At 59.1% G+C, this 57,671-nt stretch carries 48 protein-coding genes (2 of these 48 cut by a window edge); 23 read left to right on the top strand and 25 right to left on the bottom strand.

Annotated features, from left to right (window positions below; all coding sequences use genetic code 11):
- From cydC to recQ, 3 genes are all read left to right on the top strand, one after another.
- A protein-coding gene (cydC, locus tag NF685_RS05360; RefSeq protein WP_252849071.1) for a thiol reductant ABC exporter subunit CydC crosses the window boundary here: on the top strand, positions 1-831 show its 3' end. The gene continues 855 nt to the left of window position 1, outside the view; 831 of the gene's 1,686 nt are visible here — the last part of the coding sequence; its start codon lies off the left edge, out of view; it ends in the stop codon at positions 829-831.
- 112 nt (positions 832-943) lie between these two features.
- Positions 944-1,339, top strand: a complete 396-nt coding sequence (locus NF685_RS05355) for an OmpA family protein (RefSeq protein ID WP_222547263.1) — start codon at positions 944-946, stop codon at positions 1,337-1,339.
- Positions 1,340-1,356: 17 nt separating this feature from the next.
- Positions 1,357-3,198, top strand: a complete 1,842-nt coding sequence (gene recQ / locus NF685_RS05350; RefSeq protein WP_252848882.1) for a DNA helicase RecQ — start codon at positions 1,357-1,359, stop codon at positions 3,196-3,198.
- 45 nt (positions 3,199-3,243) lie between these two features.
- Here recQ and NF685_RS05345 read toward each other — a convergent pair whose 3' ends face one another.
- A complete protein-coding gene (locus tag NF685_RS05345; RefSeq protein ID WP_222547264.1) occupies positions 3,244-3,666 on the bottom strand; it encodes a copper chaperone PCu(A)C in 423 nt (140 codons plus the stop codon).
- Positions 3,667-3,801: 135 nt separating this feature from the next.
- On the opposite strand from NF685_RS05345, the gene nrdR reads away from it, so the two are divergent.
- The 3 genes from nrdR to thiL are packed head-to-tail and all read left to right on the top strand — an operon-like array spanning position 3,802 to position 5,848.
- Entirely contained in the window at positions 3,802-4,365 is a 564-nt protein-coding gene (nrdR, locus tag NF685_RS05340; protein ID WP_222547265.1) for a transcriptional regulator NrdR, read from the top strand.
- The gene (gene nusB, locus NF685_RS05335; protein WP_252848881.1) at positions 4,365-4,886 is read left to right on the top strand and encodes a transcription antitermination factor NusB; all 522 of its coding nucleotides are present in this window, start codon (positions 4,365-4,367) and stop codon (positions 4,884-4,886) included. The genes nrdR and nusB overlap by 1 nt, the downstream gene beginning before the upstream one ends.
- A 17-nt stretch (positions 4,887-4,903) precedes the next feature.
- Positions 4,904-5,848, top strand: coding sequence for a thiamine-phosphate kinase (gene thiL / locus NF685_RS05330; protein WP_252848880.1), 945 nt, complete (start codon positions 4,904-4,906; stop codon positions 5,846-5,848).
- Positions 5,849-6,008: 160 nt separating this feature from the next.
- Here the strand turns inward: thiL and NF685_RS05325 are convergent, their stop codons facing one another.
- Positions 6,009-7,205 carry a hypothetical protein gene (locus NF685_RS05325; protein WP_252849070.1) on the bottom strand — a complete coding sequence of 399 codons (1,197 nt, stop codon included), beginning with the start codon at positions 7,203-7,205 and terminating at the stop codon, positions 6,009-6,011.
- Positions 7,206-7,414: 209 nt separating this feature from the next.
- On the opposite strand from NF685_RS05325, the gene NF685_RS05320 reads away from it, so the two are divergent.
- From NF685_RS05320 to NF685_RS05305, 4 genes are all read left to right on the top strand, one after another.
- Positions 7,415-8,227: an SDR family NAD(P)-dependent oxidoreductase gene (locus NF685_RS05320; protein WP_252848879.1), complete on the top strand. Its 813-nt coding sequence runs from the start codon at positions 7,415-7,417 to the stop codon at positions 8,225-8,227.
- Between the two features lie 160 nt (positions 8,228-8,387).
- Positions 8,388-9,362 (top strand): glucokinase, encoded by a 975-nt coding sequence (glk, locus tag NF685_RS05315; RefSeq protein ID WP_222547269.1) that lies wholly within the window; start codon positions 8,388-8,390, stop codon positions 9,360-9,362.
- Positions 9,363-9,688: 326 nt separating this feature from the next.
- Complete coding sequence (gene dctA / locus NF685_RS05310; RefSeq protein WP_264813694.1) at positions 9,689-11,035, top strand: C4-dicarboxylate transporter DctA; 1,347 nt, start codon at positions 9,689-9,691, stop codon at positions 11,033-11,035.
- 18 nt (positions 11,036-11,053) lie between these two features.
- Complete coding sequence (locus NF685_RS05305; protein WP_252848878.1) at positions 11,054-12,586, top strand: alginate export family protein; 1,533 nt, start codon at positions 11,054-11,056, stop codon at positions 12,584-12,586.
- Positions 12,587-12,676: 90 nt separating this feature from the next.
- Here the strand turns inward: NF685_RS05305 and NF685_RS05300 are convergent, their stop codons facing one another.
- From NF685_RS05300 to NF685_RS05290, 3 genes are read right to left on the bottom strand one after another with little or no spacing between them, the layout of a single operon-like run.
- Positions 12,677-13,078, bottom strand: coding sequence for a DUF934 domain-containing protein (locus NF685_RS05300; RefSeq protein WP_222547272.1), 402 nt, complete (start codon positions 13,076-13,078; stop codon positions 12,677-12,679).
- A complete protein-coding gene (locus tag NF685_RS05295) occupies positions 13,065-14,735 on the bottom strand; it encodes a nitrite/sulfite reductase (protein WP_222547273.1) in 1,671 nt (556 codons plus the stop codon). Before NF685_RS05295 ends, NF685_RS05300 begins: the two co-directional genes overlap by 14 nt.
- Positions 14,732-15,049, bottom strand: a complete 318-nt coding sequence (locus NF685_RS05290; RefSeq protein WP_222547274.1) for a DUF2849 domain-containing protein — start codon at positions 15,047-15,049, stop codon at positions 14,732-14,734. The genes NF685_RS05295 and NF685_RS05290 overlap by 4 nt, the downstream gene beginning before the upstream one ends.
- A gap of 199 nt (positions 15,050-15,248) precedes the next feature.
- On the opposite strand from NF685_RS05290, the gene NF685_RS05285 reads away from it, so the two are divergent.
- The gene (locus NF685_RS05285; protein ID WP_222547275.1) at positions 15,249-15,743 is read left to right on the top strand and encodes a flavin reductase family protein; all 495 of its coding nucleotides are present in this window, start codon (positions 15,249-15,251) and stop codon (positions 15,741-15,743) included.
- Positions 15,744-15,777: 34 nt separating this feature from the next.
- Here the strand turns inward: NF685_RS05285 and mtnK are convergent, their stop codons facing one another.
- The 6 genes from mtnK to NF685_RS05255 all read right to left on the bottom strand — a co-directional run bounded on the left by mtnK (position 15,778) and on the right by NF685_RS05255 (position 24,244).
- Entirely contained in the window at positions 15,778-16,980 is a 1,203-nt protein-coding gene (gene mtnK, locus NF685_RS05280) for an S-methyl-5-thioribose kinase (protein WP_252848877.1), read from the bottom strand.
- Positions 16,977-17,681, bottom strand: coding sequence for a hypothetical protein (locus NF685_RS05275; RefSeq protein ID WP_222547277.1), 705 nt, complete (start codon positions 17,679-17,681; stop codon positions 16,977-16,979). Before NF685_RS05275 ends, mtnK begins: the two co-directional genes overlap by 4 nt.
- Positions 17,678-18,658 (bottom strand): aldo/keto reductase, encoded by a 981-nt coding sequence (locus tag NF685_RS05270; protein WP_222547278.1) that lies wholly within the window; start codon positions 18,656-18,658, stop codon positions 17,678-17,680. The genes NF685_RS05275 and NF685_RS05270 overlap by 4 nt, the downstream gene beginning before the upstream one ends.
- A 115-nt stretch (positions 18,659-18,773) precedes the next feature.
- Positions 18,774-20,798, bottom strand: coding sequence for a discoidin domain-containing protein (locus NF685_RS05265; RefSeq protein ID WP_222547279.1), 2,025 nt, complete (start codon positions 20,796-20,798; stop codon positions 18,774-18,776).
- 11 nt (positions 20,799-20,809) lie between these two features.
- The gene (locus NF685_RS05260; protein ID WP_222547280.1) at positions 20,810-22,768 is read right to left on the bottom strand and encodes a discoidin domain-containing protein; all 1,959 of its coding nucleotides are present in this window, start codon (positions 22,766-22,768) and stop codon (positions 20,810-20,812) included.
- Positions 22,769-23,095: 327 nt separating this feature from the next.
- Positions 23,096-24,244, bottom strand: coding sequence for a hypothetical protein (locus NF685_RS05255; RefSeq protein ID WP_222547281.1), 1,149 nt, complete (start codon positions 24,242-24,244; stop codon positions 23,096-23,098).
- 148 nt (positions 24,245-24,392) lie between these two features.
- Between NF685_RS05255 and NF685_RS05250 the strand changes: the two genes are divergently transcribed.
- Positions 24,393-25,817 (top strand): glycoside hydrolase family 32 protein, encoded by a 1,425-nt coding sequence (locus tag NF685_RS05250; RefSeq protein WP_252848876.1) that lies wholly within the window; start codon positions 24,393-24,395, stop codon positions 25,815-25,817.
- A gap of 11 nt (positions 25,818-25,828) precedes the next feature.
- Here the strand turns inward: NF685_RS05250 and NF685_RS05245 are convergent, their stop codons facing one another.
- From NF685_RS05245 to NF685_RS05230, 4 genes are all read right to left on the bottom strand, one after another.
- Positions 25,829-26,728 (bottom strand): exonuclease/endonuclease/phosphatase family protein, encoded by a 900-nt coding sequence (locus NF685_RS05245; RefSeq protein WP_252848875.1) that lies wholly within the window; start codon positions 26,726-26,728, stop codon positions 25,829-25,831.
- A complete protein-coding gene (locus NF685_RS05240) occupies positions 26,703-27,377 on the bottom strand; it encodes a carbonic anhydrase (RefSeq protein WP_222547283.1) in 675 nt (224 codons plus the stop codon). The genes NF685_RS05245 and NF685_RS05240 overlap by 26 nt, the downstream gene beginning before the upstream one ends.
- A 135-nt stretch (positions 27,378-27,512) precedes the next feature.
- Positions 27,513-30,164, bottom strand: a complete 2,652-nt coding sequence (gene alaS, locus NF685_RS05235) for an alanine--tRNA ligase (protein WP_252848874.1) — start codon at positions 30,162-30,164, stop codon at positions 27,513-27,515.
- A gap of 90 nt (positions 30,165-30,254) precedes the next feature.
- Positions 30,255-30,761 (bottom strand): GtrA family protein, encoded by a 507-nt coding sequence (locus NF685_RS05230; protein ID WP_222547285.1) that lies wholly within the window; start codon positions 30,759-30,761, stop codon positions 30,255-30,257.
- 239 nt (positions 30,762-31,000) lie between these two features.
- On the opposite strand from NF685_RS05230, the gene NF685_RS05225 reads away from it, so the two are divergent.
- Positions 31,001-31,732, top strand: coding sequence for an SDR family oxidoreductase (locus NF685_RS05225; RefSeq protein WP_222548452.1), 732 nt, complete (start codon positions 31,001-31,003; stop codon positions 31,730-31,732).
- On the opposite strand, the gene pnuC is transcribed toward NF685_RS05225, so the two are convergent.
- The 3 genes from pnuC to NF685_RS05210 are packed head-to-tail and all read right to left on the bottom strand — an operon-like array spanning position 31,721 to position 36,027.
- Entirely contained in the window at positions 31,721-32,311 is a 591-nt protein-coding gene (gene pnuC / locus NF685_RS05220; RefSeq protein ID WP_222547286.1) for a nicotinamide riboside transporter PnuC, read from the bottom strand. The two genes, NF685_RS05225 and pnuC, sit on opposite strands and share 12 nt — an antisense overlap.
- Positions 32,312-33,541 (bottom strand): phosphotransferase enzyme family protein, encoded by a 1,230-nt coding sequence (locus NF685_RS05215; protein ID WP_222547287.1) that lies wholly within the window; start codon positions 33,539-33,541, stop codon positions 32,312-32,314.
- Positions 33,541-36,027 carry a TonB-dependent receptor gene (locus NF685_RS05210; protein WP_252848873.1) on the bottom strand — a complete coding sequence of 829 codons (2,487 nt, stop codon included), beginning with the start codon at positions 36,025-36,027 and terminating at the stop codon, positions 33,541-33,543. Before NF685_RS05210 ends, NF685_RS05215 begins: the two co-directional genes overlap by 1 nt.
- Before the next feature lie 222 nt (positions 36,028-36,249).
- Between NF685_RS05210 and NF685_RS05205 the strand changes: the two genes are divergently transcribed.
- Positions 36,250-36,807, top strand: a complete 558-nt coding sequence (locus tag NF685_RS05205; RefSeq protein WP_252848872.1) for a hypothetical protein — start codon at positions 36,250-36,252, stop codon at positions 36,805-36,807.
- Here the strand turns inward: NF685_RS05205 and NF685_RS05200 are convergent.
- From NF685_RS05200 to NF685_RS05190, 3 genes are all read right to left on the bottom strand, one after another.
- Positions 36,804-38,033, bottom strand: a complete 1,230-nt coding sequence (locus NF685_RS05200; RefSeq protein WP_222547290.1) for an arabinose transporter — start codon at positions 38,031-38,033, stop codon at positions 36,804-36,806. The genes NF685_RS05205 and NF685_RS05200 overlap by 4 nt on opposite strands.
- Before the next feature lie 167 nt (positions 38,034-38,200).
- Complete coding sequence (locus NF685_RS05195) at positions 38,201-39,580, bottom strand: amidase (RefSeq protein WP_222547291.1); 1,380 nt, start codon at positions 39,578-39,580, stop codon at positions 38,201-38,203.
- 16 nt (positions 39,581-39,596) lie between these two features.
- Positions 39,597-40,400 carry an NAD kinase gene (locus NF685_RS05190; RefSeq protein WP_222547292.1) on the bottom strand — a complete coding sequence of 268 codons (804 nt, stop codon included), beginning with the start codon at positions 40,398-40,400 and terminating at the stop codon, positions 39,597-39,599.
- Positions 40,401-40,692: 292 nt separating this feature from the next.
- Between NF685_RS05190 and moaB the strand changes: the two genes are divergently transcribed.
- Entirely contained in the window at positions 40,693-41,223 is a 531-nt protein-coding gene (gene moaB, locus NF685_RS05185) for a molybdenum cofactor biosynthesis protein B (RefSeq protein WP_222548453.1), read from the top strand.
- A gap of 82 nt (positions 41,224-41,305) precedes the next feature.
- Here the strand turns inward: moaB and NF685_RS05180 are convergent, their stop codons facing one another.
- Positions 41,306-45,028 carry a glycoside hydrolase family 99-like domain-containing protein gene (locus NF685_RS05180; protein WP_252848871.1) on the bottom strand — a complete coding sequence of 1,241 codons (3,723 nt, stop codon included), beginning with the start codon at positions 45,026-45,028 and terminating at the stop codon, positions 41,306-41,308.
- A gap of 368 nt (positions 45,029-45,396) precedes the next feature.
- On the opposite strand from NF685_RS05180, the gene metX reads away from it, so the two are divergent.
- The 8 genes from metX to NF685_RS05140 all read left to right on the top strand — a co-directional run bounded on the left by metX (position 45,397) and on the right by NF685_RS05140 (position 55,043).
- Entirely contained in the window at positions 45,397-46,596 is a 1,200-nt protein-coding gene (gene metX, locus NF685_RS05175; RefSeq protein ID WP_222547294.1) for a homoserine O-acetyltransferase MetX, read from the top strand.
- Positions 46,586-47,185 carry a methionine biosynthesis protein MetW gene (metW, locus tag NF685_RS05170; RefSeq protein WP_222547295.1) on the top strand — a complete coding sequence of 200 codons (600 nt, stop codon included), beginning with the start codon at positions 46,586-46,588 and terminating at the stop codon, positions 47,183-47,185. Before metX ends, metW begins: the two co-directional genes overlap by 11 nt.
- A 131-nt stretch (positions 47,186-47,316) precedes the next feature.
- On the top strand, positions 47,317-47,925 hold the full coding sequence (locus NF685_RS05165; protein WP_222547296.1) for a nitroreductase family protein: 609 nt from the start codon (positions 47,317-47,319) through the stop codon (positions 47,923-47,925).
- 351 nt (positions 47,926-48,276) lie between these two features.
- On the top strand, positions 48,277-49,617 hold the full coding sequence (locus NF685_RS05160; protein WP_222547297.1) for a DEAD/DEAH box helicase: 1,341 nt from the start codon (positions 48,277-48,279) through the stop codon (positions 49,615-49,617).
- Between the two features lie 377 nt (positions 49,618-49,994).
- Positions 49,995-51,191 (top strand): acetate/propionate family kinase, encoded by a 1,197-nt coding sequence (locus NF685_RS05155; RefSeq protein ID WP_222547298.1) that lies wholly within the window; start codon positions 49,995-49,997, stop codon positions 51,189-51,191.
- Between the two features lie 2 nt (positions 51,192-51,193).
- A complete protein-coding gene (locus NF685_RS05150; RefSeq protein ID WP_252848870.1) occupies positions 51,194-53,566 on the top strand; it encodes a phosphoketolase family protein in 2,373 nt (790 codons plus the stop codon).
- Positions 53,566-54,378 (top strand): Cof-type HAD-IIB family hydrolase, encoded by an 813-nt coding sequence (locus NF685_RS05145; protein WP_222547300.1) that lies wholly within the window; start codon positions 53,566-53,568, stop codon positions 54,376-54,378. The genes NF685_RS05150 and NF685_RS05145 overlap by 1 nt, the downstream gene beginning before the upstream one ends.
- 29 nt (positions 54,379-54,407) lie before the next feature.
- On the top strand, positions 54,408-55,043 hold the full coding sequence (locus NF685_RS05140) for a glutathione binding-like protein (protein WP_222547301.1): 636 nt from the start codon (positions 54,408-54,410) through the stop codon (positions 55,041-55,043).
- Positions 55,044-55,162: 119 nt separating this feature from the next.
- Here NF685_RS05140 and NF685_RS05135 read toward each other — a convergent pair whose 3' ends face one another.
- The 3 genes in view from NF685_RS05135 to NF685_RS05125 are tightly spaced (at most 54 nt apart) and all read right to left on the bottom strand, a layout consistent with a single transcriptional unit that may run on beyond the window.
- A complete protein-coding gene (locus NF685_RS05135; RefSeq protein WP_222547302.1) occupies positions 55,163-55,936 on the bottom strand; it encodes an SDR family NAD(P)-dependent oxidoreductase in 774 nt (257 codons plus the stop codon).
- A gap of 17 nt (positions 55,937-55,953) precedes the next feature.
- On the bottom strand, positions 55,954-57,057 hold the full coding sequence (locus NF685_RS05130) for an ABC transporter ATP-binding protein (RefSeq protein ID WP_222547303.1): 1,104 nt from the start codon (positions 57,055-57,057) through the stop codon (positions 55,954-55,956).
- Positions 57,058-57,111: 54 nt separating this feature from the next.
- A protein-coding gene (locus tag NF685_RS05125) for a carbohydrate ABC transporter permease (RefSeq protein WP_222547304.1) crosses the window boundary here: on the bottom strand, positions 57,112-57,671 show its 3' portion. It continues 268 nt past the right edge of the window; the window shows 560 of its 828 coding nt (coding positions 269-828); its start codon lies off the right edge, out of view; its stop codon occupies positions 57,112-57,114.

The following is a 57,671-nucleotide window of genomic DNA, read 5'->3' as shown; positions in this document are numbered from 1 at the left end:
GGTGTCGCGCTCGTTTTCCTGACTGGCGCCATTTTTGAGTCGATCGGAACCCTCGCACGGACCAGCGTCCTCTCTGCTCAGGTCGGTGAGGCAGCCCGCCGGGTGGTCGATATTGCCTCCGAGCCACCCTCAGACAGTGGCAAGACATGCGAGGCACCGGAAAATGGCGATATCGTGCTGAGCGATGTCAGTTTCGGCTGGGACGGTGCGCGTGCACCGGTGCTGCGTGGGGTAAGTCTCACGATCCGGGCCGGCGAGCATGTTGCCCTGATCGGCCCTTCGGGCGCCGGTAAATCGAGCCTGGCTGCGTTGCTGCTCAAAGTGGCCACGCCACAATCGGGATCCATCACCTTCGGTGGTCACACGCTCGAAACGCTGGATACCACCAGTCTGCGTCAACGTATCGGCTGGCTCTCCCAAGCCACGCATCTGTTTTCGGACACTATCAGGAACAACCTCCTGATGGGGCGGCAGGATGTGTCCGACGCCCGGATCTGGGAAGCGCTGGAACGTGCCGAAATTGCCGAGACGGTGCAGGCACTTCCCGATGGACTGGATAGCTGGGTCGGGGAGGGCGGTGCACGTCTTTCCGGCGGTCAGGGGCGTCGTATCGCGCTTGCACGCACGCTGTTGCAGGATGCACCTGTCGTGGTGCTGGACGAACCGGCAACCGGGCTCGATTCTGCCACCGAACGGGCTTTTCTGGAGACGCTGGGGCGCACGATGCGGGGGCGCACCGTTATCCTGATTGCTCACAGGCTGACCGGCGTGGAAAGTCTCGACAGGGCATGGCAGCTTGTCGCTGGCAAGGTCTCTCCGATCCCGCTTTGACAGGCGCTGTATCGGCTCTGCCTTGTGGCGGCTTCTTGACGGCGGGAATGCCACAAGGCAGTGACAAGCCACGGCTCCGTGGATGTCACGGCGATTCGAAAAGGAAACAAAGATGCGTCGTCTGCCTGTGATGTTGTCGGCTTTCGCTCTGGCCGGTCTGGCCGCCTGCACCAATGGTGCGGATCGCGATCGTTACCCTGTTTTCTTCGAACCCGCTTCGACGACGGTTTCTTCCAGCGCGCAGGGGATCATCGAGCAGGCTGCAGCCGATGCCCGCGATACCCATGCCAAGACAATCGAGGTGATCGGCCATGCCGGCGCCCGTGGCAATCTTTCTGCTGACGAGATGCTTTCGGTCGAGCGTGCCAAGGTCGTTGCCGCGGCCCTGACCGCAGCCGGTGTCGGCGGTGCGCAGATCACCCAGCTGGCGCGTCCGCCCAAGAACAACGAAGATGCTTCGGTTGCCTCACGTGTCGTGACGATCGAGGTCGATCCTTCGCGCCCGTAACCGATCCAACCTGATCCTTGACCCTGAGCGAACCCTCTTTCGTCGAACCCGATACGAGCGAAGCACCCGATGCGGTCCTGCACCGTGTCTTCGGGTTTTCCAGCTTCCGTGGACAGCAGAAAGAGGTGATCGAGGCCGTCATGAATGGCGAGGATGTTCTCGTCATCATGCCGACCGGCGGGGGTAAAAGCCTCTGTTATCAGGTACCGGCCCTGTGCCGCCCGGGCATGGGTATCGTCATTTCGCCGCTTATCGCGCTGATGGACGATCAGGTGGCTGCATTACGTCAGCTTGGCGTGAATGCAGCGGCCCTGCATTCCGAACTCGACCCCGACCGTCTGGAAAAGACGCGGAACGATCTGCGCGACGGTCGTGTCGATATCCTGTACATTTCTCCCGAACGGCTCGTTTCACCGGGAACGGCGCGCTGGCTCGCCCGTCATCCTGTATCGGTGCTGGCTATTGACGAGGCCCATTGCGTTTCGGCCTGGGGGCATGAATTCCGGCCCGAATATCGTGCCCTTGCCGATCTGCCATCCATTTTCCCCGATGTGCCCCGTATTGCCCTTACAGCAACGGCGGATTCACGCACACAGGACGACGTGCTTCTGGCCCTTGGCATGCCTCACGCGCGCCGGCTGACATCGAGCTTCCACAGGCCCAATCTGTTCCTTGCAGCTCTGCCGAAGGGTTCGGAGACAAAGCAGGTGCAGGACGCGCTTGCACCGCATCGCGAAGATGCTGCCATCGTCTATTGCGGCAGCCGTAACCGTACGGAGCGTATGGCCAAGAGCCTGCGTGAGCGCGGGTTCAACGCCTTGCCGTTTCATGCGGGCCTGTCACCACAGGAAAAACACGCGACACTGCTTCGTTTCCGCAGTGGTGAACCCATGGTGATCGTCGCGACCGTGGCGTTCGGTATGGGGATAGACCGTCCTGACGTGCGCTGTGTTGTGCATCTGGATATGCCGGCCTCGCCAGAGGCCTATTATCAGCAGATCGGCCGTGCAGGCCGCGATGGCGAACCCGCCGATACCCTTCTGCTTTATGGCGGTGAAGACATGGCGCGTGCGCGCTACTGGCTGGAGCAGTCGAGCGCACCCGATAGCGAAAAGCGCGTCATGCAGGCGCGTCTGGAGAGCATGATTGCCCTGACCGAGACGGTCGGGTGCCGTACCCAGGCGTTGCTGGCCTGTTTTGGCGAGGCATTGCCGGGCGCATGCGGCCATTGCGATAATTGTCGCAGCCCCGCAGAGACCTTCGATGGTACCCAGGCAGCACAGAAAGTGCTTTCGGCAATCTACCGGACCGGACAACGCTTCGGCGCCGTGCATCTGACGACGGTGCTGCGCGGTAAACTGACCGAGGCGATCGAAAGACACGCACATCAGCATCTGACCGTGTTCGGCGTGGGGAAAGAGCACTCTGAGCAGTGGTGGCGCGGGGTGATCCGTCAGCTCATCGCGCGCGGGGCCATAAGAATGAGCGGCGAGCATGGAACGCTCGGCCTGGATGTCGATGTGGCTCGTCCGATATTGCGCGGTGAGGAAACGCTGAGACTGCGTGCGGACCCGCTTAAAAGTCCCTCACTCCCTTCGCGCAGCCCGTCATCGGCCGGGCTGGTAGATGCGCTCGACAGCGATGAGCGTGCCCGTTTCGAGGCTCTGCGCCGCTGGCGGCGCGATGAGGCGAGAGAGCAGGAAATTCCTCCCTATGTCATTTTCCATGACGCTGTTCTGAGCGAGATCGCGCGGGAAAATCCCGATACGGTCGAGGAGCTCTCTCTCATACGCGGTGTGGGTGCATCGAAGCTCAAGCGCTATGGCGATGCCGTCATTGCGGCGCTCGAAGGCGAGTAACGCCTCGCCCCCCATCGATCTGTTTAGGGGGCGAGTGGAGGAGCTTCAGTCCTTGAGAACGAAATTCACGGTTGACGATGTTCCGCCAAGGAATTTGAAGGTGAGGGGCACGCTGTCCCCGGTTTTGATCGTATCGGGGAAATTGCGACAGATCAGATGATACCCACCAACCGGAAACACCATGGTCATTTCCGCCGGGATCGTGAAATGAGAAAACAGGCTTGCCGTGTGGCGGGTCACTTCCTGCTCGCTGTGGAAAGCTTCGATCGCCTGACAATCCGGCGATGTCACGCCCGAGATCAGATGCGCATCATGTCCCTTGTTGACGATCGTGAAATAGGCGGCGGCAAGCCCGGGATAATGCGGGGCGCGACGCATCCAGCCTTCTATGGTAATATCGCGATTGGCGTTTTTCTGCCCCGGAATCGTTGAATCATCGGTCTGGGCCATGGCCTTGGCGGGCATCATGACGCCTCCCGCCAGGCAAACTGTCATGAGCAGTGCTGGAATTGCTTGCACTCTTGTCACCGATACGCTCCTTTCTGCCCCCGGCTTATTTTGCCGGTCAATGCCATCCATCTGCCCATCAGGGGGTAAAGTTTCATGCACTGCCCGTTCTGCGGCCATGAAGATACGCAGGTCAAGGACAGTCGTTCGACGGACGATGGTGCCGCGATACGGCGTCGTCGCGTCTGTAACGCCTGCACCCAGCGTTTTACGACAATCGAGCGTGTTCAGTTGCGTGAACTCGTGGTGACAAAAATGGATGGCCGACGTGTGCCATTCGACCGTGACAAGCTCGCACGCTCCATTCGTATCGCCTTGCGCAAGCGCCCGGTTGAGGAAGAACGTCAGGAACGTATCGTCAACGGCCTTGTGCGCCAGCTCGAAGCCTCGGGCGAAGCAGAGATTTCTTCAGCGCGTATAGGCGAATTGGCGATGGATGCATTGCACAGCATCGATGGTGTCGCTTATGTGCGCTTTGCAAGTGTGTATCGCGATTTTCGCGAGGTTGAGGCTTTTTCCAAACTTCTGACGGATATGCGTCCTGGTGAGGAGGCAGAGCCTGCTCTCGTATCGAAATTACGCGGTAAGGACCTGCGCGGTAAGGACCCAGACGGGAAAAGCCCCGATGGGAAAGAACCGGGCAGGAAAGAAAAGGATTGATGATGAGCGACGAGACACCGAACAAGAACACCCCGAAGCGCTCGCGTACGGTGGCACGTGTCGCAGCCGTTCAGGCGCTGTTCCAGTGCGAGCAGGGTGGCGAGAATGCCGAGACCGTTATCAGCCAGTTCCAGCGCCATCGTCTGGCAGGCAGTGCTGAAAACGGGTTCGAAGATGGCTACGTGCCCGATGCCGATTTCCGTCTGTTCGGACTGATCGTCAAAGGCGTGACGCTCTCTCAGGATCGCATCGATGCGGCACTTGTCGGTGCCCTGCCTGCAAACTGGCCGCTGATCCGCCTCGATCCCGTATTGCGTGCCCTTTTGCGCGCCGGTGTCTGGGAGCTTGGAGAGGACGTGCCGGCACGCGTCGTCATCAACGAATATCTCGATGTAGCACACGGGTTCTTTTCGGGAGATGAGGCGCGTCTGGTCAACGGCGTGCTGGATGCACTGAGCCGCAAGACCTCGGCCCCGCAACAGGAAGATCCGGCAGCGCCGGATGCGCCCGAAGAGCCATGATGTGATCGACTTCTGAGATGAGCGGGGGAGAGTTCGATTTCATCGACCGGTTTTTCCGGCCTCTGGCCGGGAATGGTGCGCTGGAGCTGGGTGACGATGCGGCCCTGATCGACGTGCCCGAGGGGCATGAGCTGATTTTATCGACCGATACGCTCGTCGAGGCCGTGCATTTTCTGCCTGACGATCCGGCGGAGACCATTGGACGCAAGCTGTTGCGCGTCAGTCTGTCCGATTGTGCCGCCATGGGGGCGAAACCGCGCGGTTATCTGATGAATATCAGCCGACCGGCATCGTTCGACGATCAATGGTTTGCCAGTTTCAGTACCGGGCTTTTTCAGGATCAGCATCTGTTCGGCCTCTCTCTTCTCGGCGGCGATACAACGAGCACGCGTGGCCCCCTGGTGCTGAGCCTGACCATTCTGGGTGAAGTCAGCAAAGGCCGTGCCGTGCGCCGTAAAGGGGCAAGGGCAGGCGACGTGATCTGGGTGACCGGCACGATAGGCGATGCTGCACTTGGCCTGCAGGCTCTTCTGGGTGAGGTTGACGATCCCGGGGGCATCCTGACCGGGCGCTATCGCCTGCCACAACCCAGAACCGGATTCCCGCTTCAGGATTTTGCCAGTGCGGGAATGGATATCTCCGACGGACTTGTGCAGGACGCCGGTCATATTGCCCGACAGAGCGGCGTGCGCCTCGAACTCGAGGCTGACAGGGTGCCGCTCTCACCTGAGGCCGAGGCCGCCGGTCCGGCGTGGCTCGAAACCTGTCTGACAGGTGGCGACGATTACGAGCTGCTCTTTACGGCTCCGGACTCCCGGACGGACGCGATTCGAGAGGCCGGGAAAAAAGCCGGCCTTAACGTCACGCAGATAGGGCGCGTCGTGCAGGGTTCAGGCGTTGTTGTGCTGGACGCGAACGGGCGGGAAATGCCGCTCAGAAAAACCGGCTGGCAGCATTTCTGATCGCGACACCTCTGAGCGTGCCCATCTGACAGACGCATGTCCGGATGGCACGCGCTTGTCTTTTTACCGCCGAGCGACATAGGCGTCGTTTCGAGCCTTGTGACTGCGAAAACGGCGCGCCTCAGTCTGCGGCGCCGAGGCATTGCGGCGCTGGGGCGTTTCAGCGGGCGATGTCTTTTTCGTAGATACGATGGACTTTGTTCGGTTCGGGAACCAGACGACGCACGAGGTTGAGCATCGGGGTGTTCGTGTCGAGTATCCATCCAAGTTCGACAAACTTGTAGGGCAGGGTTGCCCGACGACGGATCAGTTCGTCGATGGCAAGCGAGGGCATGAGCGCACCGAGCAGCGTGCCGCGCACCTTGTGCGAAACGCCAAGCAGGATCACGCGTGCTGAATCGAAACGATGCCCGAGCAGGCGGGCGCCGAGTTTGGCCCAGCCAAGAGGCGAGGGTGCGCCGTCAATTCCCCGGGCGATGTCGAAAACATTGGGTACGACCAGTGCCATGGCGGCGGGCTCGCCCCCATGGTCGATCTGCACGTAGTGTTCGGGGCGAAGAACCAGCTTGAGCTGCTCGATCAGACCTTCCATCTCATAGGACTGCAAAGGCACGAAATTATAGGTACCTGCCCAGGCGTCGTTATAAAGCGAGCGCAGGATTTCGCCCTGTGAGGTGATCTGCTTTTTCGAGAGATGCGAGACGGTGACGTCACCAAGCTTGCCCTCGCCGGGTTTGAGGGCGCCCGGCACGATATGACGATCATCGAGATCGTCCGTCAGATCGAGTTTGAAAGTCAGAAGGTCGCGCGTGGGTTCGAGGCCGAGCGTTTCGAGAAGTCCGTGCAGTTCCGGTGGATGCCATGGTGTGCCGATCATGGGCGCTTCCTGCTGGCCGCTGATCATGAGCCCCGATTCCCCGTGATAGCCGAGCGTTACCGGCCCGCGCATACGGATCATGCCCTGATCGTGCAGCCAGTGTTCGGCCGTATCGAGAAGCGCCTTCAGGACTTCTCGGTCCGGAAGGGCATCGAGCGCGCCAAACCAGCCGATTTTCTCGTCCCAGGCTTCCAGCGCCTTGCCGTCGACAACTGCGGAAATGCGTCCCACCGGGCGATCACCACGCCAGGCGATGAAACATCGCACCGAAGCATGACGGTATATGCCATTGCGTTTCGGATTGAGCAGGTCGTTCTGCTCCATGTCGAGCGGCGGCACATAGCCGGGCAACCCCTTGTAGAGCATGCGCGGCAGGCGGATGAAGGTGGTGAGGTCTTTACGCGTAATGACAGGTCGGACAATCACGGTATCACCGTCCAGTCTGTCACCAGAGTCGGCAATGCTGTCTTCAGGTTGCATTCTGCGTGCGGCTGTCGTGTCTTGTCCGGCCACGGCGGGGCGCGGCATAATCGCGGTCAGGTCTCCTGGGAGACGATCGGCCATAGGCTGATCGGCGACGAACTGGCGGAGATCTTCTGCGTCCGGCAAGGTTTACTCTCTATCGCGGCTGGTCCGGCTCGACCCCATGGTACGATCGGCCATCCGCGTCACTGACGAAAGCGCGTTGAATGTCACGTCCAGAGCGGTTTGCAAAGCTCAAGTTTACGCCCAGCCATGTCCTGATCACGGGAGCCTCTGGCGGATTGGGCAAAGCGCTGGCGCTCCACTACGCTGCCAGAGGGGTCATGCTTACCCTGTGGGGGCGTAACCAGTCCCGTCTCGACGCCGTCGCCGAGGCCTGTCGTGCTCAGGGAAGCGAGGTTGCGTGTCATACGCTCGCGCTGACGGATATCGATGCTGCACTCGCGCTGCTGCGTCGATGCGACGACGCGCGACCTGTCGATCTGCTTATTCTCAATGCGGGCGTTTCGGACATCAGACCGGAAGGGGCGCTGGTGGAGGAAGTCGAGGCCGTGCGCGAGGCCACGCTGGTCAACTACGCAACGCCGGCCACACTCGCTACAGAAGCAGCGGGCAGAATGGCCATGCGTAAAAGGGGGCGTATCGCCCTGATCGGCTCGGTGGCTGCACATCACGATCTGCCTTTCGCGACTGCCTATAGCAGTTCCAAGGCAGGGATGGCCCGGTTCGGAACCGCACTTCATGCGGCAATGGCACCGCATGGCGTGGGGGTGACTGTGATCGAGCCCGGCTATATCGACACGGCTATGAGCCGCCGTCTGGACGGGGCGCGACCTTTTCTGGTCTCTGCAGAAGATGCGGCGCAACGCATTGCCGATGCGGTCTCCGCAAGACGTGCGGTTCTGGTGTTTCCGCGTATTTTTCTGCTGCTGAAGTTCATCTCTGCCGTCGTTCCCCGGCCGATCGCCCATCGACTGCTTCGTCTTGCAAAAGTAAGACAGAAGGCCCTCGATCGATAAATCGTGGCAAGTCTTTTGTCGGCTGCGGGTGTTGACGAAGTGGTGATAGCCTGCGAGTGCTTCCTCACGTTAAAGTGGAGGTGCTGACCGACCGATCTGCCGGGTTCGCCCGGTCCGGTCAGGGCCTCTGGACTATGGCCCCTGGAAACTGGAGCAAAACATGCAGGATATTGTCACCGTCGATATTGGAGGAACGAACGCGCGTTTTGCGATCGCCAAGGTCGATCAGGGACGTGTGGTCGACCTCGGAGAGGCGACGACCCTGCGTACGGCAGATCATGCAAGCCTCGCTCTTGCCTGGGAGGCATTCGGCCGCAAGATCGGGCGCGAACTGCCGCGCTACGCCGGCATTGCGATTGCCTGCCCCATCCAGGGCGAAACGCTCAAGATGACCAACAATCCCTGGGTCATCCAGCCTACCATGCTGGCTGAGCGCCTCCATCTGGACGATTTCACCCTGGTGAACGATTTCGGTGCCGTGGGTCACGCCGTGGCGCAGATCGACGATCGCTACCTCGATCATCTGTGCGGGCCTGATCGCCCGCTACCGACCGAGGGCACGACAACCATCGTCGGACCGGGCACGGGCCTCGGCGCTGCCTGTCTGCTGCGTCGCAAGGGGCAGTATTTCGTGATCGAGACCGAAGGTGGCCATATCGATTTTGCCCCGCTCGACGAGTTCGAGGACAAGATTCTGCGTGCGCTTCGTCGCCGTTTCCGCCGTGTTTCGGCAGAGCGTATCGTGTCAGGACCGGGTCTGACCAACCTGTATGAAATCATTGCGGAAATGCAGGGCCTGCCGATCACGATGCGCGACAACAAGGCGCTGTGGGAAATGGCCATGGAAGGACGCGATTCGATGGCTGCCGCGGCGCTCGAACGCTTCTTCCTGTCTCTCGGCGCCGTCGCCGGTGACCTTGCTCTTGCCCATCGTGCACAGGGTGTGGTGATTGCCGGCGGACTTGGTCTGCGCGTTGCCGATCGTCTGCCGCATTCGGGCTTTGCCGAGCGTTTTGTGGCAAAGGGACGGTTTGAGAGCATGATGGGCGATATGCCGGTCAAGATCATCACCCACCCGCAGCCCGGTCTTTTTGGCGCTGCTGCGGCTTTCGCCTCCGAACATCCCGAACTCTGAGGCCGTACAATCGTCTCCCCGTCTGACCGGGCGGGGGGATTCATACTCCCCGTTACCGCCTGACGGGCAGTGTTCGGTCTGATGCGGGCCTGTTTGAGACAGACACAAGCCCTCAGAGCGAGCCAGTATTTCAGGAAGAGCAGGTAGAATTACCGACTCTTATGCTGTTTTTCCGGCTTTGAGGCCGGTTTTTTGTTCCCTGTGCGCAGTATTAACGATGCTCAATCAAATGTGCATTGTCATGCGACGCCTATAGCGTAGTGCTTGTTTGATTACACCGGTGTAATCTTAACGAGCGCTTTCGCGACGCTATGGCAGGGAAGACAATGAAACCACACGTCACCGGCTGCGAAGCGCATCCCCCTGCCCATGATCGGGAGCATGTTCCGCTCTGGCGTCATACCTACATGCAGGTTCTCGTCGCCATCGTGATCGGGTCGCTGATCGGGCATTTCGCGCCGCAGACCGGTCAGGCGCTGCAGCCGCTCGGCGAGGGTTTCATACGCCTTGTGAAAATGATCATCCCACCGGTGATCTTTCTGACCATTGTGACCGGTATTGCCGGTATGCGCGATTTGCGCGCTGTGGCACGCGTGGCGGCCAAGACCTTCGGTTATTTCCTGTTTTTCTCGACGCTGGCTCTGGTGGTCGGTTTATGCATGGCCAATCTCATTCGGCCGGGAGCGGGCATTCACGCCTCGCTGAGCGATGCAGCAACACAGAGTGCAAGCGTTGCCGGGTATATTGGCAAGGCGCATGACAGCAGTATTGTCGCCTTTGTCCTCAACATCATTCCTGACACGTTCGTCTCGGCACTGACCACAGGCAACATCCTGCAGGCCCTGTTCGTGGCCATACTGACAGGGATCGGCCTTGCGCTGATGGGGGAGCGCGGCGCGCGTATCTATGACGTCCTTGAAGAGGCCTCTGCCGTGGCCTTTCGTATCGTCGGGATTCTGATGAAGGCGGCACCGATCGGCGCCTTCGGTGCCATTGCGTTTACGGTAGGAAAATACGGCGCTTCCAGCCTTGCCGATCTGTTTACTCTGGTTCTCACCTTTTACGGGACTGCCATTCTGTTCATCGTCGTTGTGCTCGGTGTCGTCGGATGGCTGGCCGGCTTTTCCATTCTGCGCCTGCTTGTCTACCTGCGCGCCGAACTCCTTCTTGTGCTTGGCACCTCTTCTTCCGAAAGCGCTTTGCCCAGCCTCATGGCAAAGATGGAACGGGCAGGCTGCCCCAAAAGCATCGTCGGGCTGGTTGTTCCGATGGGGTATTCGTTCAATCTGGATGGCACCAATATCTACATGACGCTGGCGGCTCTTTTCATTGCCCAGGCGTATGACATCCATCTCGGACTGGGGCAGCAGGTTCTGCTTCTGGGCATGGCCATGCTGTCCTCCAAGGGAGCGGCAGGGGTGACGGGTGCCGGGTTCATCACGCTGGCGGCGACGCTCTCTATCCTGCCAACGATCCCCGTCGCGGGTATCGGCCTTATTCTGGGTGTCGACCGGTTCATGAGCGAGTGTCGCAGTCTGACCAATTTCATCGGTAACGCCGTGGCTACAATCGTCGTCGCGCGCTGGGAGGGTGTACTCGACCGTGACAAGCTGGCAGCCGCCCTCGGTTCGTCAAACGACGACGGGTCCGCCACGCAGTCTCCTCTTGCCTGAGCGACAGGATACACGCTCATGTGGTTCCGGTTTCATCATCGTTCCCCGATGCGGGAAAGTCTGGGTGTTGCCTTGCTCGCAGGTATGGTGGCGTGGCCGCATAGCGGCATGGCGCAGAGCGCCGTTCTCGGGACAAACCCGGCACCCGACCCGTTTCAGACGCGTGCCCCCGCAGAACCGGCGGTAACCACCTATCCATCGCCGGCCGCCGGGGACGGTCTTACGACGTCCGGTTACAATCTTTCACGCTGGGCGGAGGACTGGCGGAAGATGCGCGATCCGAAAAACCGTCGTGATTTTCTGGATCGCCTCAAATTCGTGCCGCTCACGCCCTCTCAATCGGTCTATCTGACCTTCTCGGGGGAAATGCGGCTGAGGCTGAACCAGACCAGTAACCCCAATCTGAAAAAAGGGCCGCTTCAGCGTCAGGATATCATGCGTCTGGTTAGCGGCGCAGACCTGCATATCACACGCTATTTTCGCGCTTTTGGCGAATTTGCCCATGGCGGTGTGTCCGGACCCAACATAGGCAACCCGGCAGCAAGTATGCGGAACAAACTGTTTTTGCAGCAATATTTTGCAGAGGCTAATCTGCCTTTGTCACGTGTTCATCTCGGCGCGCGCTTTGGCCGCCAGGAATTCACCGATGGGGCCAATCTGATGACCTCACAGCGTGACAACAATACGCTGCGCTTCGTCCTCAATGGGACGCGCTTCTGGATACGTGGCCGCATGGTACGGGGAGATTTCTTCGATTTCAACTATACCCGTCTGGGCCAGGGCGGTGTCAGGGATGATGTTCTTGAGCGCGGTACCAGGTTCTCGGGGGGGACCGTAGGTATCGTCATTCCGCATGACTTTCTCGTAAAATCAAAGCTTTACCTAGATCCGTTCATCTGGCGTCTCAGAAACCGGCGTGCGGTCTGGGCAGGGGCGCCGGCACGGGAGGATCGTCTCTATTACGGGATGCGCCTCTGGGGCGATGTAGATCGTCTTACGATCGACTGGACCGGTAACTATCAGGGCGGTCATTATGACGGGCGTACCATCTCGGCCTGGCAATTTTTTCTGGCCCAGACCTATCGGCTCGGCGCTGGCGCGACAGCGCCGAGGATCGGCTTTCATGTCGATTATGCGAGCGGTGGCGGCGCTTATGGCAAAGGAACGCTGCGCAGTGCCTTCGCCCCGTTCGGTAATAACATCTATTATAGCTATCAGCTCTTTCTGACACCGACCAATCTGATCGCTTTCGCGCCTAACTTCACGATATCCCCGCTGGAGAGTCTGCGTCTGACCCTGGAATACCAGTTTGCCTGGCGGGCCAGCCTGAGTGATGCGGTCTACAGGGCAAATGGCAGCGCGTTTGCTGGCACCCAGAACACACGCGCCTCACGCGTGGCGCAGTCAACGCGGGCTCAGGCTGTATGGACCTTGACCCCGAGACTGAATTTCACGGGGCGTTACGAGCACTTACAGGCTGGTCCCGCCCTCACGCGCGCCGGGTTTTCAGGCTCGGATTTCTTTGCTGGCTGGGCAAATTATCGTTTCTGACCCTTGCTGTGTCTGAGCGGTGCAGGGGGCTTGATCGCCCCCCATGCTTCTGGTGACAAAGCCCGCTGAAAGGATCCGGGCCCTCGCGTTTCAGCGCAGTCCGAGACGCTGCTGATAGGTTACCGGGAAGAGGGCAAGCGCCTTGAACCAGGGGGCTGTATCGACCGTATCGTCGAGCAGAACGGTATCAACGCCGCAGCTGCGCAGGAACTGTGCCTGATCCGGAATGAGGTGGCCTTCTGCCCTGATTTCTCCCGAGAAGCCATAATACTCCCGCAGCGCGCGTGCCTGAGTAAAGCCGCGTCCGTCACGGAATATGGGAAAATTCACCACGATTAGATCGAGGTGATCGAGCGCGGCCCCGAGCAACTCGACATCGAAATCGGGATGCAGTCTGATCGCTCGGCTGGCCTCCGTCATTTCCGACACAGTCACGATATCGATGGCGGTCGGTGCAGGGTGACGAAGACTTCCCAGTTCAAACAGTTTCATAAGCGGCTTCCTTGAAGGGGGCATCGCCGAGGCGGGTAAGCGTGTCGAGGAATTCCTCGCCCTTTTCGCGCACACTCAGATAGCGATCGACGATCCGGGCGATTGCATCGACCATGTCGTCTTCGGGCAGGGCCGCGCCGAGGATATCGCCTGTGCGCGACTTGTCATCGTCACGCCCGCCAAGCGTGATCTGGAAGAACTCCTCACCGCGCTTGTCGACACCCAGCAATCCAATATGCCCGACATGGTGATGTCCGCAGGCGTTGATGCATCCGGATATATTGATACGCAGTTTTCCGATCTCTTCCTGCAAGGCGTTATCGGCAAAACGTGCGCTCAGCTTCTGGGCAATAGGGATCGACCGTGCATTGGCCAGTGCACAGTAATCGAGACCGGGGCAGGCGACGATATCGCCGATCAGCTCATTATTCGCATCTCCCAGCCCGATTTCGACAAGCGACGTCCAGAGAGAGAGGAGATCGTCCTGTGCGACATGAGCAAGAACGACGTTCTGGAGGTGGGTGATACGCAGTTCGCCAAAGGAATAGCGGTCTGCCAGATCGGCAAGGCGATCCATCTGATCCGAGGTCGCGTCGCCCGGTATACCGCCCGCAGGTTTGATGGACACTGTCACGGCAATTCGACCCGGCGCGAAATGGGGCATGGTGTTGCTGCGCACCCAGCGGTCGAAATCCGGGTTGGCGAGTCTGTCGCGGCGCAATCTGGCCTCGGCGTCTGGTGAGGCTGTCAGGTCGGGCACCGCAAACCGGGCGCGTATGGCGGATACCACCTCTGGAGAGAGGCGGTAATGCGCCGGATCCATGCGTGTAAGCTCATGGGCGACCGCCTCACGGTAGCCGTCAATACCGAGCGCCTGCACCAGGATCTTGATACGTGCCTTGTAGATATTATCGCGGCGTCCATAGGCATTATAGACACGCAGAATGGCTTCAAGCGTCATCAGAAGTTCGGATTCCGGCACGGAATCGAAGAGTTCATGACCGACGAGCGGGGTACGGCCCAGGCCACCCCCAACGAAGATGCGGAACAGGGGGCCGTCTTCGCCCGGTCGCGCCAGAATGCCGATATCGTGGAAACGTGCAGCCACACGATCCTGCGGACTGCCTGAAATCGCAATCTTGAATTTACGCGGCAGGAACGTGAATTCCGGGTGCAGGGTCGACCATTGCCGCAGGATTTCTGCATGAACTCGCGGATCCATCAGCTCGTCGGCAGCCGCGCCGGCAAACTGGTCGCAGGTCACGTTGCGTATGCAATTGCCGCTCGTCTGTATGGCATGCATGTCGACATCGGCCAGCTGACGCAGGATTTCGGGCGTATTTTCCAGGCGTATCCAGTTGAACTGGATGTTCTGCCGCGTGGTAAAATGACCGTAATCACGGTCGTAATGACGCCCGATATGCGCAAGCTTGCGCATCTGGCGCGAGTCGAGCACCCCATAGGGAATGGCAATGCGCAGCATATAGGCATGAAGCTGCAGATAGAGACCGTTCATCAGGCGGAGCGGTTTGAACTCGTCCTCGCTTAGCGTTCCATCGAGGCGGCGTTGCACCTGACCTTCGAATTCCGCGATGCGCGAGGCCAGAAATTCGCGGTCGGTCGCCTGATACTGATAATGTCCGACTGGTGCGCTCATGCATCCAACTCCGTGGCAAACTGGGGGTGCACCGTAGGACCGAAGGCGCGAATGCGCTCGCGTACGCTCACGGGGTCAGCAATCGTGCCGGGGCGCACCACGACCTCATAGACGCCAACGACACCATCCTTCTGCGCGGATGCGACGGCCTCTTCGAGCTGCGATTCATAGGTTTCAGGTGCGAGAATCGCGGCCTGGGCAATCGAGCGCTGCCAGGAGCCGTGTGCATCGCGCCAGACGATATGACCGTCCAGAAGCCTGTTGGCCGTCAGGATCAGAGCCTCTCCGGCGCCTATGCGTATCGCCCTTTTCATATGCCGTTCCGCCTTGATTGATCGATGACCGGTGTGGTCTATAAACTATCTACGATGATCGTATGTTTATATCACAGAGAAGGCCCCCGGGGGCAAGGGACCAAACATCGTCCCTGACGGGGAAATCATCGTCTCACCCCTTGCGGTCGGTATCGCTTGCCGCATACGGACTTATTCAAACAGCTGTGGAGCCTTAACGATGCCGGATCGCGCCCCTTTATCGAAAGAAATTTTTCGCGATGCGATGGCACGCCTTGCGAGCGCCGTGACAATCATCACGACAGACGGGGAGAACGGTCGTCATGGCTTCACGGCTTCTGCCGTATGCAGTGTTTCCGACGATCCGGCGACATTGCTTGTCTGCGTCAACCGGTCAGCGTCGACACATGCCCATCTTGTGCGTCACGGCATGCTTGCCATCAATATCCTGACTCATGATCAGGAGGCGCTTTCATCGCTTTTCGGCAGCTCACGCATCGAAATGGACACGCGCTTCTCTGCAGGAAACTGGCGTCAGGGTGAGCTGGGTATGCCCTTGCTGGAAGGGGCGCTCGTAACGCTGGAATGCCGCATCAGCCTTACCCAGGAGATAGGAACACATAGCGTGTTTTTCGTTGAGCCGTTATGCGCCGAGTTCAACCGTGACGAAGCCTCGGGTCTCGTCTGGTTCGACCGCGCCTACCGGCGGGCCTGACGGGCCCACCGGTCGGTAGTGCGACAAGGGGTTTTCAGGGGCCTTGCAGACGCGACATGAGGGCGTCGAGCGTGCCAATATGCTGCGCTTCACAGATTAGCCTTCGCCCGCAGATCAGCGCCTGCAAACGTGCTTCGGCCTGCGCATCACGATCCGGCGCCGCGTCATAATCGGCAATCTGCGCAAAGCCGATCGTTCTGCGGATCATTTCCAGCCCGGCGAAACCGGCAAGATCGTGCATAATCTGCTGGAAGAGACGGCTACGCTCCGAGGCGCAGGGGGCCTGTCGCGTCAGGGAGCCGACATCGCCCCTCAGATGCGCTGTGTCCCAGTGTTCCAGATAAGCGCGTGTGAAATTCTCCCAGACAAGTGTGATTTCATCGCGCATCCAGGATGCGTGGTCAGGCTGGGCACAGGCATTCAGCGCAAGATTGGCGATGAACATTCCCGGATCGAAGCCAAGCGGTCCGTAAAGTGCGAACTCACCGTCGATGATGCGAACGTCATCGCCTCCGATCATGACCGATCCGGTATGAAGATCGCCGTGAAGCAGGCATTGCCCGGTCGAGAGAAAGCGCTCCTGCAATCGTTCGACTGCCAGCAGCAGGGCGTGATCCCGCTGCAGGCTGAGGACAGTCTCGTCGAGTTCGGGGCTCTGCCAGTGGTTTCTGGCACAGTCTTCCCGGTAGGGATCGGTAAAGACGAGATCGACGGTGATACGTGTCAGCGCCAGATTGCGTGAGAAGATGTCACGCAGAATATGGACATCTTCAAACGGCATGGCACGCCAGGATGTGGCGAAGGCCGCATGACCGATGAACTCGCCGATACGAGCACCGAAACCTGCGGGCGCGGTACCCCCGATCAGCACGTCGCGAAGGACGCGGTGGTGGCCGAGATTTTCCATGACGATCAGAAACAGGCCCTCATCGAGGTGATAGAGCGCCGGAACCTGGCCACCCGCAGCCTTGCCGGTGGCCTGCATCCATCTTGCCTCGAAAAGGGTGCGCTCAAGAGGCATGGCCCATGAGGGGTCGACACGGACATAGGGCAGGGACTGCTTGCAGCATACGCTGCCAGCTGGTCCTGACACGATGAATACGGTGTTGAGGTTACCGTCGCTGACCTCGCGTGCGGTCCAGTTCGATTTGTCACCGCCGAGCCGGGCCGTGATGGAGGGCAGATCGGCCAGATAGTCTATCAGTGTGGAGGCGGTGAGAGGGCGGTAGGCACTCATGATGCAAGCAGCTCCAGCATGGCGCGTGTCGTTGGCAGAACATCGGCTTCGATCTTGCCCCTGTATGCAACGGGAATGCAGATCAGCTCGTCATATTCGTCATTGGCCTTGGCCTGCCATCCTGCACGGATTGTCTCGAACGGGAGATCGGTCTCAATCAGAAACCCGAGATCGACGATATGTGTGGTGCTGTGTTCGCATGCCAGAAAAGGCCCGCGTAGACGCACCTGTCCTGTCATGCCGACCTCCTCTTCCAGCTCAGCCATGAGTTGCGCGCCGAGATCGAGCGGGTCGTTTTCGTCTCGTGTCTCTACACTTCCAGCGGGAACGCCCTGCCAGAGGCCAGGGAGATAGAGGGCATTCGGGTTACGTCGGCCGAGCACGATTCCTTCCTTGCAGGTCATCAGTCCCGTTACGGCCAGCGAACGCAGATGAAGCTTCTCGGCCAGTGCAGGGTCGCGCATCTGCGCGAGAACCCAGCGGAATTCGCACCAGAATCCTTCGAGCCTTGCAGCATCCATATGCGAAAGACAGAAGACACGGCCGTTATAGAGCTTCGGGAATTTCTCGCGTGCCGCCTGCCAGACCGTTTCGATAGCCCGATCCAGAGAAGTATCGTCCAGTGAGGGGGCCGGGCGGCAGACGATTTCGGGATCGGGGGAAAGCCGTGTGACCGTCCAGTTGCGTAGCGGGTCTGTCATTCGGCAGGTCCTTGCTGTGCGAGAAGAGCATTGAGCTCGTTCCATAAGTCGTGGGGAAGCATGTCTGAGCAGGCAGAGACATTGGCGATAACCTGTGACTCCGAGGTGGCCCCGGCGATGACGCTCCCTACGATCGGATGGTGCAGGAGCCATCTGAAGGCGAGATCGGTCAGGCTGAGATCGTGGGACGCCGCCAGATGCTCAAGCCGTTCGAGCAGCGTCCAGATCTCCTGTGCCTCGTAACGCGCCTGAAGATAGGTCCAGACGGCCAGACGCGATCCCTGCGGTGGTGGAGTATTCCGACGGTATTTGCCTGTGAGCATGCCCGAAGCGAGTGGGAAATAGGGAAGCAGACCCAGACCGAAACGCGTCATGGCAGGGATCAGGTCTTTCTCTGCCGATCGCGACAGGAGGGAGAACTCATCCTGGCAGCTGATGATACCCGTCAAACGGTCGCGTTGGGCGATATGACAGGCGTCTACAACCTGCCAGGCCGGGAGGTTCGAAACGCCTGCATAGCGTATCTTCCCTTGCCGTACGAGCATGTCCAGTGTGTCGAGCGTTTCCTCCAGAGGCGTTCGGGGATCCGGGCAATGGAGCTGGTAGAGATCGATCCATTCGGTCTTCAGACGCCGCAGACTGTCTTCGACAGCACGCAGGATATAGCTGCGCGAGGCGCCCGATGCGCGGCCGACCGTATCCTCACCTGCACACATTTTCATGCCGAATTTCGTCGCGACGATCGCATCGTTGCGTCGCCCGCGTAGAGCTTTTCCCAAAGCCTCTTCAGAAGCACCGGCATGCGCGTCGCGTCGACCATAGACGTCTGCAACGTCGAAGAACGTAATGCCGTGATCGAGCGCTGCAGAGACGATGCGACAGGACGCCTCAATATCGACGCGCCCCCCGAGATTATTGCATCCTAGACCGAGGGCCGAGACGGTTAAACCGGAAGAGCCTAATGATCGATAGCGCATCGGTGTCTCCAGACAATACAAGCCAATGCAACGTGGACTACACCGCCGCTGCATGCGCTGTCACATCAGGATACCGGCAAGCCGTGAACAGGCGGAAGCCTCGACTGACCGTCGGTCAGACGGCCGAGATGCCGAAGCTCAGTGACATTTCGAGTTCTGTCCGGAAGAATGCCGGGATTCCGATCCAGATTTCGCCCTCATGCTCGGTCGGTCTCAGGTAATAGAAGTGGCGTTCATTGCCCTGATTCTCGACCAGGATCGGGAGCCACGCCGTATCGGTGCGGCCATCTGACCTGCGGACATTATGCATGAGCTGTTCACAGGAATGCTCGAAGGGCATCGTGAGCGTAATTCGAAAAACCTGAGCTTTCTCACCCTGTAAAGGCGAGAGAAACAGGATGCCCCATACATCGCTCCATTCGTGACGCCCCGTGCCTTCATCATGCGGGGCGGTGCGCCACGAGAGAGAAGTACGATGATTGTCCTCAGCGATAACCGCCTCGATCTGCATTGCACGCGAATGATGCATCGTTGTCTGAAACCAGGCGGCAGGTCGTATGGCTGTCACGGAAGGCAGGCCGGAAAACAACGGTGCAGAATGGTCTTCGAGGAGAGGGGGGATCTCGATACATCCGGAATGAAGCCATTGGACACGCCCCCAACGCGCGTCGGCCCGCCAGGCGCGTGTAAGAGGTGTATAGATCTCCTGTTTATGAAGAGCCTCGGAGAAATGCGCAGTTAAAGCCCGATTGAGAAACCGGGCATGGAGCGCAGGCGACCGGTCGTCGTTGGTAAGCGTTGCAAGCAGCGCCCGGCTCCAGGGATGGGAGAGCGCTGCAGTAGGAGGGGCATCGGGGTCGCGACTGAACCACTTCACCTGACACATATGTGCGGGTAGTTTCTGCACGAATTGTGTGAGATCTCCGAAAGTGACCTCACGAATTGGCTCCCAGAGCATATGACAGATATTGGTGAATCGCCCTGTGCCGAAACGCCGAAAAAACGTCACAGGCAAAAATTCTTCCAGAGCCAGCGTTTTCTGTGTCGGGTTGGCGAAATAGGAGTCGCATCGCTCAAGAATGGCGAAGCGATCGTATAAGGTACCCCATTCGCTGCTTTCCGCGAATAAACCTTCGATCTGATTGATCGACATCAGGGGGATATCGGCCTCATCGATCAGATAGCGCCGGAAAGGGGAAGCCTCTTCCAGATTGTCCCAGACCCAGGCCTCTCCGCGAGGAACGTTTTCGAGCGGGACGTCAATCATATAATGCCGTGTCATACCGACAGGCGCATCGTTCCCCAGGTTCAGATGCGCAATGGCTTTACCGAAATCGAAAGACCTTACAAACAGGCCATTCGAGGCACAGGTGCAGAAATAATCGAACTTTCCTACGACGCGTTTTGCTTCGCCGTAGGACTCCATATGTCCAAGGAGAAGGGTTCCTCCCCATTTTTTACGCTGAACACTTCCGTTGAAAACATGTACCCGCGGATGCGTCAGAAAAGAGCACTCGGGTATAGGGCGCCCTGTGGGGAAATTGACGACGAGGTGGCAGTTCGAGGGGGTGTAGTTGAGGAAATTCTCGATATAGACTGTAAGAAACCTGTCTTCTTCATTGTAGTTCGTTGCGAATACGACGACATCCCCGTGCTGGTCGGGCTGTTCGTCAGTGCGACTGCAAATTTCGCCTTCCGATAACGGGCTGCCGTAAACACGCACACTCTTGAGGTGTAGGTGGTCCCAGTTATCGAGCCGGATACGCACGAAGCGACCGTAGACGGGGGGTGAGAATACGATTGGATAACAGTCGGCATCCGACCCGCCGAAAACAGCATGATCGGTTTTGGAGAAAACTTCGTCCCACCTGACGCCATCGACCGATATCAGTACGGAAAACAGTTTGCTTCGGATAGGCCAGTATTCGGTGTTGTAAAGAACGATATTGTCGACCCGGCATATCGTCTCCAGATCGACCTGCCACCATGGAAACCATTCGGCAGCGGTATGAAAACTCGAATCAGGATAACCAGGGAGAACGGCTTCACCGGCGACCTGCGCGAGAGGCAACACGATATCAGGATGCTTCGAGCTTTGAGTGGCAGGCTTGCCTAGCGCAAGATCAATTATTTCAGGCATCACGCAACCCTTCAGGCCAGCTCTTTACGGTGGTTTGTGAAATCAGGGCCGACTGCCAGGGAAACTTCGACGGTCGCGTTGCAGAAGACCGGAAGGCCGATCCATACATTGCCCTGCGCATGCCGGGCTTCCCGGACGAAGTAATGTTTCTCAACGTCTTCATGTCGCTCAACACGATCGGCGTAGTCGACGGTATAACCGAACTCGTCAAAGAAGACGGTTCTGGAGAGAATATCGTGCGGAACGCAGCGGTCTTTCTTTATGGACATGCGAAACACGGTGCTGCCTTGCAGGCCCGATAGGTAGAGATAGCCTTGAAGGTGAACCCCGGAAACAGGACCTCCATCGCCTGAAAGTGCACTGCATGACATACGTAGAACAGTGTCTGTCTCATCCTCCTGCAAGGAAACAGCAAGAGAGACGCGCTGACCCGTGGCTTCCATGAACAGGAAGGCTGGTGATTGATCGGGCAGAGCCGCCTGAGGGACGCCGATGCGAATCTGTTGCCGCTCGCATGGAGTTTCGCGCGTCGTCCAGCGAAAGCCATTCCGCCCCTCGCTGTCCCGGTTCCACCAGCGGTTGGTCAGAGGGCCGAAACGCTCTCGACCGTGCATTCTTTCTATGAGCTTCGTTGCGAGAGTTGTTTCCTGAAAACGGTCAAGAGTCATCTGACGGTCCTGGGCTTTGGCGAGCAGCGCCCGGCCCCAGTCAGTGGTCACGGCGAGGGTAGATTGAGCGACGGGCGAGCGGTCGAACCACTTCAAGGAGCAGAAATGCTCGGGTAGTGCGGGTACCATTTCGAGCAGATCGTCGACGGTAGTTTCTCTCGTCCCCGACCACAGAACACGGCAGATATGCGTGTACCTGCCGCTGCCGAAACGATTAAATATCGATGTGGGAAGCAGTTCTTCCAATGCCATGAAATTATCGAACGAAAGATATCGCGACAGCCCCTCGATGAGGCCTCGTCTTTCCTGCAGCAGTTCCCAGTCTTCGCGTCGTGCAAACAGACCCTCGATCTGGGTAACCGAGACCTGATCAAGCCGCAGCTCAGTTTTGAGGTAATCACCCAAGCCGGCACTGTTTCTCAGATGATGCCACATCCAAGTGCCGTGATAGGTCGGATCGGCCGGATCGGTGCTCTGATCGAGTTCATAGGCGCGTTCGCATGCAACTGGCACACGGGATGCAAGGGGCAGTTGCATCAAAGCGGCTGCGAGATCGAATTCCCTGACCAGAAGTCCGTTCGAAGCCATCGTCGCAAAATACCGGAATTCAGGAAAAACGGTACGCGCCTCCTCGAATGACTCGATATGGCCCATGAGAAGCGTATGGCCCCATTTCTCACGCTTGATCGAACCATTGAAAATATGGACGCGTGGACTGATCCCGGAGAGTGTCCGCGGGATATCACGCCCTGCGGGAAAGTTGAGGGCCAGACATACTGTCTGCGGTGTATAGGCGAGGAAATTGTCGATATATCGCGCGAGAAATGCATCGCTTTCGTTGAACAGCGTAGAGAAAACGACACAGCAGCTTTCAGCCTGCACACGTGCCTGCGTCAGTATATCCTGTGCAGTCGGTACATCTGAGGAATAGGGGCTTGTCTCGATCGATACATTGTCAAATCCGAGGACACCGTTGGAGTCTGCCCTGATACGTACATATCGGGCGGCGACAGGAGATGTAAACGTGACAGAAAAATGGTGAGGATCGGATGGCTCATGCAAGGCCTGTGTCCATAACGGGACCCAGTTCTGCTCGTCCATCGAGGCAAGAACGGAGAATACCGGCGGCTGACGTTCATCGACGTGCAAACCTTCCAGCGTGAAACCATCGATGTTCGCTGTTTCCGGGAGCGCCAGTTGCCACCAGGGAAACCACTCACTTTCCGTTCTGAATCCAGCTGGTTCGTGCGGATTCGTGCGGGAACTCGATGTGACCACTGCTTCGCCGATAATCCCGTTCATGATGCTAACCCTTTTTCAACGTAACCGCATCAGCGCCGGGAAACCCTCTAGTGGCTTGCGGGAGAAAACTGTCTCTGACACCGTCGTTTAAAGCACCCGTCAAACAGTTCATGCAAGATCGCCACGATGGATCGGTATGAAATTCACTATAAATAATACTCTGTTTCTTGCAGAGTATTTCCAGTCAACGCGTCGGTATAAGGGCCGAAGGCGCGGCGTTGTTGCGATGGTCGCTATGGAGGCGCCAGCTTCGACACCCTTATCGCCGGCGCTCTTAAGCCTAACCTTATCCGTTCATCAGGATTCAAAGATGTCAGACTTTTGAAATCAGGGCGTCGAGACGACTTTTATTTGTATCTCTACGTTCACCGCCCCGTTAATCGCAGCATTATTCGAGTTGGGTAGTATGGCGACGACGACGCAATCGCCTTCCTGGACGTCAGCCGGTACGGCTTCGATGGCATTTGCCTGCTTCATCACTGAATCGAGCCCGTTACCGTCGAGGGAAATGTCCAGAAGTCTGGCGGCATCGGGTTTGAGTGCAAAGGTCGGATTGGGTTGATCGCCCGCACCGCTGCGATCATTCCAGAAGAACTTGTTGGGCGAGTGGTTTGGGAATGCGCGCTGACAGCTGCCGTTCCGGTAGACCGAGACGATGTCGCGTACGCTCCACCTTCCTCTCTCGAGCGGTATCTTCGCAAAATCGGGAGAGGCTGTTGCCGAAACATTGCCGTACAGGCTTATGAGTTTACCGGGATGAACAGGGCCTTTTTCCGAAACAGGAAGGACAGCGTAGGCGTTCAGCACAGGACCATGGGCGGTGCTCGGAGAGACGATGAATTCCGAATCCAGCCCGCTATAGGTTTGTGATGGCCATTGCGGCGGCCCTGTATCGTACAGAAGCGTGAGATCGCTGCGCATCGTATACGGCAGTCCGGCAAAATCCGTGCCGTCGAAACTGAGGAAGATACAGCCCCCCGGTTTCATATGGATTGGCAGACGCTCGGGCAGGAGGAGCGCCACCGGGAAAGTTTCGGTACCCGGTTTGGCCTGTTTCAGAATCAGTCCGGCCAGACCCTGACTCGGGAACCGGGAATAGATTTCTGCATAGCTGCCGATATCCTGCCCGGAGACGGGGCAATTGCCTTGGGTGGTATAGGCGACACCGAATAATGTTTCGGAATTGACGGCGCCGTGCAGTGCCGGGTTTGGCTGGGTGGTCGTCGAGAGTGAGCCAGCAAGTCCCCTGAAGTTCACATCTCTCGGCAGGTCGTCCGGCAATTTGAACGCATAGAGATTCTTGATCTGGAAAGACGTTGTCTTTTTGGTCAGTTCCGCGTGGAGGGGGAGCTTGCGCAGGCCTTCCGCGTTGCTACAGGATCGCCCCGAAAGCCAGGTACCGAAGCCTGCGAGGAGCACGATTGCGCACAAAGCCCGGATGCGCCACGCCTGAGGAGAAGTCTTTTGTGGCATCATGTCGTCTCTTTTTGCGAAATCCAGTATCCGGAGCTGTCGTTTGCCATATGATCGGACAAGGAAAAATACAGTGAATAAAGATGCCGGTCCAGTCAGAGCCGTCTCCTGTATTGAGCATCGTAAACGAGGCAATCCGGATCGTATGATAATGCTGTCGAGACGGCTTTTCCTTGGTTCCATTCTGGGCGGGGTCGTCATCCGGGCGATGCCCGATGCACTCGCTGCGCAACGTCTCCCGCCCGATCACATGATGGCGACCGATCCTTTCCGGCCGATCACCCATTTCCTCGCGCCACGAGGCTGGATGAACGACCCTTGCGGGCCGATTTTCGTCGATGGGGTCTACCATCTTTTCTATCAGTGGAACCCGGAGGCGGCGATCTGGGACAATCTGCACTGGGGGCACGCAACAAGCCCTGACCTGGTGAACTGGACCCACCAGCCGGTCGCATTGTCACCCCAGCATGACGGGCCGGACCGCGACGGCGTATTTACAGGCGATGTTGTGGTCGATGGCGACAGGGCGGTGGCCGTCTATACCGGTTTCCGCTTCGGTCGGGCGCTTGCGCAGATACAGTGTTTCGCCACGTCGAACCGGGCCATGAAGCACTGGCATCAGAATCAGCAACCTCTCCTCGCCGCAGGGCCCGATCATCTGCGTATCGGCGGTTTTCGTGATCCCAAACTGTGGAAGGAAGGCGATATCTGGGTCATGATCGTTGGAAGCCGGATCGATGGCGTTGGCGGCGTTATCTTCCGGTATGAGAGCAGCGATCTGGCAAACTGGGTTTTCAGGACCGTTTTTTATGGCCCTTCCGATTTGCATGGTGGGGATGATGTTCTGGAATGCCCAGACTTCTTCGATCTCGGGACCTGTCATGCACTGATCTTTTCGATCAACGCGACCGTACATGTCCTTACGGGAGAGTATGAGAAGGGGCATTTCTCACCCCGTCGCCACGATATTCTGGGCCATGGTGGATTTTACGCCGCACGCAGTTTCGCAGACGCCCAGAACCGCCGCACGATCTTCGGCTGGTTGCCGGAAAAGCCGTGGCAGGCAGGAGAGGCGGCCATGCGCGGCTGGAGCGGGGTTATGTCTTATCCACGCGTGCTCACGGCGGATGCCGATGGCCGTGTTCATACCCGTCTTCATCCGGCAATGGATGCGCTGATCGGCGAGGAGCTTTACGCTGGCACGCTTTCCACAGCGATCAGTATCGACGGCCCGCAGGTGCGCATACGTCTTACCGTTACGCCAAACGCGAAGGGCGGTATGGTTTTCGCCCATACCGATCAATACCTTCATCTATCTCTGGATCCCGATAACGCGCAGGCCGGTCTCTCCTGCAATGAAGATAGTGCTCCCCTGTATGGGACTGGGGAAATGACCATCGATATCTATGTCGATGGGTCGGTGATCGAGATTTTTACGTCTGACGGTGTGGCGCTCAATGCGCGTGCCTATGGCAATCCAAGTCGTCCGTTTACGCTTTCTGCCACAGGTTGCCTAACCGAGGCCCGCTGCCTCGTGCATGCGCTTTTACCCGTGACATTCACCTCCGCAGGATAAGTCACGGCCTGTCATTCATGTGTTGAGGACACACGGTCGGGCATGTTGAGCCTGACTGAAACCGGGCAGTGGTCGGAAAGCAGTCGTGCCGGATCGAACTCCCGATAGGTTCTGACACGCAGACTGTCGGGAATGAGCCAGTTACGCGCTGCACCACCGAGCACGATATGATCGATGAAATAGGTCCCGCCTTCGCAGGGGCTCGACAGACCGGCGGTAACGAGTGTGACGTTCATGCCCTGCGTCATCTGGAGATAATAGGGATCCTGGGGCGTGAAACGGCGATTGAAGTCACCGAGCACGCTATACGCCTCGCCTTCGTCATCGCGTTCGGTCATCCAGTCTGCGATCAGGTCGATCTGCTCACGGAGAATGGGGCAGGAGTGATCCTTCTCATTCCAGGAGCGTTCCCAGCAGCCGGATTTGAGGTGGACAACGAGTAGACGCAGGGTTTCCTGACCGTTGGAAATCGTGACATCGAGCCCCGGGCGCAACGGATGACCCCCATGCGTTGCAGAGCGGTCGAACGCATCGAGCGTCGCATGAGCTGTGACAATCCAGGGCGCGCGCAACACCAGACCCACATTCTGCGCGATAGGGGCATGACTCATCACAAGACGATAGCGGGGCGCTGGAAACAGGCGTCGTAATGCGGCTTCGTCAGTGACTTCCTGCACGGCGACGATATCGGCGTCGAGGTGAGACGCTGTGAGCGCGAGTGCGTTCCAGTCGGCATCCTGTCGATATGGGATGGCGGAAGGAAGCAGGGGGCTGGATCGGGGAAGCAGTGTCAGCCAGTCCAGATTCCAGCTCGCAAGCTTAATCGTATCCGCTTCTGCTGCCGGACAGAAAATCCGGGCGAGCAGAAGCAGAAGGGCGAGACGGTCAGACCTTGACGCCGAGATCGACAAGAACGTCGCGTACGGTACGCTCTTTGCGTGTCTGCTCGTCGAGCACCACGACTTGGCCGCTGCCGATATCGTAGAACCAGCCCTGAAGTGCGATTTCGCCTGCTGCCAGAGCGCCGACCACGGCCGGATGCGTGCGCAGATGGGCGAGCTGCAGCAGTACGTTCTGCTGAGCCAGCTCCTTGACGGTCTCCGGCCCCATGTCTTCGGCCTTGAGCGGGCCAAGAGCGGCACGCGCCGCTTCGGCATTACGCAGCCAGCGTTGCACCGTGGGCATGGTGTCGAATTTGGGATTGTTCAGATCGCACAATGCGCCCATGGCACCGCAATTGGAGTGGCCGCAGACAACGATATGCTTCACCTTGAGCACCAGCACCGCGTATTCGATCGCCGATGAAACGGCACCGAGCATCTCGCCATGCGGGGGAACGATATTGCCGACATTGCGCACAATAAAAAGATCGCCCGGTGATGTCTGGGTGATCATGCTTGGATTGATGCGACTGTCAGAGCAGGTGATGAACAGGGTGGAGGGCGATTGGCCCTCGGCAAGGCTCTCGAAGAGCTCGCGATGCTCCTCGTAAACCTCGTCGTCGAAATGCTGGACGCCCTTGAGGAGGGCAATCAGGCTCTTTTCGATTTCACTTTTCATCGTGACCTCATCTGAAAAAGGGGCGTGGCTTGCTGTGAGTTTTACGCCACACCTGGAACTCAGATGACTTCGATGCCGTGGTTTTGATTAGGTGTCCATGCCCTAACGGCATGGTTCACCCTTTGTCATGAACAATCAGACAGAAATCGTTTTTCTGAGTGACTCGAATACGGCTTCGCTGTTTGGCTGCGGGCCGCCGGCCTGCGCCATATCCGGACGACCGCCGCCGCCCTTGCCGCCCATCTCGGCAGAGGCCAGACGCACAAGGTCGACCGCGTTGAAGCGCTCGTTCAGATCCTTGGTGACGGCCACCACGACGCTGCCCTTGCCTTCAGCGGTGGAAATCAGAGCGACGATGCCGCTCCCGATCTGCTTGGTAATGGCCTCGGCCATGTTCTTGAGCTCACGCGGGGCGACATCGCCCAGATCGCGCGGCACGAAGGTGACGCCATTGATCGTCTCGCTCGCTGAATCGGCCTGTCCCGTCGCCAGGCGTTTCTGTAGCTCAGACACCTGACGCTCAAGGGCACGACGCTCTTCGACCAGAGCTGCGAGGCGATCCGGGGCTTCCGCCACGGTGGCCTTGAGCAGGTCGGCCATGCGGCGAAGGCGTTCTTCGGCCTCGATGGCGAGGCGGTCGGCAGCGATGCCGCAAACCGCTTCGATACGGCGCACACCAGCCGAAACGCCGCTTTCCGAAACGATGCGGAATGGCCCGATCTCGCCTGTGCGGCCGACATGCGTGCCGCCGCAAAGCTCGATGGAGTAGGCGCCGCGCGTGTCATCGCCCAGCCCCATCGAGACCACGCGCACTTCATCACCGTATTTCTCGCCGAACAGCGCCATGGCGCCTTCAGCGACGGCGGTTTCAGGCGTCATGATGCGTGTTTCGACCGCACTGTTTTCGCGAATACGGGCATTCACCTCGCGTTCGACCTGCGCCAGTTCCTCTGCCGTGATGGGGCGAGGCTGCGAGACGTCGAAACGAAGCCGTTCCGGCGCATTCAGGCTGCCTTTCTGAGCCACATGGTCGCCAAGCTGGCGACGCAGGGCCTCGTGAAGCAGATGCGTGGCGGAGTGATGGCCGCGTACGGCCTGACGACGGGCGTGGTCGATTTCTGCGGTAACCGACATGCCGGGGCGCACGACGCCCTCGACGACACGACCGTAATGCACGAGCAGATCGCCATTGCGCTTTTGGGTATCGGTGATGTCGATACGCAGGTTCTCGCCCACCAGGACGCCATGATCGCCCACCTGACCGCCACTCTCACCGTAGAAGGGCGTCTGGTTCAACAGAATGGCGACTTCATCGCCGACCGAGGCGTTCTCGCTTTCGGTGCCACCCTTGGAAACCAGCACGATCTCCGCATCGGCCTTTTCGGCATTGTATCCGAGAAATTCGGAGGCGCCGAAACGCTCGCGTGCGTCGAACCAGATGGTTTCTGCAGCAGCATCGCCGGAGCCGACCCAGGCAGCGCGCGCACGGGTGCGCTGCTCGGCCATGGCGGCCTCGAAACCGGCTACGTCGACGGTGCGTCCCTGTTCGCGCAACGCATCCTGCGTCAGATCGAGCGGGAAGCCGAACGTGTCGTAAAGCTTGAAGGCCACATCGCCCGGCAGCGCGCCGCCTTCGGCCACGCGTGCTGTTTCATCCTCAAGCAGTGACATGCCGCGCTCGAGCAGGGCGGTGAAACGTTCTTCCTCACCCTTCATGGTCTCTGCGATAAGCGACTGATGCTGCACGAGCTCCGGATAGGCGGAGCCCATCTGGCGGATCAGGGCCGGGAGCAGGCGATAGAAGACCGGTTCTGTCGCCCCCAGGCGCTGCAGGTGACGCATGGCGCGACGCATGATACGGCGCAGCACATAGCCGCGTCCGTCCTTCGACGGCATGACGCCATCGGCAATCAGGAAGGCCGTCGAACGCAGATGATCTGCCACGACACGATGGCTGGCGCGCAGCGGCCCATCCGGATCGGTGCTCAGTGCATTGGCCGTGGCCTCGACGAGGCTGCGCAGAACGTCTGTGTCATACACATCGCGCTTGCCCTGCATGACAGCGGCAAAGCGTTCGAGACCCATGCCGGTATCGATCGAGGGGCGCGGCAACGGCGCACGTGTGCCCGGCGGTCCTTCGAGATACTGCATGAAAACGAGATTCCAGATCTCGACAAAGCGATCACCGTCCTCATCCGGCGAGCCGGGAGGGCCGCCCCAGACATCGGGACCATGATCGAAGAAGATTTCCGAGCACGGACCGCAGGGGCCGGTATCGCCCATACGCCAGAAATTGTCGGCAGTCGGAATGCGGATGATTTTTTCTTCCGGCAGGCCCGCGATCTTGCGCCACAGACCGGCAGCCTCCTCATCCTCGGCATAGACCGTAGCGAGCAGCTTTTCCTTGGGCAGACCGTAGCCCTTGGTCAGAAGGGTCCAGGCGAACTCGATTGCTTCTGCCTTGAAGTAATCGCCAAAAGAGAAATTGCCGAGCATTTCGAAAAAGGTCAGGTGACGGGCCGTATAGCCCACATTGTCCAGATCGTTATGCTTGCCGCCAGCGCGTACCACCTTCTGCGCGGTCGTTGCGCGGGTATAGGGGCGTGTTTCCTGCCCGGTGAACACGTTCTTGAACGGCACCATGCCAGCATTGGTAAAAAGCAGCGTCGGGTCGTTCTGCGGCACCAGAGGTGCAGAGGGAACGATCTTGTGGCCATGGTCTCCGAAATACTTCAGAAACGCGCTGCGCAACTCATTGGTGGTGGTGTTGTGGATCGGTGTGGTCATGGCGCGAGCAGAAAATCCCGATTGCGGCGTGAAGATGGCATCTCCAGTAGAGCAAAGAGACCGCAAAGGAAATGTTTTGCGCGTGCCGGTTCAGGATTCCAGATCGCGGTCGGCCGGATCGACGTTCAGATCGACGGCCATCTGCGCCAGTTCGATTGGCGTTTCGGGCACTTTGGCACGAAAGACAAGCTTGCGTGACAGATTGAAGTTGGCCATCAGCCCCATCAGCGATCCGGCGGCCAGCGGCAGGGCCACATGGCGCGAGCAGAACGGAACGGTAAAGCAAAGCGCGTAGACCGTTCCGCGATTGAGCAGAAACCCGAAACTGTTGGCCATCAGGAAACGGAGCCATTGCAGAATGGGGTGATCGCGATGGGCAACGCTACGAAAAGTCCAGAGCTGATTGAGAAGCCAGTTCAGACTCGCCACCAGAAAGTAGGAAATCAGCGTCGCTGCGGTCAGGCCGAGCTCAGGGCGGAGCAGGAACACGATCAGGATATCCCAGACCAGCCCCAGTGCGCCGATGATCCCGAAACGCAGGAACTGCGAGATCAACTGTCTCTGAGCGCGAGGATAGAAGATCCGTTTCTTGAGCACTTTGGCCCTGCCTTTCGCGATGCCGGTAAACTGGCGTTCAGCTCGTAAGGCGATAGGTATCGGGATGCAAGCCGTGTGACTGCCTTACTCGTGTCCTGTCGAACGCTGACTCTGTCACACTCGCGTTTTGCGTTGCGGGCGGGGCGTGGACCGGAGCGCGCCGGCAAGGCAGGGCTAATCGAGGGTTGGATCGCAAACGCGATTGAGGCAGTCTCGCCCCTGTAATCGGGAGAAGCATGATGACATCGAGAATTGCCCTTGTGACCGGCGGCAGCCGGGGTATCGGCGCTGCAATCTGTCTGTCTCTGGCGCAGGACGGGTTCGACGTGGCCCTGACCTATGCAAGCAACGAGCAGCGCGCAATCGAGACGAAAGATGCGATCGAGGCGAAGGGACGACGTGCTCTGGTGATCCGTGCCGACGGTGCCAGGATGGCCGATAACCGTTGTGCCATCGAGGCGGTCATTGAAGCTTTCGGCCGGATCGATGTGCTGGTCTGCAATGCCGGTCGATATCCCTATGGAACCATCGATCATATGAGCGATGACGAGATCGATTCCACGCTTGCCCTGAATTTGCGGGCCGTGATGATCGAAACTGCAGCCGCTGTGCCGCATATGTCGAAAGGGGGCCGTCTGATCTATATGGGCTCTGCTTTTGGTGAACGCGCACCGCTTCCCGGCGTATCCGTTTATTCGGCGACCAAGGCGGCACTGATCGGTTTTGCACGAGGCGTTGCGCGCGATGTGGGACCGAGAGGCATTACGGCAAACGTGGTTCAGCCGGGGCCGATCGATACGGAGCTCAACCCCAAGAATGGCGACCATGCCGATACGCTGACCGCTTTCGTGGCCAATGGGGCATTCGGGGAAACCTCGGATATCGCTGCGGCGGTGTCCTATCTCGCCAGCGAAGCTGCCGGATATGTCAACGGTACCACACTGACCGTCGATGGCGGCCTATGTGCCTGAACGTGTGCCTGAGCGACGGGCTGGTGTCCGGCTGGCCCTGTGCCAGCTGGACCAGCCATATGCGGCAAGCAGGACAAGTACGGCGTAGAGAGCGGCGCTCGGTTCCATTTCGCGTATCATGAAGAGCACAACATAGGCGCTGTCGATTGCGATCCAGAGCGGCCAGCAGGCCATATAGCGTCGGGCAGTCCAGAGCTGTCCGACGATGCTGGCGACGCTGAGTGCCGCGTCGGTATAAGGGGCAGGGTCGTTCGTCCAGCGCTCCAGGGCCGCGCCGAGCGCAAGGCCGCATGGCACAGCCAAAGCGCCGTCACGAAGCAGAAGATAACCATTCGCTTCCTGCACGATGACGGCAGTCTCGGATCTGGGCGCACGAGACCAGTCTATCCAGCCTTTGAGCAGAAACAGGCAGAATACGATCTGGAGCGCTGAGTCAGCCCAGAGGTGGGCCTGTGCGAAGACGAGAAGATACAGAAGCGACGCAGCAAGAGAGATCGGCCAGCCTGCAACGCGCCTGAGCGCGGTAAGGCCAATGCCCGCCACGGTGACGAGGACGGCAAGGATTTCGAGCAGGGACATTCAGATTTCTGCTCCCCCGCCTGAGGCGATCGACGCACAAAGCGCCGCACCGCGACCATGCATGAACCACAGACTGTGATCCTGCAGATAGGTTTGCCATGTGGTGTCAGCGAGCGCCGGTGCGTTGACGAGCGTGTCGTAATACCAGATCTCGGAGCACGCGAAGGTCATATGCGCCAGGGGCAGCATGGCAGCGATTGCGGCATGGTCTGCCTGCGTCAGAGGATAGGCAGAACCATAGCCGCGCAGGAACGCATCGATATGCAGGTGCTGCACTTCATACTCCGCAGACCGATCCACCCGGCCTGGTGAGATGGGAGCGGTGCGATCGGAAGGGTTTGTCGGGTGCAGCCAGTCGATCATGCTGCGCTCCAGCGCGACAGCGATATCGAAATGTCGACTGGTACGATCCGCCATACTGAAGTCGAACGGCGCCTGAACGACATCAATACCCTGTTCGTGACGCCAGACGAGATTGGAGCCGTGCCAGTCGCCATGTCCCCAATGGGGTGTCGCATCGGCCAACCAGGGGCGGGCTTTATCGAGCAGGGGCGTTACGAGCGCCAACAGCTGTCTAATCCCTACATGTCGTGTGATGGCCTTGCTGAGGGCGGGCTGCTGCTCGATCCATTCGCGCAGCCCTTCGGCAGGCCCTTCAGGATGCAGGAACGGACACAGGGACGAAACGAGCGGGCTCTCCGCCCGGGAGGGCGCCATCCATCCCGCGGAGGCGTCATGAAAGACAGCCAGTGCGCGCCCGGCCTCACATGCGTCGGAAGATGAGCGGTAAGGCTCCCATGACATCGTGTCTCGATAGAGATCCTCCCCATCGAGACAGGGAAAGCACTCGTAACACCACGCGTCCCGGCTGAATGCCGTTCGACCGCTCTGCGTGGAAAGAGGGAGGGCAACCTGGAGCCCTCTGCTCGCAAGATGAGCGATGAAACGGTGCTCTTCCTCAAGGGCGTCGGCATTGCGTAGCGCCCGGTGATGGCGTTTGAGAAAACGTATCTGCCCGTCTTCGGTCGAAAGGCGCGCAACGGCGGAAAAAGGGCGTGCACTATGCCAGTCTATGTGGGCATCGACCGGAATCCCGAATGCCGTAAGGGCATCGCGGGCTTCTCCGCTGGCGATGAGCGGCCAGTCGCGTTTTTCTTCCTTGCCCCATAATCCGAACTGGCCGGGCGTTGCCTCCTCCGTCGGCGCGGCTTCTGGTGGCTTCTGCGTCATCAGAAACCGGTCGAGGCTGTGGCCAGAGCGGAGAAGCCGCCACCGATATAATAATCGGGAGACGATCCGGCGATTGCTGTGCCGTACCGCCCTGTCGTGGCGCGCGCATTCAGTGTCGGGTCGGCAATACCCGAAAGATAATGCTCGTTGGTGATGTTGATGAAGTTGAGACGCAGCGTCGGTGCCTTCATGCGCCCCTTGTCCGCGAAACGGTAGCCGAGCGCCAGATTGCCCGTCGTATGATCGCCGATCCGCTCGTCATTCATGAATGTTGCATATTGACGGCCGGTATACTGGATGGCGGCAAATCCGAAGAAACGCCCGTCATCGTAGGTCAGTCCTGCCGAGGCCTGCAGGTGCGGGCTACGCACTGCGGTTTTGCCCGCCGTGGGCAGGAGATCGCCGCTGCTGGCAATATCGTTATCGATCGTGGCGTGGAGATATTCGCCCGAGAGATAGGGGGCGAAATGATGCCATGGTCGAAGGCCAAGCTCGACATCGATACCGCGCGACGTCTGGCCGCCGGCATTCATGGTCGATTGTATGGGCGTGTTGTTGATCAGGATCTGGGTCTGTATCTGACGATTGGTGAAATTGTAATTGAAGAAGGTCAGGCTGCCGGTCAGCAGAGGGCCCGTATAACGATAACCCAGCTCCTCGGAGATCGAATATTCGTTTCGCACCGCGCCAGATCCGGTTGCGCTCGTTTCACCGCTTGTCGGGTCGTAGACATTGTAAAGCGCCGTGAAAGCCGGTGCGCGAAAATTGGTGGTGGCATTGAGAAAGAGCTGATGTCTCGGCGTGATCTGCAAACGCAGACCGAGCCGGGGCAGGGGAACGGCGCTATTGCTTCCGACACGGTACTGAGGACCCGGAACCGAATTCGTGCCGGTGCGACTGACCATGACTTCCTTGAAGCCGAGTTCGATCAGCAGGCGGTCGGCCAGAAAGTGCATTCTGTCTCCGACGAAAAGCGCATTGGCCATACTGATCGTGTGGGTGTTGCCAGCCAGATAGATCTGCCCATTCGACAGACGAACGAAATTTGCGTTGCCGCTGCCCCATATATTCGGAGAGGCCCCGTCTCCATTCACGGGCGAAAAGGATTCCAGCTCGTGATCGTCGCCGTAATCGAACCAGTATCCTGCAATCAGTTCGTTCCAGCCCTGTCTCCAGGCCAGCTCTGAGGTAAAACCGGAGCGATAGCTGCGCTGGGTATAATTGGCACGCACGACGGACTGGCCATCGGAGGTGCCGGGCAGATCGAGCATATCGGGAAGTGCACTGGTGCCCGCATAGAGACCGGATGATGGGAGTGTCGATCCACCCGGCACATTGCCGTAGGCCCCCTGTGCATACGGTGTGGCACGAAGCGTCAGATGGTCGGACAGCCCGAGCACGATGGGTGCGCCCATATAAAGCGTACGCTCAGGGGCCCGCCACAAGCGATAATAGGATGCTGCGTTCTCCTGATCCGAGGCATCGTAATGGCCTGCCAGGGCATTGGCCGAGGAGACACCGTAAAGCTTGAAGGCATCTTTCGAGACCTGCGGATAGTAACTTGTCACGGTGCTGTTGAAGCTGCCCAGAAGACCGATATGGGAGCGTTCGCCCATATCGCGCAGAAGTTTGAAATCGATATGGTGACGGGCATCGGCACCCGGCCCACGCCAGTTCTGTGCGCTTGTGTGGGAGTAGGAAACAAAGCCCCGTAATCCCGTTGTGCCGATATCGCCTGTATCGAGGCGCACAAATTCCCTGTTGGTCTGGTAGGAGCCGTAGGACGCTGAAACCATGCCGCCACGTTTATGCGCAGGATCACGAAAACTCAGGCTCATCAGTCCGCCTGCAGCGTTGAGTACGGGGCTGTCCAGATCGGCCTCGCCTTGTGCCAGACTGATCTCGCGATAGTTTTCGCTGTCGGCGAACTGGCTGGGATAGCCAGAATAGAATGCGAGATCATTGAGCGGCATGCCTTCGAGCACATAGCCGATTGCATCGGTGTTGAGCCCGCGTACCGAAATGGTGGTCTGAGGTGAGAGACCCATGGCATCGGATGAGGCGACATTGGCCCCGGGGAGAAGCGATACAAGCTGATAGGCGCTCGATATGGGCGCCTGCCTGGCGATGAACGCACTATCGACCGTGCTGACGGCACGGCTGCCATGCTGGGGATGGATCAGGCCGCCCCCACGTTCGGCATCGCGCTTCTCGGGTTCCGACGCCCTGACCGTAATGCGTTCTGCGCCGCCGGTTTTGCTTGCACCTGTCGCATGCGCACCGCTTCCTTTTTTCTCTGGCGCGCCCAGCGCGACCCCGGAAACGACCGGTATGCCCGCTGCCACAAACAGATATAGACCCGAAACACCGGTCAGTAGATCGAGGCGTCTGAAAACAGTGAACGGGACGGGCGGCAGGGACGGCACGATCAGGATCCAATGATTTGTGGCAGGCGGCGTAAAACCGGATGTGAGAGCAGTTCTCATATCACTGCGTCTATCACAATGATTTTGCAGGGGGCGGCTTGCGATTGTGTTGTCGCTGTCTCATCGAAGCACGAGGCTGCCCCGTTTTTTATGGTGCGCTTGTTCGAGGCCTCGATGAATGCGTTTTGCGGGTGCGTTAACTGAGCGCTTTGACCGAACGCTTTAACTGGGCGCTTGCGGGTTTATCTGTTAGGTAAGCCGCAAAAGAAGGAGGAATACCCGGTGCTGAGGGAGAAGATTGCACGCCATGTTGATGGCTGGATCGTCAAACGCGATACGGATAACGCGCCGCGCCGCATTGCCGAGGCCGATATTGCCGATCTCACGGATCTGCTGAACGCACAGATCGGGCGCAGTGAGGAAGAAGCCAGCGCCGTTCTGTTGCCTGCCTTTTCAGGCTGGATCGTTCAGCGTGCGCGTGGCGAAAGACCGAGCGTGCTGAATATCGACGACGCCAGAGGATTTCTTGCGTTTCTGCCTGAGGCCGAAACGGCTCCCTCTGTTGACGTGGTCCAGCCCGAGGAGATCGCCCCGTCGGTTGAGGATGCCCAGTCCGGCGGGAGCCCGAGGGGCGATATCGCCTCGATCCATTCGGATGATCCGTCGCCTGCTGGAACGGGTGAGCGAGAGGCAGCGCATGCCGATGCAATGCCGGTGAGGCCAGAGCATGTACGCGTGCTGGGTGCTACGCCGCAGCGTCCGGTCGTCAGGGAGATGCCTGCTCAATATCTGTTCGAAGGGCTCGATCTGGCCCGGTTCCATATCGAGCAGGGCGTTTAACGCGGCGTCGACTCAGCTTTTTGCAGTCTGAGCACCAGTACCACCCCGACAAGGGCGCAGAGTGCGCCCATCAGGAAAATAGCCTTGTAGCCGAGACAGTCGGACACGATGCCTGCGACAGGACCGCTCACAGCGTAAGACAGGTCCTGAAACGCGGCGAAGCCTCCCAGCGCCGTTGCACGCATCGGGCCCGACACACGCCTAACCACTTCGACGCCCATTGAGGGATAGATCAGGGAACAGCCAGCCCCGGTGAATACCGCCCCGGCCAGTGCGATGAGTGGTGAGGGTGCGAAAGCGATGCAGCCTTGTCCCAGTGCTTCGATGCATAGCGAAATCAGAGCCACACGCAATCCGCCCATACGATCGGGCAAGTGGGCGCAAAACAGGCGTCCCGCGACAAAGGCCAGGCCAAAGCAGGTCAGGCCGAGACTGCCGAAACGCCAGTGTTCATGCAGAAAATAGACAGAAAGAAAAGCGCCCAGCACGGCGAATCCAACGCCCTGCAAGGCGACGACGCTTCCATATGGGCGTATGGTGCCCAGCACGGGCCAGAAGGATTCGCGCTCGCCCGACAGAACGGGGGCCGATGGTACAGGCTGTACGATTGCGAGCCCTATGCAGGGAAGCGCAACGCAAAGCCCCATGAGCGGCACGAAACCGGCAAGGTGATAGAGTTCGAGGCCGAGGGGGCCACCGAAGGCGAACGCCCCATACATGGCAGCGCCGGTCCATGTCAGCACTTTCCCGGCCCCTTTGGGCCCCATGAGCCCGATGCCCCAGCCATGCATGCCGACAAGCGTATAGCTCTCGCCGACACCGAGCAGCAATCGACCGGCGATGAGCAGGGAGAGCGATAGCGGTTTCGGCAGGGCAGACAGTCCTGAAACGAGGCAGATCAGGCTTGCCGCAATGTACAGACAAAGCCCGAGCCGCATGGAAGCCCGCCCCCCGCGGCGGTCGGCAAAGCCTCCGGCGAGTGTACGCGTGAGGATTGTCGAGACGAACGCGCAGCCCACGGCGATACCGGCAAGGGCGTTTCCGTAGCCGGGCCAGGATGTCACGAAAGGCGGGATAACCGCCAGAGGCATGGCGACTGCCATATAGGAAAGCAGAAGCGCGATCGTAAGAAATGGCAGATGTCGGGCTGGAAAATCCGCGTCTGCGGTCGTTGCCTGTCCGGCGATCCCCGATCTGCCGGGCTCGTTGCTATCGAAATCACTCATCACGCCGCCTTATCGAGCGCGCATGGTCTTGACGAAACGCGCGTGCGTCGCACACGGCCATGCTATGCCCTGAGTGGCATAGCGAAGTGGGAAAACCGCCTCAAATAACGCTCTGGTGACACGCGGCATTCATTCAGGTGTGATCTTCAGGCGGGGGTGGGGTCTTTTCAGGCTTTCAACCTGTTCTCGCAGCGCCTGGCGATGCGTTGCAACGCCCGATCCCGCCCGTTGCATGCTGTGAGCATGATACCCGCAGCAAAACCTTTCCAGTTCAGTGGCAGGCTGAACGAACAGCCATCGAGCAGATTGGCCAGGGAAGGATTGCGCAGAACGAGACGGTTGAAACGCCCATAGGAGTCCGGATCGAGACAGGCCTCTATGGGTGGGGGCAGGATCGGGCTGGTCGGACAGATCATGGCATCGAACCCGGTCATCTCACTCGTGAAGCGGGCGCAGAGCTTCTGCCGCTCGATATGGAGCTGGCGCAGGGCCTGCACGCTCGTCCTGTCGCCTGAGGCAATGCGCTCGCGTACGCGTGGATCGAACTGGTCGCTATGGTGCAAAAGCTCGTCGTGGAAATAGTGGAATGCCTCAGCCGCCACGATCTGGGCCTGAATATTGAGGTCTGCGATATCCTGCAGGATGGGCAAGGGCTGACGGACGATTTCAATGCCGTCCTTGTCCAGGTGACGCATGACCGTTTCGAATACCGCAAGCACCTGTGAGTCGGCATCGTTGCGGACGAAGGATGTGGGTAACAGCAGCCTGATCGTTCCTTCAGCCGCTTCCGGTGCCTCCCAGCGGTCGGTCTCGCCCGACATGAGGTGATCGAGCAGGGCGCAATCGGTGACGCTCTGCGCGATACTGCCCACGCTGTCGAAGCTGGGCGAAAGGGGAATCATGCCCTTGCGGCTGATCCGGGCAGCGGTCGGTTTGAAGCCTGTCAGCGCATTCATGGCGGCGGGGATACGACAGGAGCCGCCCGTATCCGATCCGATGGCGGCCAGAGCGCTCCCTGTCGCTACCGAGATCGCCCCGCCGGAGGTCGAGCCACCCGGAATGGCCTTTGCCTCTTCGATCAGACTGTTCCATGGCTGGGGACCGTGAGGGTTCAGGCCGAGCCCGGAATAGGCAAACTCGGTCATCTGGGTGCGCCCTACGAAGATGAACCCTGCCGTACGAAGCGGCACAAGGGCCTCTGCGTCGGCAATGGCGGGGGAGCGATCGGCAAGAAGGGTCGAGCCGGCACGGGTAACCTGGCCCTTGATGTCGAACAGGTCCTTTATCGAGATAGGCAACCCGGCCCAGGGCGAGGCCTGATAGCCCTTGGCCCTGATCCGGTCGGCGGCATCGGCATACTGCCGCGCGCGGTCTGCCGAGAAATCGCCGGTAAAGGCGGCGCGGGCGTTTTCGCAGCGTTCGAGGGCTTCGAGACAGTGCTCAATGAGCGCGCGACTGGTAATTTCCCCGTTATCGAGACGGCGCGCCGTCGTGACGAGATCGTCCGGATAGGGAGAAAAACTCGAACGTAGTGTCGGACCGCTCATTGGCTGCGCCTTCTTGTTATTCCGCAAACTGCTCCGCGATAATTCTCTCGGATAAACCATGATCCGGATCGAACAGGATTGTTGCCGTTATCGATCTGTCTTCGCGCACAACTGCCTCGATAACGTCGCGCACCTCGAGGAAATCCGCAACTGCTGCACACGGACGCTTTTCCTGTTCGAGCAGTGTAAAGCGCACGACCGCAGAAGAGGGCAGCAGCGCACCGCGCCAGCGCCTCGGCCGGAACGCAGAAATGGGTGTCAGCGGCAGAAGATTGGCCGTGAGTGGGACGATGGGGCCATGCGCCGAGAGATTATAGGCCGTCGATCCTGCTGGCGTGGCGACGATAATCCCGTCGCAGATCAGTTCGGGCAGACGCACACGCTGATCGACCTCGATCCTGATCTTGACGGCCTGTCGGGTCTGACGGAACAGGAACACATCGTTGAAGGCTATTCCTTCATGCAATGTGCCATCACGTCCTGTCGCCTTCATGCGCAGCGGGTGCAGCTGCGACGACTGGGCGCGCGCGAGGCGTGTCAGAAGGTCTTCATCCGAGATCGTATTGAGCAGAAAGCCCACGGAGCCGCAATTCAGTCCGTAGACCGGAATGCCGAGCTCGGCCACCTTGTGAAGTACTTCAAGAAGGAATCCGTCGCCCCCGAGGCACACCACGACTTCGGCGTCTTCGATGGCGCAGTCACCATAGGAGTCGATGAATTTCTGGCGGGTTTTTTGCGCGATATCGGTCGGCGATGCGAGAAAGGCGATGCGCTTCGGCGGCGTGGCAAACCAGCGTTGCGCGGAGGGAGCTATGCTCATGTCAGAGCACCGAGCGGCGCAGGAAGTGCCGGTTCAGGAAACTTGAAAACACGAAACGATCCATCTTTCCGAACGGTGCAAAACGCAATGTGAGCACCACCCTAGCGGCGGCGCATGTTACCCGCAACAGGCCTCCGTATTGCGCTCATCACTGTCCTGCCAGAACAGGATGTTTTTGGCAGGGATGACGATACTTTACATCCATGCATTTCGATTGCGCCCGCGCACGCCCTTGGCGCGCCTGCGTGGCCAGCGCTACACTGGATTGAAGCGAGATGGAGAGACAAGCCCTATGGACAAGACCCCGAGCCAGGACGGTTTCAAGCCTTGCGCCATCGCGATTCTGACTGTTTCCGATACGCGGGATCTGTCGATGGATCGCTCCGGTTCGGTTCTGGCCGAGCGTATCGTGGCTGCCGGTCATCGTCTTGCCGACAGGAAGATCGTGATCGATGACATCGACCTGATCGAGGCGCGGCTGCGCGACTGGATCGAGCGTGAGGACATCGATGTGGTAATCACCACCGGTGGGACGGGCATCACGGGCCGGGATGTGACCCCTGAGGCCTTTCGAAGGGTGCTCGACAAGGAAATTCCGGGATTCGGCGAGCTTTTTCGTATGCTGTCTTTTGCGAAGATCGGTACATCCACCATTCAGTCGCGTGCGCTGGGCGGCCTCGCGCAGGGAACGTTCCTCTTCGCGTTGCCGGGATCGACGGGGGCGGTGAAGGATGGTTGGGACGATATTCTTGTTCATCAGCTCGATAGCCGACACAAGCCCTGCAATTTCGTCGAACTCATGCCCAGGCTGCGCGAAAACTGAGGCGCGCCTCAGTTCTCCATCGGGCGTTGGGGAAACCGGGAGCGTGCCGAACGGGTTGCGCCTAAGGTCGCAGGCAAGTCGCTCATGATGCCCTGGCGCGTTTTCGACGTGGAGACGGATCGATATCGAACTGCGCTTCGATCTGGGCCCTATAACGCCTCTGACGCATGAGCAGATCGTCTTCAGAGCCCAGGCGATGCGCTATCAGCGCGTGAACCCGGGCAATTTCTTCCAGATGGCGCGCCGGATCGAGCGACCCCGTGACCGACTGCTCATGGCGCCGGTGGATATTGAGTGGCTTGGCGCAGTAGGCAATCTGGGCGCCAGGCTGGAGCAGCAGCTCGATGTACAGACGCCAGTCTCCGGCAACTCTCAATGTCTTCAAATCATGCGCACTGGTCTCGAGCGCATCGCGCAGCGCTGTGCGTCTGAAGAGTACGGCGCTCGCATTCATGACAAGATTGCAGCTCGATAACGCATTACGCACGAAACTGGTGCCATCCATGACCATATCCTGATCGAGATCGTGACCGATATGATGACGGTAATAGGGTTTGTAGTCCGTATAGATTTCGACACCATCGCGATCTATGGCGCGGCTGTCGCTGAAAGCCATTGTAAGACCGGGTCGCTGCTTCACCAGCCCGGCAAGCTCCGAAAGGAAATCCGGCTCCGAAAGGTCGTCGGCTTCGGCGATCCACAGCCAGTCCCCCTGAGCGATTGCCGCAGCTTTCTGCCACTGGGCAAATACGGAGCCGCTCTGCCGCGTCTGGGAGACGACCCGTATCGCGCGGTCAAATTCGCGCGCTGTTTTCTTGGCTAGCGCTACGCTTCCGTCGCGCGAGGCATCGTCGATCACAATGATTTCGCTAACGGGGCAGTTCTGGGCGAAAATTGTGGCCAGCCGTGCAGCCAGATACTGCGCATAGTTGTAAGACAGAACGACGACCGAAATCGATGGCAGGGATGGCAGGGTCAGGCTCAGCAGACGTCTGACATAGGTGTCGAACGAAAATCGGGGTTTCAGCGCTTCGCCCGAAGTGATGCGTGCCTCTGCCGGAACGGCGGCGAGCGGAACATGTCTTGTGATCCACTGCACCACGCCGGGAAGATCGCCCGGTGGAATGATGGCATGACGCGTATCGCCCTGTGTGCGCAGTTCGTCGAGCAGGTCCGGAATCATGCCGTTGCGTGCAAAAGCCATGCAGGCCAGCCCGGAAGACAGGGCTTCGAGCACCACAGAAGGGTAAGGATCCTCGCGCGATGTCAGCACGAACAGATCCGAGGCCGAGAGAAACGGCGCAATCGTCTCGACATGGCCGGGCAGATGAAAGCGTCTCGATGACAGGGCGCTGTCGAGATCGGCGCCAAGAGACTGCATCAGTGTATCGGCTATGGCACCGACCCAGATGAAATGAACCGGTCTTGAAACGCCGTTCTGTACAGATTGGGCAAATACGGGGCTCTGGATCATGTGCCAGAGCTGCAGGAACAGATCGAAACCCTTGCGTATATCGCCATAACCCGCGCCGATCACGACAAGCGCGTCGTTCTCGATCCCGTAAGCCAGTCGCACACGTCGCCGGTCGGGTTCGGAAAACGAGATGGTGTTATACAACCCCTGGGGCATGATCAGGGCCTCAGGGCAAACGCGCGTCAGCTGAGCGCCGGGAACGACAACCGCACTGGCCAAGGTCTGGGCCGTCTGAAGCGGGGCTTCGAGGTCGTGGCTCCGTATCATGCCGGGTAATTCATGCAAAAGCAGGCTGAAACCCATCCCTGCGGAAACGAGATCCGGGGCCAGTCGGGTCGAGGCCGCACTGTTCATGATTGCGGCGTTATAACCCTCTGCCTTGAGGCTGCTCAGTCTTTCCCGGCAGGTTGCTGTATTGGGTGTCAGAATGTCGACCGTACCGACTTCACGATAGCGCGCCAGAAGATCGCCGCCGCCCAGAAGGATAAATCCCGTGTCGATACCGTGATTACGACGCAACGCTCTGCCAATGGCGAGGAGCAGCATTTGAGCGCCTGCCGGGAAGGCATCGTGTCCGATCAGAAGCAGGCGGTCTTCGGTATTATGGCTTTCAAATCCGGTCACTGCGCGTGCTGTCGCATTCAGGCAGGCCGATCCGAGATGAAGGTCGGGTTCCAGATAGGCGCCTTCGGCCCATTCGTTCCACGCATTGATGCATACCAGGGTCTCTCCGAAAAACGGGTGGTTTTTCGCCTGTACGATGGTCTCGCGCAGCCAGTGCTCATACAGGGCAGGGCTTGCGTTATGCAGGACAAGTCCTGCACCCTGTCGTCTTGGATCGTTGTCCCATGAAGGACAAACGGTACGGATGCGAGGAAAGTCGGGGGGCGGGTTGGCAAGGGCTTTTTCGACTAGTTCGGCGTAGTCATAGACGCGTGCCGTCATGTCTTCGTCGAGGATATGCAGCTTGTCTTCGATCGGTGTGCAGGATCTGGTGAGTTTGTGCGGTGGAAACTCGACGGCGCCATCCATGCCGAATGGCCTAGGGTCGTTGTCGTCGAAAGCCTGGGCCATGACCAGAATGGGGTCGAGGCCGTGGGCGTTCCTGAACAGGTCACGCCAGATTACAATACGAGCTTTTGCATCCGGAATACTGCCCGGGCGATAGATCATGAAAAGAGGGCGTCCCTGCAGACGGATATAGCGCCTGTCGTTCATATGGCGGGCGAGATCGGCAATCAGCGCTTCGTCGTCTTCCTTCCTGTAGTTCTGCGAAATAAGAACGTCCTTGTCGCCCCCATCCCAGCGACGGCTCCAGTTCTCGTTGGCCCACATCAGGCAGAAGGGCAGATCGATATCCTGCGTGCGAAGCAGGGTCTCCATGGGGGTGTCCAGCAGCCGCTTTCCGTCGAACCAGTAGTGGTAGAAAATGAATCCCTCTATGCCGCTCTGGCGCGCCAGACGTGCCTGATCGCGCAAGGGGGCATCTGTATCGAGACGGTAATGACCGAGATCGCGTGGCGTGCGCGGCTGGTAGTGATCGGCAAAGCGCGGTACGCCGCGCGCGAGATTGGTCCATTCGGTAAAGCCAGCCCCCCACCAGCGGTCGTTCTCTTCCGTCCGATGAAACTGCGGAAGATAATAGGCAAGAACACGCGCGCGCCTGATCGCTGCATCCGGTAGTGGGCGATGTTCTTCGAACAGCGGTCCGGGCTGCGTGCGTCGTCTTATCTCCCGGGCAATCGTGGTTTCGTGCTGGGGCAGGCAGGGGAAAATTCCGGCCTCATGCCGGTGGTCCAGCCAATGAAGGAAAGGGTTGGCCTCGGGCTGATGACGCAAATAGCGCATGCGGTAAAAGCTCGGATCGAAACCGGCGAATGGCCGCCTGACCTCGCGAAATCCCTGCACCATGTAGTGTTCGACCGGGTCCATGCCGGATTCCGCAACATCGGGGTAGGTCTGCAGGTAAAAAACTGGGTCGAACGCCTCCATAGGACGTATATGAGGCTGTAGCCTGTTGGCGAGATAATGCGCCAGCGCGTTGGTATTGGCCGGAATATTATTCGTCTGGCGATACCAGACCGGATCGAACCAGGCGACAGGACGTCGACCCTCATATTCTCCTTTTGTCAGATAATGCAGCAGCGGATCGCCCGTGACGTCCCGGTTGGTCGCGAGGTACCAGCCGGGATCGAAAAAGGCGTTGGGTTTTCGGCCCTCCAGCCATCCGGTGGAATGGTAATGGAGCAAGGCACCACTCCCGATATCGCGCAGATCCGGATTGCGCGCGAGATAGAACGCCGTATCGAAAAGCCCGGAATGACCTATCATTTTGAGGATCGTCGGCATGATCGGCTTCTCCGCTGATTCGTTAAAAAACATTAACTCATCACAATGCTTATGCCTATGATTTCTCGCGCGATCGTACGGGCGTCCGGATGTGCGGGTGGTGATTGTCGATTTTCAGGGCGGGAATTGCGGCGAGCGTGTCGAGATGGCATATCTCTCGCTCTGCATCCTCTTCAGCTGAGGGCGTCGCATGCGCCTGACTGAAGATGCATCAATTCCATTCGTCACCCGTTTCACTCCGGCCCTTACGGAGAAGGGCTGACGCGACGAGACGAGAGGCCATGCAGGATCAGCCCAGCCCGGGCCCATGCCGGGACAATGGAGACGGACAGCGCGAGGCGCGGTCCCCTATGAATGCCGCTGCAGCGCGGGGCGCGTCATCGCCCACATCGTTTCAGGTGCGCCTCGACGACGGTCTGACGCTCGAATGCGGAGCGCATATCGCCCCGCTCGATATTGCCTATTGCGCTTACGGTACGCTCTCACCGGCACGGGACAATGTCATACTGGTCTGTCATGCGCTGACGGGGGATCAATATGTTGCCGAGACCCATCCCGTAACGGGCAAGCCGGGCTGGTGGAGCCGTGCCGTAGGGCCCGGCTGCGCCATCGATACGGATCGGTTTTTCGTTCTGTGCGTGAATGTGCTGGGTGGCTGCATGGGCTCCTCGGGTCCAAGAACGCTGCGCGATACCGGGGAGCCCTGGGGAACGGATTTCCCCCCGATCACCATACGGGACATGGTTTTTGCGCAGGCGAAACTGCTCGATCATCTTGGAATCGATCGCCTGTTTGCAGCGATCGGCGGGTCGATGGGCGGGATGCAGGTGCTGCAATGGGTGGCGAGTTTCCCCGAGCGTGTAGGGGCAGCCATGCCCATTGCCACGGCGCCGTTTCACTCAGCCCAGAATATTGCCTTCAACGAGGTCAGCCGACAGGCCATCTGTGGAGATCCGGACTGGTGCGGCGGTCGGTACTGGGCTCATGGTACGATCCCGGCAAAGGGGCTCGCCGTTGCGCGCATGATGGCCCATATCACCTATCTGTCCGAAGAGGCCCTGACGCAGAAATTCGGTCGACGTACGCGCCGCGATGCCGTGCCTTCTCACGAGGCCGTCGCCTCCGGCAACTCGCTTTTCGGCGAGATTTTCGAGGTTGAGAGCTATCTGCGTCATCAGGGATCGAGCTTCGTGCGTCGTTTCGACGCCAATGCCTATCTGACGATTACGCGCGCGCTCGATTATTTCGATCTGAGCGCCGATTATGACGGCGATCTTTCTGCGCCTTTCCGGGGCTGTAAAACGCGTTTCTGCATTATTTCCTTCACGTCGGACTGGCTTTTCCCCACCTCGCAGTCGCGTCTGCTCGCGCGCGCGCTCAATCGTGCCGGAGTGAACGTGTCTTTTGTGGAGATCGAGAGCGATCGCGGGCATGATGCCTTCCTGCTGGAGGAACCCGATCTGGACAGGACGATGCGCGGTTTTATCAACGGTGCCGCAGAGCATGCCGGGCTGGCCAACCGCCCGCAGGAGGTCGGTCATGCGTCTTGATCAGCAACTGATCGCCGAGATGATCGCGCCGCGCACGCGTGTGCTCGATGTTGGAAGCGGGGACGGAGCCCTGATCGATCATCTCTTCCGCACGCGTCAGTGCGATGCACGCGGTATCGAGATCGATATGAGCGAGGTGACGCGGTCGGTCGCGCATGGACTGCCGGTGATGCATGGCGATGCCGATCAGGATCTTGTGCATTACTCGGACGACGCGTTCGATTATGTTGTGCTGCAACGCACGCTTCAGGCCGTCGAAAAGCCGCGCGAAGTCCTTCGCCAGATGCTGCGTATCGGACGACACGCCATCGTCTCTTTCCCGAATTTCGGGCACTGGCGCCTCAGGCTCCAGATTCTTCTCAGTGGGCGCATGCCCATGAACAAGGTGTGGCATACACCCTGGTACGAAACGCCGAATATCCACCCATGTACGATCCGCGACTTTCTCGAACTCTGCGAGTCAGAGGGCTACGTGATCGACCGCTGGCTTGCTATCGACGAGGCAGGGGAGCGCGCGCCCTGGCGCCGGTCGATCAGACTGGCCAATTTGTTCGGCGAGCAGGCGCTCTTCCTTCTGAGGAAGCGCTGATACGAATACTGGCAAGCAGTTTATAGTACGACTTCAATCGAAATTAGCTTGCCTGCGACCCGGTCTCGTGTTTGCATCGGGTGTTATCCTCGCATGACAGGCCCGTCGATCGACGGGTGAGCGGAGTTTCCATGACCGATATCCTCACAGCCATTGCCGAACGCCGGGCAACCAAGCGTTTCGAACCCAATGTCACGATCCCCGAGCATGAGCTGCGCGCTATTCTCGACGCAGGGCGCCATGCGCCAACTGCCTTCAATATCCAGCACTGGCGCTTTGTGGTGGTGTCCGATCCTGCCCTGAGAAAGGACATAAGGGCTGTTGCGTGGAACCAGCCGCAGGTGGAAGAGGCCAGCGCCCTGATTGTGCTTTGTGCAGACTTCAAGGCCTGGGAGAAAGATCCGGCTCGTTACTGGGCCGAGGCCCCGGAGAAGATGCAGGCCACCTATGAGGGTATGATCAAGCAGTTTTATACCGGGCACGAACAGCTTCAGCGCGATGAAGGTATCCGCTCCTGCGGTATGGCTGCTTATGCCCTGATGCTTGCCGCTGCCGCGCATGGCTATCAGTCCTGTCCGATGGACGGCTTCGATTTTAAGGCCGTGGGCGAGCTGATCAACCTCCCCAAGGATCATGAGGTCGTCATGTTCGTGGCGATCGGCAAGAAGGCCGGTGACTACCCGCCACATGGCGGACATCTGCCGCTTGAGGAAACGATTATTCACAACCGTTTCGCCTGACCCGTTTTATCGCCGCTGTTCTGCCTCGGGATTTCCCGTCCGGTACCGGATGGGCGGGCATCGTGCTGTTGGCGGCTGAGGGCGGCGGCTCTGCCCGGCTGTGCCCGCGAGCAGGATGGCTGCGGTTTTGTGCGCCCGGTGACTTGCATGGATCGGGGCTCCTGCCTATATGGGGGGCCTCCCCGGTCCAGTTTGATTCTGGTGGCACGGATGTCATGAATCTGGCACCCGTCATGCTTCCTGCGTCGTCATTTCTGGATCTTTCCTATCCTGACGACGTCCGGGCCAAGAGACGTCATCCTGTGAGCCCGCCCCAGGCGTTGGCTCGTGCCCAAGGAGGCGTTTCTACCCATGACCAGTTTTGCCGATTTACAGCTTGCCATGCCGATCCAGCGAGCGCTGACGGAAGAAGGCTATACGACCCCGACGCCGATTCAGGCCGGTGCGATACCCTATCTGCTTCAGGGGCGCGATCTTCTCGGTCTCGCCCAGACAGGTACGGGCAAGACCGCGGCTTTCGCTCTGCCGGCTCTTCATCGCCTGGCGACGCATCACCGCCCGCTGACACCCAAGAGCGCGCGCATTCTCGTCCTTGCGCCAACGCGTGAACTCGCTGCTCAGATCGACGAGAGCTTCAAGGCCTATGCCCGTCATATGAAGCTGCGTCATGCAGTGATTTTTGGCGGCGTCGGTCAGGGCCGACAGGTTGAAGCCATGCGTCGTGGCGTGGATGTGCTGACTGCAGCGCCCGGTCGTCTGCTCGATCTGATCGGACAGGGCCATATCGATCTGCACGATCTCGAAATGCTTGTGCTCGATGAAGCGGATCGTATGCTCGATATGGGCTTCGTGCGCGACATCCGTCGTATTGTGGCGCTGCTGCCCAAGGAACGTCAGACGGTTCTTTTCTCGGCGACCATGCCCAAGGCGATCGAGGAACTGGCGCATTCGCTGCTGCGCGATCCTGCAAAGGTCGAAGTGACGCCGCCGTCCTCGACGGTCGATCGCATCCGTCAGGCCGTGATGTTCGTCAAGGCTGAAGACAAGCGTGCTGCGACCCTGCTGCTCGTCAGCAATGAAAAGGTCCAGCGCGCCGTCGTCTTCACGCTCATGAAGCATGAAGCCAACAAGGTTGCCGACTTCCTCAATGCCGAGGGAATCCGCGCCGAGGCGATCCATGGCAACAAATCGCAGGGCGCACGCGAGCGTGCCATGGCTGGATTCCGCGATGGGTCGGTCAAGGTGCTGGTCGCCACCGATATCGCGGCACGCGGTATCGACGTGGACGACGTGAGCCATGTGTTCAACTACGATCTGCCCAATGTGGCCGAGAGCTATGTTCACCGCATCGGGCGTACCGCCCGTGCAGGGCGTGACGGCTGGGCCGTATCGCTGTGCGATGCCGAGCAGCGCGCCTGGCTGCGCGATATCGAGAAGCTTATCGGCAAGTCCATTCCCGTTGTAAGCGATCATCCTTATCACTCTGAAGAGGCGCAGAACTCGACCATGCGTCCGCCTGTGCTCGGCGGTGGCGGTCGTGGACGCAATCAGCCGCGCGGCGGTGGCCAGCGCTCTGGTGGCGGCGGACGTCCCGGTGGCGGACAGCGTCCCAATGGCGGCGGACGCCCTTCCGGTGGAGCGCGCAATGGCGGCGGCAAGCCGTCCGGCAACCGTGCGCCACGCGCACGCTGAATTCTGACACTGTTCTCCCGACCTGTCCCCGACCAGGGGACAGGTCGGCATACGCCTTGGGCTGGGCGCATATCCTTTCGCGGGGATGTCCCTGACACCCAGCGCACAATCGGCCTGCTGGTACGCACATCTGTGGGATTGGTTACATACCCTTTGGATACAGCCCGCGTCACCTTGCTGGAAACCGCGGGTTTTCGTCACAAATACGTGTAGTTGTAATGGGCGTTGGGCAGTAAAAGTCCCGATTTACTTGGGAAATCGGTAAATAGGGCTATTCCGGTCCGTGATTACCGCCATCTTATGTTAGAACCGCAACCCGATCACGCGGTTTAACACTCGAATGCAGGCGATATTGCCAGGCATTTCGAGGTTCTCACGTGTCCAAAAGCAGAACTATCCTCACCCTCAACTCTGGCTCGTCGAGCATCAAGTTCGCTCTTTTCGATGAGGAGAGCACGTCGGAGCGTCTTCTTTCGGGGCTGGTTGAATATCAGTCCGGCGGGGCCGTCCTGACGACACGTACGCCTGATGGCGTCAGCAAGCGCATGGTGATCGAGACACGTGACCAGCAGGGCAATGCGCATGGCGAGATGATCCGTCATGTCCTGCGCCTTATGGAAAACCATGAATCGGGCAGCACGATCGGTGCTGTAGGGCACCGTGTCGTCCATGGTGGGCCACATTTCGAGGGACCGACAGCCATCGATACTGAGGCGCTGGATAGGCTGCAGGAACTCGTTTCCCTGGCGCCCCTTCATCAGCCCCCCAGTATCGCCCCCATGCGACTTCTGATGCAGGACAAGCCCGATCTGCTTCAGGTCGCGTGTTTCGATACCTCGTTTCACCACACCATTCCTGCAGTGCGCACGCGTCTTCCGCTCCCTGCTGAGCTGCTCGATCATGGGGCACGCGTCTATGGCTTCCATGGTCTTTCATACGACTATGTCGCAACCGAACTCGCCGTGCGCTTTCCAACCATCGCCCATAAGCGTGTCCTCGTCGCCCATATCGGCAATGGGGCCAGTCTGTGTGCGATGATCCATGGCCGAAGTGTTGCAACCACGATGGGGCTGACCGTTCTGGACGGGCTGATGATGGGCACGCGATGCGGCACCATCGATCCTGGCGCCATTCTTTATCTGCTCCAGCAGAAAAACCTCACGCCTGCTGAGCTTCAGGACACGCTCTATTACCGCTCGGGTCTCAAGGGCGTGTCAGGACTGTCGAGCGACATGCGCGTTCTGCGTGAGCACGATGCCGATGAGAATGTTCAGCTCGCGCTTGAGATGTTCGTCGAGCGTTTCGTTCAGCAGGCCGGCGGACTGATTGCGCAGATGGGAGGCGTCGACGCCATCGTGTTTACAGGCGGGATCGGCCAGCACGATGCAACCTTCAGACGTGCCGTCTGCAACAGGCTCAAATGGCTCGATGTCCATCTGTGTGAGGACGCCAATCTCGCAGGCCGTCCGACGATCAGCCAGAGATCTGGCTCGGTGACGGTTCTCGTCATGCCAGCCGATGAAGAGACTACGATTTTCCGTCAGACAAGAAGAATAATGAAGGGAAAACAGTAATCATGACCGTTCAGGGTCCTCTCTCTGCACAACAGCTCGCCCTCTATGACAAGTGGTGGCAGGCCGCGAATTACCTCTCGGTGGCGCAGATCTATCTGCTCGACAATCCGCTTTTGCGCGAGCCTCTGAAGCTGGAACATGTCAAACCGCGCCTGCTTGGCCATTTCGGCACGACGCCGGGCCTCACCCTTCTTTATCTGCACCTGAATCGCATCATCAAGGAGCGCGACAAGAGCGTTCTCTTCATTGCGGGTCCGGGCCATGGCGCCCCCGGTGTGGTGGCGGCGACCTATCTTGAGGGGACCTATAGCGAATATTTCCCGGAAGTTTCGCAGGATATCGAAGGGCTTGGCCGCCTGGTCAAGCAGTTCTCCTTCCCGGGCGGTATTCCAAGTCATGTTGCGGCGACCACGCCGGGCTCGATCCATGAAGGCGGCGAGCTCGGTTATGCACTGTCTCACGCTTATGGCGCGGTGCTCGACAATCCCGATCTGGTCGTAGCCTGCGTCGTCGGTGATGGCGAGGCCGAGACCGGCCCTCTGGCCACATCATGGCACAGCAACAAGTTTCTGGATCCGCGCAACGACGGTGCGGTTCTGCCGATCCTGCATCTCAACGGATACAAGATTGCCAATCCGACGGTGCTGGCCCGCATACCTGAAGAGGAACTCCTCGCGCTGTTCCGGGGCTACGGATACGATCCGGTTATCGTGTCAGGCGACGATCCCGATACGGTGCATCAGTTGATGGCACAGGCGATGGATAGCTGCTTCGACAGGATTGCCAGCATCCAGAAACGTGCGCGCTCCGAAAATAACGCCGAGCGTCCCATCTGGCCCATGATCATTATGCGCACGCCAAAGGGCTGGACCGGCCCCAAGGAAGTGGACGGCAAGCGGTGCGAGGGCTTCTGGCGTTCCCATCAGGTACCGCTGACCGATCTCGACAAGCCGGGCCATCTTAAAATCCTCGAAGACTGGCTGCGCAGCTACAAGCCTGAAACGCTGTTCGACGAGAACGGCCGCCTCCATTCTGAAATTGCAGCTCTCGCGCCGGAGGGAACGCTGCGCATGAGCGACAACCCGCATGGCAATGGCGGCCAGCTGCGTCGCCCGTTGCGCATGCCGGATATCGAGAGCCATGCGATAGCCGTCCCGTCCCCGGGATCGCTGCTGGCGGAAAGCACACGCGTGCTTGGCTCATGGCTGCGCGATGTCATGCGCATGAACCTCGAAGCACGCAATTTCCGTGTCCTGTCGCCTGACGAGAACAATTCCAACCGTCTCAATGACGTGCTGGAAGTGACCAATCGTGCCTGGACGGCCGAGACCTATTCCTATGACGATCATCTGGCGCCGGATGGTCTCGTGATGGAGATCCTGAGCGAGCACACGATACAGGGCTGGCTCGAAGGATATCTTCTGACAGGGCGTCACGGCTTCTTCTCGTGTTATGAGGCCTTTGTCCATCTGGTCGACTCCATGGTCAACCAGCACGCGAAATGGATCAAATCGGCGAAGGAGGTCCAGTGGCGTCGTCCGATTTCATCGCTCAACTATCTGCTGACGTCCCATGTCTGGCGTCAGGATCATAACGGTTTCAGCCATCAGGATCCCGGATTTATGGATCATGTGGTGAACAAGAAAGCCGATATCGCTCGCGTGTATCTGCCGCCCGATGCCAATACACTGCTCTATGTCGCCAAGCACTGTCTTGAAAGCTGGGACCGTATCAACGTCATTGTGGCAGGCAAGCAGCCCGAGCATCAGTGGCTCGATATCGACGCGGCGATTTCTCATTGCAGTCAGGGTATCGGTATCTGGCAATGGGCAAGCAACGACAAGGGCCATGACCCCGACCTCGTGATTGCCTCTGCCGGTGACGTGCCGACGGTTGAAGCGCTTGCCGCAGTGCAGTTGCTGCGCGAACAGGCACCGGATCTGAAAATCCGTTTTGTCAACGTCGTCGATCTGATGACCTTGCAGTCACCCAGCGAGCATCCGCACGGGCTTGACGATGTAATGTTCGATAATCTGTTCACCAAGGACAAACCGGTTCTTTTCGCGTTCCACGGTTATCCGCAGCTGGTGCATCGTCTGATCTATCGTCGCAGCAACCGGGCGAATTTCCATGTGCATGGTTTCCGCGAAGAGGGCACCACCACGACGCCGTTCGACATGACCGTGCGCAATAATCTCGACCGGTATCATATCGTCCTCAATGCGGTGCGTCGTGTTCCGGCCCTGTCGGGGCATGCGGCCTATACGACACAGATGATCAACGACAAACTCGTTGAGCATAAGCGCTATATCGCCCAGTATGGTGAGGACATGCCCGAGATCCTGAACTGGAAGTGGCAGGGAAACAAAGCCTGATGACAGACGCGGTTCAACTCGTCCTCGCCGATGTGGATGGTACGCTGGTGACGAAGGACAAGATCCTGACACCTCGCGCAATCCGCGCCGTTCACGCCCTCCGCGAGAGGGGTATACGGTTTGCCATAACGAGCGGGCGACCGCCGCGTGGCATGGCGATGCTGATCGAACCGCTGGCAATCGACACGCCGATTGCCGGTTTCAATGGCGGCGTTCTGGTTCATCCGGACTGGAGCGTCATTGAAACCAAACGTCTTACTCATGCCCAGGCCGAGCAGGTGCTGAAAATCATCGCCGATCACGGGGCCGACCCGTGGGTCTATACGAGCCAGGAATGGATCGTGAATGACGCCGATGCTCCCCATGTCGCGCGCGAGCAATGGACAGTGAAGTTCGCACCCAGAGTGGATGACGTGTCGCATCATCTGGACGACGTGGTGAAAATTACCGGCGTCAGTGACGATACGACGCTCATGCAGAAGCTCGAACGCGATCTGCAGGAAGCCCTCGGCCAGACTGCCTCGGCCGCCTGTTCCCAGCCCTATTATGTGGATGTGACCAACAGGGACGCCAACAAGGGGGGCGTCGTCACGACGCTTGAGGCATTATTCGATATCCCCGCCTCTGCAATGGTGACACTGGGCGATCAGCCGAACGATATGCTCATGTTCGCTAGATCGGGTATGTCGATCGCCATGGGGCAGGCAAACGAGACAGTCAAAAAGGCCGCAACCCATGTGTCTACCTCGTGTGAGGAGGAAGGGTTTGCCATTGGGCTAGAACGTTATGTTCTGAAGGACGTTAGAGACTGAACACCTTAACTGGTTCAGGAGACCTGACTGTGATCGACCTTTATTACTGGCCGACCCCCAATGGACAGAAAATCACTCTTTTCCTTGAAGAGGCTGGGCTCGATTACCGCATCATCCCCGTCAATATTGGCAAAGGGGATCAGTTCAAGCCTGAATTCCTCAAGATCTCACCCAACAACAAGATGCCGGCCATTGTCGATCATGCACCGGCCGATGGCGGTGCCCCGCTGAGCGTATTCGAGTCCGGAGAGATACTGCTCTATCTGGCTGAAAAAACCGGGCGCTTTCTCTCCAAAGAACCGCGTCAGAAAATCGTCACGCTGGAATGGCTGTTCTGGCAGGTGAGCGGTTTCGGTCCGATGCTTGGGCAGAACCATCACTTCACGCTGTATGCGCCTGAGAAAATCCCCTATGCGATCAAGCGGTATCAGGACGAGACGAAGCGCCTCTATTCGGTGCTCGAGACACGGCTGAAAAACAGCGCGTTCGTGAGCGGGGATGCGTACGGTATTGCCGATATGGCGACCTATCCCTGGACGCGCACCTGGAAAGAGCAGGGGATCGATCTCGAGGCATTTCCCGCAATCAAGGCCTGGCGCGAGATAATCGAAGCCAGACCGGCGACGCAACGTGCGCTGGCGAAGGCGGAAGAGGTCAAATCCTGAGGTGTGATTCAGGACTGGTTTTCGGCGCAATATGAAAAGACCCGGCCCCTTGACGGAGCCGGGTCTTGGATGGACCGGGAGGACGTGTGCCCTCCGGCAGTGTGACCGAAGACTGCGTCTTACCAGACCGTAAAGCCACCATCGACGCTGACAATCGAGCCGGTCATGAGGCTTGCCGCGTCGGACGCGAGGAACTGCACCACCGATGCCACTTCTTCAGGCTGGCCCACGCGGCCCATGGGCGTACCGTCGATCCAGCGGTCGTACAGGGCAGGTTTCTGCATTCCGAAACGCGTGAGTGTGGTCTCGATATAGGTCGGTGCCACAGCATTGGCGCGAATGCCGTGGGGAGCCCATTCGGCTGCGAGCGAGCGGATATACTGATGTACGCCAGCCTTTGAGGCATTATAGGCTGCCTGCTCCTGCGGACGGTTGACGATCAGGCCGGACATGGAGCCGATAGCCACAATGGCCCCGGATTTCTGCTTGATCATGACGCGGCCGACTGCCTGACAGCAGCGGAAGACGCCATTGAGATTGACGTTGATCTGCTTGAGCCACTGGTCTTCGGTCATGTCCTCGGCCTTGACCTCGGAAATGCACATACCTGCATTGGCAACCAGAATATCGAGCTTGCCGTGGCGTGAAACGATCGTCTCGACTGCCTGGGTGACGCTGTTTTCCGACGTGACATCCATAGCCACGCTGCAGGAACTGAAACCCTTGTCCGTCAGGCTCTTTGCCGACTCAGCAGCCTTTGCCCCATCCAGATCGGCGATAACAACATGGGCACCGGCTTCTGCCAGTGCTTCCGCGCAGCAAAGGCCGATATTCTGCGCGCCGCCAGTGACGACAGCAACACGACCATCAAGGCGGAGTTTTTCCATATACATGGTGAACGACTTTCCTGTTAACCGGCAAGACGGTGGCGCACGAGCTTGGTAAGCGCCATCCCTCTTGCATCGAAGAGGTGACAATTTTCCGAGAGCAGACGCAGGCCGACAGTGGCGTCGATTTCGCCGCCATGATCGCCATCCGTCTGCACGATAATCAGCGTGCCGTCAGGCAGGGCGATGTGGAGCAGGGTCAACGCGCCGAGACGCTCGACCATGCGTATGACACCAGACAATTCGCCCTGGGCATCGAGCACGATGTGCTCGGGCCTTATGCCGAGTGTAAGCGACGCTGCCGTGGTGGCGTCACCCGGAAGCACCGGCACCGTGATGGGGGCCCCGTGGTCGAACGCGACGCTCATGCCTTGCCCGGTGACGTCGCGTACCGTGACAGGCAGGAAGTTCATCGGGGGCGAGCCGATGAACCGCGCGACGAAGAGGTTACGGGGGTGGTGATAAAGCTCGAGTGGTGAGCCAACCTGCTCGACCACGCCTTTTTGCAGAACGACGATCTTGTCGGCCATTGTCATGGCCTCAACCTGATCGTGGGTCACATAGATGGTGGTGGCGCCGAGGCGACGATGCAGCGTTGCCAGTTCCACGCGCATCTGCCCGCGCAGCGCAGCGTCGAGATTGGAAAGCGGCTCATCGAACAGGAAGACCTTCGGATTGCGAACGATGGCGCGTCCGATTGCGACGCGCTGTCTCTGACCTCCTGAGAGCTGACCCGGTTTGTGTTTGAGATAGGCGTCGAGCTGGAGCGTTTTTGCGACGTCCATAATCTTCTGGCGTCGCTCCGCCTCAGGCATGCCGGCGAGCTTCAGTCCGAATTCCATGTTCTGATAGACGTTCATATGCGGATAAAGCGCGTATGACTGAAACACCATGGCGAGACCGCGTTTGGCGGGCTCGACGTCATTGACGCGCTTGCCATCGATCATCAGATCGCCACCGGATATTTCTTCGAGCCCTGCAATCATGCGCAGCAGCGTCGATTTGCCACAGCCGGACGGGCCGACGAAAACGACGAACTCCCCGTCATTGATATCGAGCGAGACGCCCTTGATGATTTCTTCTGCGTGATAGGTCTTGCGGATATCGCGCAGTTCAACTTTAGCCATGGGTCACTCCGAAGGAGCCTGAGAAGCCGAAGGGGATAGTGATTGCAGGAAGGATCATTTCACGGCACCGAAGGTGAGGCCGCGTACAAGCTGCTTCTGGCTGAACCACCCGAAAACCAGAATTGGGGCGACGGCCAGCGTGGATGCCGCGGAGAGCTTGGCAAAGAATAGTCCTTCAGGTGACGAAAAGGACGCGATGAAGCTTGCAAGCGGTGCTGCACGCGACGATGTCAGATTGAGAGACCAGAAGGCCTCGTTCCAGCACAGGATGAGCGAGAGCAGAGCTGTCGAGGCGATTCCGGGAAGGGCCAGCGGCAGAAGCACGATGCTGATTTCCTGCCAGCGATTGGCCCCATCCATGCGGCCTGCTTCAAGGATCGGTACCGGCACTTCCTTGAAGAACGTGTAGAGCATCCAGACGATGATCGGCAGATTGGTCAGCAGGTTGATGATGGCCAGACCGATGACCGTGTCGAGCAGATGGGTCGAGCGTGCAATGAGATAGACCGGCACGAGCACGCCGACCGGGGGCAACATGCGTGTGGAAAGCATCCAGAGCAGCGTGCCGCGTGTGCGTTTCGTCGGAAAGAAGGCCATGGAATAGGCAGCCGGTA

The organism is Asaia lannensis NBRC 102526, from assembly GCF_024054035.1.
Taxonomy (GTDB): Bacteria; Pseudomonadota; Alphaproteobacteria; order Acetobacterales; family Acetobacteraceae; genus Asaia; species Asaia lannensis.
Note: the sequence above shows the minus strand (reverse complement) of the source record. Positions and strands in the feature narration are given on the sequence as shown.

What these genes read in the sequence shown, in the direction of transcription:
- NF685_RS05255 (WP_222547281.1), bottom strand. Translation starts at nt 24,244, where the DNA reads ATGATGCCACAAAAGACTTCTCCTCAGGCGTGGCGCATCCGGGCTTTG.
- NF685_RS05325 (WP_252849070.1), bottom strand. Translation starts at nt 7,205, where the DNA reads ATGCAACCTGAAGACAGCATTGCCGACTCTGGTGACAGACTGGACGGT.
- NF685_RS05295 (WP_222547273.1), bottom strand. Translation starts at nt 14,735, where the DNA reads ATGAGCGCACCAGTCGGACATTATCAGTATCAGGCGACCGACCGCGAA.
- moaB (WP_222548453.1), top strand. Translation starts at nt 40,693, where the DNA reads ATGGACAAGACCCCGAGCCAGGACGGTTTCAAGCCTTGCGCCATCGCG.
- NF685_RS05355 (WP_222547263.1), top strand. Translation starts at nt 944, where the DNA reads ATGCGTCGTCTGCCTGTGATGTTGTCGGCTTTCGCTCTGGCCGGTCTG.
- NF685_RS05300 (WP_222547272.1), bottom strand. Translation starts at nt 13,078, where the DNA reads ATGAAACTGTTTGAACTGGGAAGTCTTCGTCACCCTGCACCGACCGCC.
- alaS (WP_252848874.1), bottom strand. Translation starts at nt 30,164, where the DNA reads ATGACCACACCGATCCACAACACCACCACCAATGAGTTGCGCAGCGCG.
- pnuC (WP_222547286.1), bottom strand. Translation starts at nt 32,311, where the DNA reads ATGTCCCTGCTCGAAATCCTTGCCGTCCTCGTCACCGTGGCGGGCATT.
- NF685_RS05195 (WP_222547291.1), bottom strand. Translation starts at nt 39,580, where the DNA reads ATGAGCGGTCCGACACTACGTTCGAGTTTTTCTCCCTATCCGGACGAT.
- NF685_RS05270 (WP_222547278.1), bottom strand. Translation starts at nt 18,658, where the DNA reads ATGCGCTATCGATCATTAGGCTCTTCCGGTTTAACCGTCTCGGCCCTC.
- dctA (WP_264813694.1), top strand. Translation starts at nt 9,689, where the DNA reads ATGAAACCACACGTCACCGGCTGCGAAGCGCATCCCCCTGCCCATGAT.
- NF685_RS05305 (WP_252848878.1), top strand. Translation starts at nt 11,054, where the DNA reads ATGTGGTTCCGGTTTCATCATCGTTCCCCGATGCGGGAAAGTCTGGGT.
- NF685_RS05250 (WP_252848876.1), top strand. Translation starts at nt 24,393, where the DNA reads ATGCTGTCGAGACGGCTTTTCCTTGGTTCCATTCTGGGCGGGGTCGTC.
- NF685_RS05165 (WP_222547296.1), top strand. Translation starts at nt 47,317, where the DNA reads ATGACCGATATCCTCACAGCCATTGCCGAACGCCGGGCAACCAAGCGT.
- NF685_RS05290 (WP_222547274.1), bottom strand. Translation starts at nt 15,049, where the DNA reads ATGAAAAGGGCGATACGCATAGGCGCCGGAGAGGCTCTGATCCTGACG.
- NF685_RS05180 (WP_252848871.1), bottom strand. Translation starts at nt 45,028, where the DNA reads ATGATAGGTCATTCCGGGCTTTTCGATACGGCGTTCTATCTCGCGCGC.
- NF685_RS05200 (WP_222547290.1), bottom strand. Translation starts at nt 38,033, where the DNA reads ATGAGTGATTTCGATAGCAACGAGCCCGGCAGATCGGGGATCGCCGGA.
- metX (WP_222547294.1), top strand. Translation starts at nt 45,397, where the DNA reads ATGAATGCCGCTGCAGCGCGGGGCGCGTCATCGCCCACATCGTTTCAG.
- nusB (WP_252848881.1), top strand. Translation starts at nt 4,365, where the DNA reads ATGATGAGCGACGAGACACCGAACAAGAACACCCCGAAGCGCTCGCGT.
- NF685_RS05210 (WP_252848873.1), bottom strand. Translation starts at nt 36,027, where the DNA reads ATGAGAACTGCTCTCACATCCGGTTTTACGCCGCCTGCCACAAATCAT.
- NF685_RS05145 (WP_222547300.1), top strand. Translation starts at nt 53,566, where the DNA reads ATGACAGACGCGGTTCAACTCGTCCTCGCCGATGTGGATGGTACGCTG.
- nrdR (WP_222547265.1), top strand. Translation starts at nt 3,802, where the DNA reads ATGCACTGCCCGTTCTGCGGCCATGAAGATACGCAGGTCAAGGACAGT.
- NF685_RS05240 (WP_222547283.1), bottom strand. Translation starts at nt 27,377, where the DNA reads ATGAAAAGTGAAATCGAAAAGAGCCTGATTGCCCTCCTCAAGGGCGTC.
- NF685_RS05345 (WP_222547264.1), bottom strand. Translation starts at nt 3,666, where the DNA reads ATGATGCCCGCCAAGGCCATGGCCCAGACCGATGATTCAACGATTCCG.
- thiL (WP_252848880.1), top strand. Translation starts at nt 4,904, where the DNA reads ATGAGCGGGGGAGAGTTCGATTTCATCGACCGGTTTTTCCGGCCTCTG.
- NF685_RS05225 (WP_222548452.1), top strand. Translation starts at nt 31,001, where the DNA reads ATGACATCGAGAATTGCCCTTGTGACCGGCGGCAGCCGGGGTATCGGC.
- NF685_RS05285 (WP_222547275.1), top strand. Translation starts at nt 15,249, where the DNA reads ATGCCGGATCGCGCCCCTTTATCGAAAGAAATTTTTCGCGATGCGATG.
- NF685_RS05275 (WP_222547277.1), bottom strand. Translation starts at nt 17,681, where the DNA reads ATGACAGACCCGCTACGCAACTGGACGGTCACACGGCTTTCCCCCGAT.
- NF685_RS05190 (WP_222547292.1), bottom strand. Translation starts at nt 40,400, where the DNA reads ATGAGCATAGCTCCCTCCGCGCAACGCTGGTTTGCCACGCCGCCGAAG.
- NF685_RS05265 (WP_222547279.1), bottom strand. Translation starts at nt 20,798, where the DNA reads ATGCCTGAAATAATTGATCTTGCGCTAGGCAAGCCTGCCACTCAAAGC.
- NF685_RS05160 (WP_222547297.1), top strand. Translation starts at nt 48,277, where the DNA reads ATGACCAGTTTTGCCGATTTACAGCTTGCCATGCCGATCCAGCGAGCG.
- NF685_RS05150 (WP_252848870.1), top strand. Translation starts at nt 51,194, where the DNA reads ATGACCGTTCAGGGTCCTCTCTCTGCACAACAGCTCGCCCTCTATGAC.
- NF685_RS05260 (WP_222547280.1), bottom strand. Translation starts at nt 22,768, where the DNA reads ATGAACGGGATTATCGGCGAAGCAGTGGTCACATCGAGTTCCCGCACG.
- glk (WP_222547269.1), top strand. Translation starts at nt 8,388, where the DNA reads ATGCAGGATATTGTCACCGTCGATATTGGAGGAACGAACGCGCGTTTT.
- mtnK (WP_252848877.1), bottom strand. Translation starts at nt 16,980, where the DNA reads ATGAGTGCCTACCGCCCTCTCACCGCCTCCACACTGATAGACTATCTG.
- NF685_RS05215 (WP_222547287.1), bottom strand. Translation starts at nt 33,541, where the DNA reads ATGACGCAGAAGCCACCAGAAGCCGCGCCGACGGAGGAGGCAACGCCC.
- NF685_RS05320 (WP_252848879.1), top strand. Translation starts at nt 7,415, where the DNA reads ATGTCACGTCCAGAGCGGTTTGCAAAGCTCAAGTTTACGCCCAGCCAT.
- metW (WP_222547295.1), top strand. Translation starts at nt 46,586, where the DNA reads ATGCGTCTTGATCAGCAACTGATCGCCGAGATGATCGCGCCGCGCACG.
- NF685_RS05135 (WP_222547302.1), bottom strand. Translation starts at nt 55,936, where the DNA reads ATGTATATGGAAAAACTCCGCCTTGATGGTCGTGTTGCTGTCGTCACT.
- NF685_RS05130 (WP_222547303.1), bottom strand. Translation starts at nt 57,057, where the DNA reads ATGGCTAAAGTTGAACTGCGCGATATCCGCAAGACCTATCACGCAGAA.